General features: G+C 68.5%; 52 protein-coding genes, 2 tRNA genes and 1 pseudogene (2 of these 55 only partly in view). 51 read left to right on the plus strand and 4 right to left on the minus strand.

Annotated features, from left to right (window positions below):
- From lon to E8A49_RS15630, 10 genes are all read left to right on the plus strand, one after another.
- Window positions 1-2304 carry the 3' portion of an endopeptidase La gene (lon, locus tag E8A49_RS15585; protein WP_293383279.1) on the plus strand. It extends 93 nt beyond the left edge of the window, so 2304 of the gene's 2397 nt are visible here — the last part of the coding sequence; its start codon lies off the left edge, out of view; it ends in the stop codon at window positions 2302-2304.
- 153 nt (window positions 2305-2457) lie between these two features.
- Window positions 2458-2733, plus strand: coding sequence for an HU family DNA-binding protein (locus E8A49_RS15590; RefSeq protein WP_293383282.1), 276 nt, complete (start codon window positions 2458-2460; stop codon window positions 2731-2733).
- Window positions 2734-2856: 123 nt separating this feature from the next.
- Window positions 2857-2933: transfer RNA gene (locus E8A49_RS15595), tRNA-Val, on the plus strand.
- A gap of 22 nt (window positions 2934-2955) precedes the next feature.
- Window positions 2956-3849, plus strand: a complete 894-nt coding sequence (locus E8A49_RS15600) for an alpha/beta hydrolase (RefSeq protein ID WP_293383285.1) — start codon at window positions 2956-2958, stop codon at window positions 3847-3849.
- Window positions 3850-3915: 66 nt separating this feature from the next.
- Window positions 3916-5349 (plus strand): oligopeptide:H+ symporter, encoded by a 1434-nt coding sequence (locus E8A49_RS15605; protein ID WP_293383288.1) that lies wholly within the window; start codon window positions 3916-3918, stop codon window positions 5347-5349.
- 10 nt (window positions 5350-5359) lie between these two features.
- Window positions 5360-6271 (plus strand): aldo/keto reductase, encoded by a 912-nt coding sequence (locus tag E8A49_RS15610; RefSeq protein ID WP_293383291.1) that lies wholly within the window; start codon window positions 5360-5362, stop codon window positions 6269-6271.
- A gap of 82 nt (window positions 6272-6353) precedes the next feature.
- A complete protein-coding gene (locus E8A49_RS15615; RefSeq protein WP_293383294.1) occupies window positions 6354-8279 on the plus strand; it encodes an NAD(P)/FAD-dependent oxidoreductase in 1926 nt (641 codons plus the stop codon).
- 13 nt (window positions 8280-8292) lie between these two features.
- On the plus strand, window positions 8293-9027 hold the full coding sequence (locus E8A49_RS15620; protein WP_293383297.1) for a dienelactone hydrolase family protein: 735 nt from the start codon (window positions 8293-8295) through the stop codon (window positions 9025-9027).
- Window positions 9028-9253: 226 nt separating this feature from the next.
- On the plus strand, window positions 9254-12028 hold the full coding sequence (locus E8A49_RS15625; protein WP_293383300.1) for a TonB-dependent receptor: 2775 nt from the start codon (window positions 9254-9256) through the stop codon (window positions 12026-12028).
- A 180-nt stretch (window positions 12029-12208) separates the two neighbouring features.
- Window positions 12209-13657: a tetratricopeptide repeat-containing sulfotransferase family protein gene (locus E8A49_RS15630; RefSeq protein ID WP_293383303.1), complete on the plus strand. Its 1449-nt coding sequence runs from the start codon at window positions 12209-12211 to the stop codon at window positions 13655-13657.
- On the opposite strand, the gene E8A49_RS15635 is transcribed toward E8A49_RS15630, so the two are convergent.
- The gene (locus E8A49_RS15635) at window positions 13654-14439 is read right to left on the minus strand and encodes a hypothetical protein (RefSeq protein ID WP_293383306.1); all 786 of its coding nucleotides are present in this window, start codon (window positions 14437-14439) and stop codon (window positions 13654-13656) included. The two genes, E8A49_RS15630 and E8A49_RS15635, sit on opposite strands and share 4 nt — an antisense overlap.
- A 163-nt stretch (window positions 14440-14602) precedes the next feature.
- Window positions 14603-14679 (minus strand) — tRNA-Asp (locus E8A49_RS15640).
- Window positions 14680-14896: 217 nt separating this feature from the next.
- Here E8A49_RS15640 and E8A49_RS15645 point away from each other — a divergent pair.
- The 19 genes from E8A49_RS15645 (at window position 14897) to E8A49_RS15735 (ending at window position 33011) form a co-directional block, all read left to right on the plus strand.
- Window positions 14897-15274, plus strand: a complete 378-nt coding sequence (locus E8A49_RS15645; protein WP_293383309.1) for an NADH-quinone oxidoreductase subunit A — start codon at window positions 14897-14899, stop codon at window positions 15272-15274.
- The gene (locus E8A49_RS15650) at window positions 15244-15825 is read left to right on the plus strand and encodes an NADH-quinone oxidoreductase subunit B family protein (protein WP_293383312.1); all 582 of its coding nucleotides are present in this window, start codon (window positions 15244-15246) and stop codon (window positions 15823-15825) included. Before E8A49_RS15645 ends, E8A49_RS15650 begins: the two co-directional genes overlap by 31 nt.
- Window positions 15822-16487 (plus strand): NADH-quinone oxidoreductase subunit C, encoded by a 666-nt coding sequence (locus E8A49_RS15655; RefSeq protein ID WP_293383315.1) that lies wholly within the window; start codon window positions 15822-15824, stop codon window positions 16485-16487. Before E8A49_RS15650 ends, E8A49_RS15655 begins: the two co-directional genes overlap by 4 nt.
- Complete coding sequence (locus tag E8A49_RS15660) at window positions 16484-17722, plus strand: NADH-quinone oxidoreductase subunit D (protein ID WP_293383318.1); 1239 nt, start codon at window positions 16484-16486, stop codon at window positions 17720-17722. Before E8A49_RS15655 ends, E8A49_RS15660 begins: the two co-directional genes overlap by 4 nt.
- Complete coding sequence (gene nuoE / locus E8A49_RS15665; RefSeq protein WP_293383321.1) at window positions 17719-18399, plus strand: NADH-quinone oxidoreductase subunit NuoE; 681 nt, start codon at window positions 17719-17721, stop codon at window positions 18397-18399. The genes E8A49_RS15660 and nuoE overlap by 4 nt, the downstream gene beginning before the upstream one ends.
- Window positions 18396-18608, plus strand: a complete 213-nt coding sequence (locus E8A49_RS15670) for a hypothetical protein (RefSeq protein WP_293383324.1) — start codon at window positions 18396-18398, stop codon at window positions 18606-18608. Before nuoE ends, E8A49_RS15670 begins: the two co-directional genes overlap by 4 nt.
- 2 nt (window positions 18609-18610) lie before the next feature.
- Entirely contained in the window at window positions 18611-19924 is a 1314-nt protein-coding gene (gene nuoF, locus E8A49_RS15675; RefSeq protein WP_293383327.1) for an NADH-quinone oxidoreductase subunit NuoF, read from the plus strand.
- A 5-nt stretch (window positions 19925-19929) separates the two neighbouring features.
- Window positions 19930-21975: an NADH-quinone oxidoreductase subunit NuoG gene (gene nuoG, locus E8A49_RS15680; RefSeq protein ID WP_293383330.1), complete on the plus strand. Its 2046-nt coding sequence runs from the start codon at window positions 19930-19932 to the stop codon at window positions 21973-21975.
- Between the two features lie 2 nt (window positions 21976-21977).
- On the plus strand, window positions 21978-23069 hold the full coding sequence (gene nuoH, locus E8A49_RS15685) for an NADH-quinone oxidoreductase subunit NuoH (RefSeq protein ID WP_293383333.1): 1092 nt from the start codon (window positions 21978-21980) through the stop codon (window positions 23067-23069).
- A complete protein-coding gene (locus E8A49_RS15690) occupies window positions 23066-23272 on the plus strand; it encodes a hypothetical protein (protein WP_293383336.1) in 207 nt (68 codons plus the stop codon). Before nuoH ends, E8A49_RS15690 begins: the two co-directional genes overlap by 4 nt.
- Window positions 23272-23763 (plus strand): NADH-quinone oxidoreductase subunit NuoI, encoded by a 492-nt coding sequence (gene nuoI / locus E8A49_RS15695; RefSeq protein WP_293383339.1) that lies wholly within the window; start codon window positions 23272-23274, stop codon window positions 23761-23763. The genes E8A49_RS15690 and nuoI overlap by 1 nt, the downstream gene beginning before the upstream one ends.
- Before the next feature lie 66 nt (window positions 23764-23829).
- Window positions 23830-24453 carry an NADH-quinone oxidoreductase subunit J gene (locus E8A49_RS15700; RefSeq protein ID WP_293383342.1) on the plus strand — a complete coding sequence of 208 codons (624 nt, stop codon included), beginning with the start codon at window positions 23830-23832 and terminating at the stop codon, window positions 24451-24453.
- Window positions 24453-24761: an NADH-quinone oxidoreductase subunit NuoK gene (nuoK, locus tag E8A49_RS15705; RefSeq protein WP_293383345.1), complete on the plus strand. Its 309-nt coding sequence runs from the start codon at window positions 24453-24455 to the stop codon at window positions 24759-24761. Before E8A49_RS15700 ends, nuoK begins: the two co-directional genes overlap by 1 nt.
- Window positions 24762-24763: 2 nt before the next feature.
- A complete protein-coding gene (gene nuoL, locus E8A49_RS15710) occupies window positions 24764-26860 on the plus strand; it encodes an NADH-quinone oxidoreductase subunit L (RefSeq protein WP_293383348.1) in 2097 nt (698 codons plus the stop codon).
- Between the two features lie 14 nt (window positions 26861-26874).
- On the plus strand, window positions 26875-28359 hold the full coding sequence (locus E8A49_RS15715) for an NADH-quinone oxidoreductase subunit M (protein ID WP_293383351.1): 1485 nt from the start codon (window positions 26875-26877) through the stop codon (window positions 28357-28359).
- A gap of 7 nt (window positions 28360-28366) precedes the next feature.
- A complete protein-coding gene (nuoN, locus tag E8A49_RS15720; protein WP_293383355.1) occupies window positions 28367-29803 on the plus strand; it encodes an NADH-quinone oxidoreductase subunit NuoN in 1437 nt (478 codons plus the stop codon).
- A gap of 1 nt (window position 29804) precedes the next feature.
- A complete protein-coding gene (locus tag E8A49_RS15725; RefSeq protein WP_293383358.1) occupies window positions 29805-30545 on the plus strand; it encodes a biotin--[acetyl-CoA-carboxylase] ligase in 741 nt (246 codons plus the stop codon).
- 3 nt (window positions 30546-30548) lie between these two features.
- Window positions 30549-31328, plus strand: coding sequence for a type III pantothenate kinase (locus E8A49_RS15730; protein ID WP_293383361.1), 780 nt, complete (start codon window positions 30549-30551; stop codon window positions 31326-31328).
- A complete protein-coding gene (locus tag E8A49_RS15735; RefSeq protein ID WP_293383364.1) occupies window positions 31329-33011 on the plus strand; it encodes a ribonuclease J in 1683 nt (560 codons plus the stop codon).
- Window position 33012: 1 nt separating this feature from the next.
- On the opposite strand, the pseudogene E8A49_RS23210 reads toward E8A49_RS15735, so the two are convergent.
- A pseudogene (locus E8A49_RS23210) lies at window positions 33013-34184 on the minus strand (DUF2920 family protein).
- A gap of 78 nt (window positions 34185-34262) precedes the next feature.
- Here E8A49_RS23210 and E8A49_RS15750 point away from each other — a divergent pair.
- The 14 genes from E8A49_RS15750 (at window position 34263) to E8A49_RS15815 (ending at window position 45635) form a co-directional block, all read left to right on the plus strand.
- Window positions 34263-34496, plus strand: a complete 234-nt coding sequence (locus tag E8A49_RS15750) for a hypothetical protein (protein WP_293383370.1) — start codon at window positions 34263-34265, stop codon at window positions 34494-34496.
- Window positions 34496-35056, plus strand: a complete 561-nt coding sequence (locus tag E8A49_RS15755; RefSeq protein WP_293383373.1) for a TauD/TfdA family dioxygenase — start codon at window positions 34496-34498, stop codon at window positions 35054-35056. Before E8A49_RS15750 ends, E8A49_RS15755 begins: the two co-directional genes overlap by 1 nt.
- Before the next feature lies 1 nt (window position 35057).
- On the plus strand, window positions 35058-35888 hold the full coding sequence (locus E8A49_RS15760) for an aldo/keto reductase (protein WP_293383376.1): 831 nt from the start codon (window positions 35058-35060) through the stop codon (window positions 35886-35888).
- Between the two features lie 50 nt (window positions 35889-35938).
- Window positions 35939-36532, plus strand: a complete 594-nt coding sequence (locus E8A49_RS15765) for a DUF2975 domain-containing protein (protein WP_293383379.1) — start codon at window positions 35939-35941, stop codon at window positions 36530-36532.
- A complete protein-coding gene (locus E8A49_RS15770; protein ID WP_293383382.1) occupies window positions 36532-36768 on the plus strand; it encodes a helix-turn-helix transcriptional regulator in 237 nt (78 codons plus the stop codon). Before E8A49_RS15765 ends, E8A49_RS15770 begins: the two co-directional genes overlap by 1 nt.
- Before the next feature lie 34 nt (window positions 36769-36802).
- Window positions 36803-37669: an alpha/beta hydrolase gene (locus E8A49_RS15775; RefSeq protein ID WP_293383384.1), complete on the plus strand. Its 867-nt coding sequence runs from the start codon at window positions 36803-36805 to the stop codon at window positions 37667-37669.
- 90 nt (window positions 37670-37759) lie between these two features.
- Complete coding sequence (locus tag E8A49_RS15780; RefSeq protein WP_293383387.1) at window positions 37760-40069, plus strand: CoA transferase; 2310 nt, start codon at window positions 37760-37762, stop codon at window positions 40067-40069.
- 42 nt (window positions 40070-40111) lie between these two features.
- The gene (locus E8A49_RS15785; protein ID WP_293383390.1) at window positions 40112-40888 is read left to right on the plus strand and encodes a hypothetical protein; all 777 of its coding nucleotides are present in this window, start codon (window positions 40112-40114) and stop codon (window positions 40886-40888) included.
- Window positions 40889-40930: 42 nt separating this feature from the next.
- Window positions 40931-41353, plus strand: coding sequence for a methylmalonyl-CoA epimerase (gene mce, locus E8A49_RS15790; RefSeq protein ID WP_293383393.1), 423 nt, complete (start codon window positions 40931-40933; stop codon window positions 41351-41353).
- Window positions 41353-41610, plus strand: coding sequence for a DUF1467 family protein (locus E8A49_RS15795; RefSeq protein WP_293383396.1), 258 nt, complete (start codon window positions 41353-41355; stop codon window positions 41608-41610). The genes mce and E8A49_RS15795 overlap by 1 nt, the downstream gene beginning before the upstream one ends.
- 71 nt (window positions 41611-41681) lie before the next feature.
- Entirely contained in the window at window positions 41682-43001 is a 1320-nt protein-coding gene (gene proS, locus E8A49_RS15800; protein WP_293383399.1) for a proline--tRNA ligase, read from the plus strand.
- 22 nt (window positions 43002-43023) lie between these two features.
- Window positions 43024-44313: a lipoprotein-releasing ABC transporter permease subunit gene (locus E8A49_RS15805; RefSeq protein WP_293383402.1), complete on the plus strand. Its 1290-nt coding sequence runs from the start codon at window positions 43024-43026 to the stop codon at window positions 44311-44313.
- Complete coding sequence (locus E8A49_RS15810) at window positions 44306-45004, plus strand: ABC transporter ATP-binding protein (RefSeq protein ID WP_293383405.1); 699 nt, start codon at window positions 44306-44308, stop codon at window positions 45002-45004. The genes E8A49_RS15805 and E8A49_RS15810 overlap by 8 nt, the downstream gene beginning before the upstream one ends.
- A gap of 160 nt (window positions 45005-45164) precedes the next feature.
- Window positions 45165-45635 (plus strand): hypothetical protein, encoded by a 471-nt coding sequence (locus tag E8A49_RS15815; protein WP_293383408.1) that lies wholly within the window; start codon window positions 45165-45167, stop codon window positions 45633-45635.
- Between the two features lie 34 nt (window positions 45636-45669).
- On the opposite strand, the gene E8A49_RS15820 is transcribed toward E8A49_RS15815, so the two are convergent.
- Window positions 45670-46026: a Spy/CpxP family protein refolding chaperone gene (locus E8A49_RS15820; RefSeq protein WP_293383411.1), complete on the minus strand. Its 357-nt coding sequence runs from the start codon at window positions 46024-46026 to the stop codon at window positions 45670-45672.
- Between the two features lie 280 nt (window positions 46027-46306).
- Between E8A49_RS15820 and E8A49_RS15825 the strand changes: the two genes are divergently transcribed.
- The 8 genes from E8A49_RS15825 to uppS all read left to right on the plus strand — a co-directional run.
- Window positions 46307-48700: a PAS domain-containing protein gene (locus E8A49_RS15825; RefSeq protein WP_293383413.1), complete on the plus strand. Its 2394-nt coding sequence runs from the start codon at window positions 46307-46309 to the stop codon at window positions 48698-48700.
- A 115-nt stretch (window positions 48701-48815) separates the two neighbouring features.
- Window positions 48816-48905, plus strand: a complete 90-nt coding sequence (sidA, locus tag E8A49_RS15830) for a cell division inhibitor SidA (protein ID WP_293383416.1) — start codon at window positions 48816-48818, stop codon at window positions 48903-48905.
- Window positions 48906-48916: 11 nt separating this feature from the next.
- Window positions 48917-52408 (plus strand): DNA polymerase III subunit alpha, encoded by a 3492-nt coding sequence (dnaE, locus tag E8A49_RS15835; RefSeq protein ID WP_293383565.1) that lies wholly within the window; start codon window positions 48917-48919, stop codon window positions 52406-52408.
- Between the two features lie 336 nt (window positions 52409-52744).
- A complete protein-coding gene (rpsB, locus tag E8A49_RS15840) occupies window positions 52745-53725 on the plus strand; it encodes a 30S ribosomal protein S2 (protein ID WP_293383419.1) in 981 nt (326 codons plus the stop codon).
- Between the two features lie 102 nt (window positions 53726-53827).
- Window positions 53828-54769 carry a translation elongation factor Ts gene (tsf, locus tag E8A49_RS15845; RefSeq protein ID WP_293383421.1) on the plus strand — a complete coding sequence of 314 codons (942 nt, stop codon included), beginning with the start codon at window positions 53828-53830 and terminating at the stop codon, window positions 54767-54769.
- A gap of 100 nt (window positions 54770-54869) precedes the next feature.
- Complete coding sequence (pyrH, locus tag E8A49_RS15850; RefSeq protein WP_293383424.1) at window positions 54870-55589, plus strand: UMP kinase; 720 nt, start codon at window positions 54870-54872, stop codon at window positions 55587-55589.
- Between the two features lie 31 nt (window positions 55590-55620).
- Complete coding sequence (gene frr / locus E8A49_RS15855; protein ID WP_293383427.1) at window positions 55621-56187, plus strand: ribosome recycling factor; 567 nt, start codon at window positions 55621-55623, stop codon at window positions 56185-56187.
- A gap of 55 nt (window positions 56188-56242) precedes the next feature.
- Window positions 56243-56945, plus strand: partial view of a polyprenyl diphosphate synthase gene (uppS, locus tag E8A49_RS15860; RefSeq protein WP_293383430.1) — the 5' portion only. The gene runs 71 nt beyond the window's last position; 703 of the gene's 774 nt are visible here — the first part of the coding sequence; its start codon is at window positions 56243-56245; its stop codon lies beyond the right edge, outside the window.

The raw sequence follows: 56945 nt of genomic DNA on the forward strand, positions 1-56945 counted from the left end.
TCCGTTCGGGCGTTGGAAGAGGCGATGAAGAACGAAGGCAAGCAGATCCTGCTGGCCACCCAGAAGGACAAGGACGACGACGATCCGGCGCCCGACGGCATCTATGACGTCGGCGTGGTCGCCACCGTCCTGCAACTGCTCAAGCTGCCCGACGGCACCGTCAAGGTGCTGGTCGAGGGCAAGGCGCGCGCCGGCGTCTCGCGCTTCACCGCCGAGAGCGAGTTCTATGAAGCCGAGATCGCCTATGTGGCGGAAGACGGCGCCGGCTCGGCCGAGGCCGAGGCGCTCAGCCGCGCGGTCGTCGAGCAGTTCGAAAATTATGTGAAGCTGAACAAGAAGGTGCCGCCCGAGGCGCTGGCCGCCATCCCGCAGATCGACAACCCCGGGGAACTGGCCGACCGCATCGCGTCCCACCTGTCGGTGAAGATCGCCGAGAAGCAGCAGCTTCTGGAAATCTTCAACGTCGTCAAGCGCCTGGAGAAGGTCTACGCCCTGATGGAGGGCGAAATCTCGGTCATGCAGACCGAGAAGAAGATCCGCAACCGCGTGAAGCGGCAGATGGAGAAGACCCAGCGCGAGTACTATCTGAACGAGCAGATGAAGGCGATCCAGCGCGAGCTGGGCGAGCAGGACGATCAGCGCGACGAGCTGCTCGAGCTCGAAAAGCGCATCAAGAAGACCAAGCTCTCCAAGGAAGCCCGCGCCAAGGCCGACAGCGAGCTGAAGAAGCTGCGCAACATGAGCCCGATGTCGGCGGAATCCACCGTCGTGCGGAACTACCTCGACTGGCTGCTGTCGATCCCGTGGGGCAAGGCCAAGGTGAAGCCCATCGACCTGCAGAAGGCCGAGGACATCCTGGAAGCCGACCACTACGGCCTGGAGAAGGTCAAGGAACGGATCCTGGAGTACCTGGCGGTGCAGAGCCGCGTGGGCTCGCTGAAGGGCCCGATCCTGTGCCTCGTCGGTCCCCCCGGGGTCGGCAAGACCTCGCTCGGCCGCTCGATCGCCAAGGCCACCGGCCGCGAGTTCGTGCGCGTCTCCCTGGGCGGCGTGCGGGACGAGGCCGAGATCCGCGGCCACCGCCGGACCTACATCGGCTCCATGCCCGGCAAGATCATCCAGTCGATGAAGAAGGCCAAGTCGACCAACGCCTTCTTCCTGCTGGACGAGATCGACAAGATGGGCGCCGACTGGCGGGGCGACCCGTCCTCGGCCCTGCTCGAGGTGCTGGACCCGGCGCAGAACTCCACCTTCGCCGACCACTACCTGGAAGTCGACTACGACCTGTCGCCGGTGATGTTCGTCACCACGGCCAACAGCCTGAACATGCCTCAGCCGCTGCTGGACCGCATGGAGATCATCCGCATCCCCGGCTACACCGAGGACGAGAAGGTCGAGATCGCCAAGCGGCACATCCTGCCGAAGGTGACCAAGGACCACGGGCTGAAGCCGGAAGAGTTCATCGTGCCGGACCAGGCGGTCCGCGACCTGATCCGCTACTACACCCGCGAGAGCGGCGTGCGGTCGCTGGAGCGGGAACTGGGCAACCTGGCCCGCAAGACGGTCCGCGACCTGGCGCGTGAGAACCTGCTCACCGTGACCATCGACCAGGACCGGTTGGCCAAGTACGCCGGCATTCGGAAGTACAAGTACGGCGAAATGGACGCCGAGGATCAGGTCGGGATCATCACCGGCCTGGCCTACACCGACTTCGGCGGCGACATCCTGACCATCGAGGCCGTCAAGATGCCGGGCAAGGGCCGCATGACGGTCACCGGCAATCTGAAGGACGTGATGAAGGAGTCGATCTCGGCGGCGAACTCGTTCGTGCGCAGCCGGGCCACCAAGTTCGGCCTCGAACCGCCAAGCTTCGAGCGGACCGACGTCCACATCCACGTGCCGGACGGCGCCACGCCCAAGGACGGCCCGTCCGCCGGCGCGGCCATGGCCACGGCCATCGTCTCAGTTCTGACCGGGATCCCGATCAAGAAGGAAATCGCCATGACCGGCGAGGTCACTCTGCGGGGCCGGGTCACCGCCATCGGCGGCCTGAAGGAGAAGCTGCTCGCGGCCCTGCGCTCCGGCGTCAAGACCGTGCTGATCCCGACGGAGAACGAGAAGGACCTGGCCGACATCCCGGAAAACGTGAAGGTCGGCATGAAGATCATCCCGGTCTCGACGATGGACGAGGTGCTCAGCCACGCGCTGACCCGCCAGCCGGTGGCGATCGAGTGGTCCGAGGCTGACGCGCCGCCGGTCTCTGTTGCAGACGACGCTGATGTTGAAACAGTCCTGACACACTAGGAACCGATCACATCTTATGTCATCGGGCGGCGCGGGAGCGATTCCCGCGCCGCTGTCGTTTGACGGCTACGCTTGGACATGCCTTGATTCGGCCAGGTGGGGGCCTGGCTGGGGGGGCTTCCGCCGATAACAAGAACAGGGTGGGAGAACGACATGACCAAGGCCGAACTCGTCGCGGAGATGGCGGACAAGGCGGGCTTGAACAAGGCGCAGGCCAAGGTGGCCCTGGACGCCTTCATCTCGTCGGTGTCGACGTCGCTCAAGGCGGGCAAGGAAGTGCGTCTGGTGGGATTCGGCAGCTTCGTGCCGATCAAGCGGCCGGCGGGGACCGCGCGCAATCCGCGCACGGGGGAAACCGTGAAGCGCAAGGCCCAAGCGACCTGCCGCTTCCGCGTCGGCGATGCGCTGAAGGACGTCCTGAACAGCTGAGCGTCGCAATGCCCTGAAACGGCGGCTGTCCCACGGGCGGCCGCCTTTTTCGTGGTTCCGCGCCCCTCCTTTTCTTGGTTCCGCACGAAGGGCGGCCTGGTCTAGAAGCCGCTGAAGGTCCAAGGGCGGCTAGCTCAGCTGGTTAGAGCGCCTGGTTTACACCCAGGAGGTCGGGGGTTCGAACCCCTCGCCGCCCACCAATCTTCCGAAAGGCCCCCGATCATGCTCCGCTGGGTGATGGTTCTGGGGGTGGTGATGAGCACGACCATGGCCTTTGCCGGACCCGCGCCGATCTCCGCCTACCAGAGCCAGCCGCGCCATCGGCCGGACGCCGAGGTCCGCTATGGCCCCGCGCCGGCGCAGGTCGCCGAGCTCTACCTGCCGAAGAGCAAGCTCTCCCCGCATCCGGTGGTGGTTCTGCTGCACGGCGGCTGCTTCCTGAAGGAATACGAGGGTTTCGCCCAGGTGAGCGCCATCGCCGCCGACCTGGCCGCGCGGGGATACGCGGTCTGGAACCTGGAGTACCGCAAGCTGGGCGAGGCCGGGGCGGGCTATCCGGGCACCTTCCAGGACGTGGCGACGGGCATCGACCGCTTGCGAGCCGAGGCGCCGAAGTACGGTCTCGACCTGGGCCGCGTCATCGCCGTCGGCCATTCGGCGGGTGGGCACCTGGCGCTGTGGGCCGCCGCTCGCGGCCGGCTGCCGGCGTCGAGCCCGCTGCATACGGCCGACCCGGTGAAGATCCGCGCGGTGATCAGCCTGGCCGGGATCGGCGACCTGCAAGGGCAGGGGCGGGCCTTCGCCCTGCCATGCGGCGACGACACCATCGACCGCCTGGTCGACACGGCCCACCGCAATCAGCCCTTCGCCGACACCTCGCCGGCCGAGCTCCTGCCGACGGGCGCCAAGGTGGTGATGGTCCACGGGGTCTATGACGCGGTGATGCCACCCTACACCGGCCTCGACTACGCCGAGAAGGTCCGCCGGGCCGGCGACCACGCCGACGTGGTGACCATCCCCGACGCCGGCCACTTCGACCTGGTGATCCCCACGACGGCCGCATGGGGCGAGGTCGCCGCGGTCCTCGACCGCGAAATGAAAGCCCTGTCGCCTTGAGCGACACGACGACTTCCGCGCGCATCAGCTTTCGTGCCTAACTCGCGGACGCCTCGCGGAGATTCTATGTCGACGGTTCCTCAGGTAACGGACGATCGCTGGTTCTTCGGCCATCCGAAGGGCCTTGCCTACCTGGCTTTCACCGAGGCCTGGGAGCGCTTCTCCTACTACGGCATGCTGGCGCTGCTGACGCTCTACATGACCAAGCAGCTCCTGCTGCCGGGGCATATGGAGCACATCGCCGGGATCGAGGTGGCGCGCGCCTTCTTCGATCGCGTGTATGGCGGCGGCCGCACGCTCACGGTCGTGGCCCTCGCCTCGTCGATCTGGGCCTTCTATTCGAGCACCGTCTACCTGACCCCGCTGCTGGGCGGCCTGCTCGCCGACCGGGTGCTGGGCCGCACGCGCACTGTGGTCCTGGGCGCATGCCTGATGGCGCTCGGCCATTTCCTGATGGCCTTCGAGGTGAGCTTCCTGCTGGCTCTGGCCTGCCTCGTGCTGGGCGCGGGCTGCCTGAAGGGCAATCTGGCGGCGCAGGTCGGCGGCCTCTACGGCCCCACGGACAAACGCCGCGCCGACGCCTTCCAGATCTATCTGATCGCCATCAACATCGGCGTGATCTTCGGCCCGATGGTCACCGGCGCGCTCGGCCAGGGCATCGCGTGGCATTACGGCTTCGGTGTCGCCGGGATCGGCATGCTGCTGTCCCTGGTCATCTACCTGAGCGGGCGGCGACGGTTGCCGCCCGATCCGCCGGTGGGCGCGAAGGCTCGCGCCGCCGGAGCGCGCGTCGCGATCACGCCGCGCGAATGGCGGGTCGTGCTCTTGCTGGTCGCGCTGTTGCCGGTGTTGGCCCTTTCCGTGGTCGCCAACAACCAGATCCAGAACGTCTACCCGCTGTGGGCGGACAGCAACGCCGACCTCCATGTCTTCGGCCTGTCCATACTGTCCAGCCAGCTCCTGTCGGTGGATTCCTTCGTCTCTGTGGTGACCATGGCGCTGATGGTCTGGTTCTGGCGGGTCTGGGCGAAGCGCCTGCCGGAGCCCGACGAACTCGGCAAGATCGCCATCGGCTGCGCCTTTTCCGCGGCCGGCGCGGCCTGCCTGGCGCTAGGCCAGAGCCTGGCGGAGGCGGGCGGGCACAAGGTGGCGTTCAGCTGGCTGCTGCTGTTCCACCTGCTGAACGACATCGGATTCGCCAACGTCTTCCCGGTGGGGCTCGCCCTCTATTCGCGGGCGGCGCCGCGGTCGATGACCGGCTTCATCGTGGCGGTTTACTACCTGCACATGTGGCTGGGGAACAACCTGGTCGGCATCCTGGGCGGGCGGTTGGACAAGATGGACGGTGTCGCCTTCTGGATGATGCACGCGACCATTGTGGGCGCGGCCTGCGTCGGCTTCATCGTGGTCAAGCTGCTGTTCGGCCGCTGGCTGCGCGGGGAGCCCGCGTTCCCCGACATCATCACCATCGCCGCCGCCGACGCCGGCGAGACGCCTTAAGGCGCCGCCCGTGCGCCTGCGCCCGCTCGGCCGCACGGGCTTCACCGTCTCCGAGATCGGCTTCGGGGCGGCGAGCTGGTGGGGCAAGCCCCGGTTCCCTGAGCGGTCGGCGCTGGCCCTGGTGCATGCCGCGCTTGACGGCGGCGTCACCGTCTTCGACACCGGCGCCAGCTATTCCGCTGGCCAAGCCGAGCCCCGGCTGGGCCGGGCGCTGAGGGGCCGCGACACGTCCAACCTGCTGGTGGCCACCAAGGCCGGCACCTTCGCCGAAGGCCGGCGGATCGGCCGCGATTTCACGCCCGCCGCCATCGTCGCCAGCGCAGAGCGCAGTCTTGCGAACCTGGGCCTGGAGGCGCTGCCGCTGCTGCAGCTGCACGGTCCGGCGATCGCCGAGCTCACCGATGAGTTGCTGGCGGCGTTGGAGGGCCTGAAGGCGAGGGGGCTGGTCCGGGCCCTGGGGGTCAACAGCTTCGATCCGGCGGTGATCGGATACGCCCTCGGCCTGCCCACGATCGACGTGGTGATGGTCGACTACAACGTCCTGCGGCCCGAGCGCGAGCCGCTGATCGCCCGGGCCGCGGCGGCGGCCAAGGGCGTGCTGGCCGGCATGCCGCTGGCCATGGGGCACACCGGCGGGCAGGTGACCCGGCTGCGCGGGCCGCAGGACCTCTGGTACGCCGCGCGCGGCCTGCTGCGGCACCGGCGCGAGGTGACGTCCGGCGCGCGCTTCGGCTTCCTGAACCGGCTGCCGGGGATGACCGGCGCTCAGGCGGCCTTGGCCTATGTGCTCGCCAACCGCGACGTCGCCTGCGCGGTGATGGGCACCACCCGGATGGGACACCTGACGGAGAACCTCGCCGCCTCGGAGCTCAGCCTGCCTGTGGAGACCCTGGCCCAGATCCGCGCCGCCCAGGCGCGCTGAAGCGGGGCCGGCCTTTCCGGATGACAGCCGCCCGCGGCCGGAGTCATGGTGCTGATCAACGATAACCTGGCGGGAAACGACCATGTCCGATGACCTGAGCGCGCTCGACCGGGGCCTGGAGACCGCCCACCTGCCGGCCCTGCTGGCGGCCTTGGTCCATCTCACGGGCGACGCGGGCTGGCTGAAGCCGGAGTGGACGCCGGTCTATCAGCCCCTGTCGCGCGGCGACACGGGCCTGCCGCTGGAGACGCAGGACGACATCCGCCGCCAGGCCAAGGCCGCCATCCAGGCCTATCTGGCCGGCGCGCCAATCCAGGCGCCGACCCCCGACGCGCCGACCCTGCGCAAGATGATGGACTTCGTGGCCGGCGCGCCGATCCCGGAGACCTATGCCGACTTCCTGCTGGACGAGCTCGCCATCTCCGGCCGCTCCAGCAAGGACCCGCAATTCGAGCAGCCGCGCCTTAAGGACGCCGCGCGCAAGCTGAACGTCCTCGTCATCGGCGCCGGCATGTCGGGGCTTCTGGCCGGCATCCGGTTGTCGCAGGCCGGCGTCGGCTTCGAGATCGTGGAGTCCAACCCCGACGTGGGCGGGACCTGGCTGGTGAACACCTATCCGGGTTGCCGGGTGGACAACTCCAACCACATGTACAGCTACTCCTTCGAGCCGAACCACGATTGGCCGCAGCACTTCTCGCCACAGCCGGAGCTGCTGAAGTACTTCCGCGGGATCGCCGCGAAGTATGAGCTCAGGAAGCACATCCGGTTCGAGACGACGGTCGAGAGCCTGACCTGGGACGAGGGGCGGGCGGTCTGGCGGGCGCAACTGCGCGGCCAGGACGGCCGCGCCGAGACCCTGGAGGCCAACGCCGTCATCACCGCCGTGGGCCAGCTCAACAAGCCGCGTATCCCGGCGATCGATGGCGCCGACAGCTTCGAGGGCCCGGCCTTCCACTCCGCCCAGTGGCGCCACGACGCGGAGCTCTCCGGCAAGCGCGTGGCGGTGATCGGCACCGGCGCCTCGGCGTATCAGTTCGTGCCGGAGATCGCGCCGAAGACCGAGCGCCTGACCGTCTTCCAACGCACCCCGCCCTGGGGCCTGCCCGTGCCGCACTACCACGAGGATGTGCCGCCCGGCATGCCGTGGCTGCTGGAGCACGTGCCGTTCTACGACAAGTGGTACCGCTTCTGGTTGTTCTGGATGACCACCGAGGGCTTCCTGCCGATGGTCAAGGCCGACGAGGGCTGGAACGGCCCGTCCACGGCCGTTGGGGCGATGAACCTGGGCTTGCGCGAAATGGCCGCCGCGGCGCTGGCGGCGCAGGTGGAGGATCGCCCCGACCTGCTGCCTCATGTGGTGCCGACCTATCCCGTAGGCGGCAAAAGGGCGGTGCTGGACAACGGCGTCTGGCTGGGCGCCCTGAAGCGGCCCAACGTCGACCTAGTGACCGAGCCTGTCGCCCGCATCGCGCCCAAGGGCGTGGTCACCGCCGACGGGGTCGAACATCCCGCCGACGTCCTGATCTACGGCACCGGCTTCACCGCCTCGAACTTCCTGTCCGGACTGAAGGTCACCGGACGCGGCGGCCGAGAGCTGCACGACGTCTGGGCAGGCGACGCGCGGGCCTATCTGGGCATGACGGTCCCGGGTTTCCCGAACTTCTTCATGATTTACGGGCCCAACACCAACATCGTGGTGAACGGCTCGATCATCTTCTTCTCGGAATGCTCGGTCCGCTACATCGTGGGCTGCCTGAAGCTGCTGGCCGAGACGGGCGCGCGGGCGGTCGAGGTGAAGCGCGGCGTGCACGATGACTTCAACGTCCGGGTCGACGCGGCCAACAAGGGCTGGGCCTGGGGCTCGGAGGGCGTGTCGAGCTGGTACAAGAACCAGTTCGGCCGGGTGAGCCAAAACTGGCCCTTCGGCCTGATCGACTATTGGCGCGCGACGCTCGCGCCTGACCCGGACGACTTCGTGCTGACCCGCCAGCCCGAATCCGTCGCCTGACCGGAGCCGCTCCATGAAGACCGAGGACATCGAGTACCATGCCGACGGCGCGCGCCTGGTCGGGACCCTGTTCGCCGGCGACGAGGGCGCCAGCCGGCGGCCCGGCGTGCTGGTGGCGCCCGAGGGCGGCGGCCTGGTCGACCTGACCAAGACCATCGCGCGCCGCCTGGCCGAGGCCGGCTATGTGGCCTTCGCCATGGACTACTACGGCGATGGAAAGCCGCTCACCGACCGCAATGCGATCATGCCGAAGATCGAGGCCTTCATGGCCGAGCCCTCGGCGATCCGCGCCCGGGCCGCCGAGGCCCTGGCGGTGCTGGCGCGCCAGCCGCAATGCGACCCCAGCCGTCTGGCCGCCATCGGCTACTGCTTCGGCGGCACGACCGTGCTGGAGCTAGCGCGCAGCGGCGCGGACCTGAAGGCGGTCGTGGGCTTCCACTCCGGCCTCGCCACGGCCCGGCCGCAGGACGCGGCGCAGATCAAGGCCAAGGTCCTGACTTGCATCGGCGCGCTCGATCCGATCATTCCGGCCGAGCAGCGCCTGGCCTTCGAGCGCGAGATGACCGAGGGCGGCGTCGACTGGCAAATGAACCTTTACGGCGGCGCGGGCCACAGCTTCACCAACCCGAATTCCGGTGCGCTGGGCATGCCGGGCTTCGGCTACCACGCCGAGACGGACCGCCGATCCTGGGCCGCCATGCTCGACCTGTTCGACGAGTCTCTGGGGTCCGTGTCCGTCCCAAAGTGACGTCCAGCCGTCACAAAATGGCGGACCTGCGATGTGAAACGCCGCCCGTGGCGCTCGGGCTGGGGCCTTTGTGACACGGGGACGACAAGAAAGGTTTCCACTGAGAAACACCGTTCTTGCCAAGCCTCAGCTTAGGCGCCTACCTTCCCTTTAGGCGCCATTGCCTACTGTTCCATCAGGACTTGGCCTCAGAGCTGAGCCGGAACGCCAAAGGGAGGATACTGGAGTGAGCGATCGTAGATATCTCTACGGCGGCACAGCTATGGCTGTGGCGCTGAGCTTGGCCGCATTTCAGGCCCAGGCGGCGGACGCCGCAGCGGCTCCGCCGGCGAGCGGAACGGCCAGCGCGGACGCCGGAAGCACCATTTCGGAACTGATCGTCACCGCCGAGAAGCGGGAGCAGCGGCTGCAGGACGTGCCGGTGGCCATCACCGCCTTCAGCGCCGAGCAACGCTCACTGCTGGGGATCCAGTCCGTCCAGGACCTGACGAATTTCACGCCGGGCCTGCACTACAGCTCGATCGACAACCGGCCCTATCTGCGCGGCGTTGGCCGTAACACCGACAACCTGGCCGTCGCCTCCGCCGTGGCCACCTACTACAACGGCATCTACGACGGGGCGAACGCCAACACGATCCTGCAGCACTCCGACCTGTTCATCGACACCATCGAGGTTGACCGCGGGCCGCAGAACACCCTGCACGGCGCCAACTCCGACGGCGGCACCATCGACTACATCTCCAAGAAGCCCACCAAGGACTTCTATGCGGAAGGCCGCGTCGGGGTGGAGAACTTCGGCAAGGTGTTCGGCGAGGCGGTCGTCTCGGGCCCGATCAACGACTGGCTGCGCTTCCGCCTAGGCGGCAACTACACGACCGAGTCCGGCGGCTATTCGACCAACCTGGCCACTGGCCAGCATGTCGGCGGCGACGTCGCCCAGGCCGGCAGCGGCCAGTCGCAGTACCTGGAGGGGCAGCTCGACGCCAACCTCGGCGATCACATCGACGCCTGGGCCATGGTCTCCAGCGGCCAGTTCTACACGAACTACCTCCTGCCGACGGCGATCCAGGGCAACATCCCGATCAGCTATGTGGCCAACGGCGGGTTCACGCCGAACAGCTTCTATGGTCTTTGCGGCATCCCCACCGTCGCGGCGGGTAACGCGGGCTGCGCCGGCGGCCAGACGGTCGTTGGCCTGCAGCCGCGCGGCACGGTGACGGGCGCGAACTTCCCCGGCCTCGATCCGTCCAACCAGAATCCGCGGACGTACCTGCAGTCAGGTGACTCCACGAACAAGCTGAAGTCCGACATCGCGGTCGCCACCAACGTCACCTATCACGCCGACAACTTCGACCTGACCTATCTCGGCGGGTACCAGAAGTTCGACTACGTGCTGAACTTCGTGGGGCCGGCGGATGCGGGGCTGTCGTCCTACCAGCTGGCCGGGCCGACGACCACGGCGGGCGCCGGGCTCTGCCTGTTCGACGCCTCCGGCGCTGGCCAGAACCCGGCGAATTGCTTCTCGCCGCTGTCGATCAACCCTGGACCGAGCCTCACGAACTTCGTCGAGAAGGACGAGTTCTTCAGCCACGAGATCGACATCACCTCGAAGGGCAACGGCGCGTTCCAGTGGATCGGCGGCCTCTACTGGTATCATGAGAACTACGAGCAGCCGGTGTCGGCCGGCGTGCAGCCCAACCAGACCCAGTTGGCCAATCCGTTCTACCTGAACTTCGTGACCGGCGCGCTCACGCCGGCGCCCGCCAACCCGGAGAGCGCGGTGTCGACCTCCGACACCTTCCTGAAGTACGATTCCTACGCGGCCTTCTATCAGGGGACCTACAAGTTCAACGACGAATGGAAGGCCACTGGCGGCATCCGGTACACGGATGACGAGAAGAGCGGCCACCAGATCTGGCGGTTCGAGGAGTTCGGCATCACGCCCGGCTTCGAGCCGTCGGGCTTCGGCGCCAACACGCCGGCTCTGGACTTCACCTCCGTCGCCGTCGGGGCGACCACGACCACGAAATACGATGGCGCCGGGCTCGCCGTTCTCAACCCGGCCACCGGCTTCTATAGCCGCCAGTTGAAGAAGACCTGGGGCGCCTGGACCGGGGACTTCGATCTCGACTGGACGCCGGACCACGACACCCTGGTCTATGGCCGCTATGCCCGCGGCTACAAGGCCGGCGGTTTCAGCACCTTCACGATCGCGCCCAACCCGGAGACCAAGTCCGAGTTCGTCGATTCCTTCGAGATCGGCGCCAAGAAGACGTTCAACCGCACCATTCAGGCGAACGTCGCGATCTTCTACGAGGACTACCAGAACGACCAGATCCCGCTGTCGGTGCAGAACGCCCAGGGCCTGATCGCCTCCCAGCTGTTCAACCTGAACGATGTGCACATCAGCGGCATCGAGCTGGAAGGCACCTGGCATCCGATCGACCCGCTGACGATCAACCTGCAGTACTCGCACCTGGACGCGACGGTGGAGAATCCCGGCGGCTGCTTCGAGGACGTCGTCGATCCGCTGGGCGCCCAGCCCGGGGCGAACACGTCCGGCTGTATCGCCGCCAACAACAACGGCGGCGTCTTCACGCCCGCGACCCAGAACCTGAAGGGCAACCAGCTGCCGGAAGCGCCGCCGAACAAGATCTCGGTGGATGGCCTCTATACCTGGGAGTTCGATCCCGGGAAGCTGACCCTGTCGGCGACCTACATCTGGAAGGACTCGACCTACGGCAGCGTGTTCAACAGGCCCTACGCGCTGGCGCCGTCCTATGGCGAAGCCGACTTCCGGCTGACCTGGAACGACATCAAGAACCGCTACACGGTGATCGCCTTCGTCAACAACGCCTTCGACACGACGGCCTACGATCGCCAGTACGGCAGCTTGCTGAACACCATCACCGGGCTGGGCCAGGCCGAGACCATCGGCGAGAACATCGGCCTCGCGCCGCCTCGCACCTACGGCATCCAGTTCCAATACCGCTTCCAGTAACCCAGGCGGGGGCGTGTCCGGTCACGGACGCGTCCCTCGCGGGCTGGCGATGCGGGAGAGCGCTCGGTAGCATGACCGCGTGACCTTCCGGACCGCCCGCCCATGAAGTCCTCCCCACGGCCGGGTTTGCGGCGAGCGCGGCGGGTAACGTCGCTGGAGCCCGCGGATCCGGCCGCTTTTTTGCGCGCCCTCGACGAGGCCGCCGCCCACTTCCGGGCCGGCCGGCTGGAGGCCGCGGCCCAGGTCTACCGCCGGCTCGAGCGCCAGGCGCCGGGCGACGTCCGGGCGGCCTATTCCCTCTCGGTCATCGACATCCGCCAGGGTCGGCCCGCCCGCGCCCGCGAGCGGCTCGAGGCCGTCGTGGCCCTCGCGCCGGACCTGGCGGAGGCGCAGCACAATCTCGGCGCGGTCTGTCAGGCGCTCGGCGACTGGGCGGGCGCAGCGGAGGCCTATGGCCAGGCCGCGGACCTGCGGCCACAGGCGGGCGAGAGCCGGGTCGGCCTGGCCATGGCTCTAGCCGCTCTGGGGCGTCCCGGCGAGGCCATCGGACAGAACCGGATCCTGGCGCAGGACCCGGCGCAGCGCTGGCCGGCGCTGACCCGCATCGCCTTGATCGACGCCGGCGCGATCACCGATGAGGATGTGGCCGCCATGGGCTCGGCGGCGGAGGAGGGCGGCGCGGCGTCGGGTGAATTTAGGGGCGAGGCCCGCATCGGCCTCTGCTTCGCACTCGGCGAGGCGCTGGACCACCGCGGGCGCGACGCCGAGGCCTTTGCCGCCTGGGACGTCGGCAACCGGCTGAAGCGGGCGAGCCTCGATGTGGCCGCCGCCGCCGCCGCCAATGCCGCGGCCGCCCGCTACGTGACGGCGGCCGTGACCCCGCAGGTCCTGGCTGCGCGAGCGGGGCAGGGCGACAAGACCGCCGCGCCGATCTTCGTCATCGGCCTGCCGCGCACCGGCTCGACCCTGATCGAGCAGATCCTGGCCAGCCATCCACAGGTCCAGGGCCTGGGCGAGACCGGCGTCCTGCCGAGGCTGGCGGAGCGCGGCTATCCCGACACCGCCGCCGGCTTCCGGACGCTGGCCAAGGCCTACCTCGACGCCATGCGCCAGCATGGCTGGGACGGCCGGTCGCGGTTCGTCGACAAGACCCTGGAGAACTACCTGCACGCCGGCCTGATCGCCGCCCTGTTCCCGAACGCGCTCATCCTCAACGCCGTGCGCGATCCCATGGACACCGGCTTCGCCTGCTGGCGCCAGCTGTTCGCCAGCGGCAACGAGACCCTCTACGATCTGGCCGACATCGGCGCGGAGTACGTCCGCTACCGGGGTCTGATGGACCATTGGCGCGCTCTGATGGGCGGGCGCGTCGCCGAGGTCTCCTACGAGGCCCTGGTCGCCGAGCCGGAGCCGCAGATCCGCCGGCTGGTCACGGAGGTCGCCGGCCTGAGCTGGGATCCCGCGGTGCTGCGCTTCCACGAGCGCGGCGCCGCCGTCCAGACCGCCAGCGCCAGCCAGGTGCGCCGGCCGATCCACGGCGGATCGGTCGGGCATTGGCGCCGGCACGCCGAACGCCTGCGGCCCCTGGCCGATGCGCTCGGGCCCTACGGTCCGGCGGTCGGCGGCTAGACGTCGGACTTGGTGCTCTTCGCCTCTTCCAGGGCGTGATCCAGCATGTCGGAGTTGACCACGTCCTGCGGCCCCCAGATCGGGTAGGTGATGCCGTGGATGCCGACGAACTTGTGGCGGTGATGCACGTCGCAGAGCACCCACAGGTTGTCGTAGGCGTGGTCGACCCACTGGTGGATCTGGTCGTCGGTCATGTCGGCGCCGTAAGCCGCGTCGAACTCGCCATATTCCGGGTGGTCGAGGCGGCGGCCCTGCGCGTGCCGCGCCAGGCCCGGGCGCATGCGGGCGTTGAACTTGGCCGCGTCGATGCCGTTGGCCAGCGCCCATTCGATGGAATGGTGATGGGTCTCCATCTGCACCGCGCCGAACGGGTTCTGCGCCGTGTTCGCCAAGGTCGAATGCTTGACCCCGCAGACCAGGCATGGCTGGTCGTCCACCACGGTCATCAGATGATGCACCTTGGCGTAGGCGGGTGACTCGGTGCGTTTGTCGTGCGGCGGGTAGTAGGCCTGCTCGTCGAGCATGCGTTCCACGACGTGATAGTGGCTCGTGGAATCGTCGTCCTTCGAAGGCTGCGCCGGCAGGCCGGCCGCGGTGCGGGCGTCGGTCATCGCCCTGATACGTTTTGGCGCCTGGGCATGCAGGGTCTGGGCCTGCTCGGACGTGGCGCGCTCCTGGCGCAGCTGATCCTGGACGTAGCTGTTGTACGCGCCGCGGCGGGCGGCGACCGTTACGCGGTGATGTCCCGACGGGTGGGCGTTGGCGGTGGTTGCATCATCCATCTGCGCCTCCTGGCGTTCGTGCGAAGCCGAACGCTACCGCCGTTGCGCGACAGAAATTGAACACTCAAGGTTGTATGATGCGTCACCACCCGTAAAAGGTCGGCGCCCGGACATGAGGGTCCATCGTCGCGGTCAGGCGCTTGAGGCGGGATCGGGGTGAAGATGGCGCGAATGACGGGACTTGAACCCGCGACCTCCGGCGTGACAGGCCGGCGCTCTAACCAACTGAGCTACATCCGCACTTGGTCGCGAAAAACGCGAGGGGCGTCTGATAGGTCCGAGGGGGAATCGTGTCAACGGAAGAAGCGGTCGCAGGCCATCTGACAGGCATTTCCTGTGAGCTGGACGCCCGCGGTTCGTGAGCTTTCCGCGTTGCAACAAGGCCCTGTTTGAAACCGCCCGAGGTGTGGTCTAGAACGGCCCGCGACTCCCGCCCACGGGACTCCCAAAGGCTGCCATGAACGCGTTCCTCCTCCAGTACCTGCCCATCGTGATCTTCCTCGGGATCGCGGCGGCGCTGGGGATCATCTTCATCGTCTTCGCCGGCACGCTCGCGCCCAAGGCGCCCGATCCGGAGAAGCTCTCCAGCTACGAGTGCGGCTTCAACGCCTTCGACGACGCGCGGATGAAGTTCGACGTGCGCTTCTACCTGGTCTCGATCCTGTTCATCATCTTCGACCTGGAAGTGGCCTTCCTGTTCCCCTGGGCCGTGGCGCTGATGAAGCTGCCGGCCACGGTGGGCCACTTCGCCTTCTGGTCGATGATGAGCTTCCTGGGCGTGCTGACGGTGGGCTTCATCTACGAGTGGAAGAAGGGAGCCCTGGAATGGGAGTGATCGTTCCAGCCGGCGAGGGCGGCCGCACCACCGTAGAGGGCTACAACCCCAAGGCCCACGATCCCTTCTTCGACGGCGTCTCCCAGCAGCTCGCCGACAAGGGGTTCATCACCGCCGGCGTCGACGACCTGATCACCTGGGCGCGCACCGGCTCGCTGATGTGGATGACCTTCGGCCTGGCGTGCTGCGCGGTCGAGATGATGCAGGCCTCGATGCCGCGCTACGACCTGGAGCGCTACGGCTTCGCCCCGCGCGGCTCGCCGCGGCAGAGCGACGTGATGATCGTCGCCGGCACCCTGGTGAACAAGATGGCTCCGGCGCTGCGCAAGGTCTACGACCAGATGCCCGAGCCGCGCTACGTGATCTCCATGGGCTCCTGCGCCAACGGCGGCGGCTACTACTACTTCAGCTATTCGACGGTGCGCGGCTGCGACCGGATCGTGCCGGTGGACGTCTATGTGCCCGGCTGCCCGCCCACCGCCGAGGCGCTGGTCTACGGCGTGCTGCAGCTGCAGAAGAAGATCCGCCGCACCGGGACGATCATGCGATGAGCTGGCCACAACCGCTCCCGATGCTGGAGAAGCTCGGCCAGGAGATCGTCGCGAACGCCGCCGGCGCGATCACCGGCTATGAGGTGATGTACGGCGAGGTCAACCTGACCGCCCAGCCGAACCGGATCGTCGAGGCGCTGACCAACCTACGCGACCATCCGGACTTCCGGTTCTCGATCCTGATCGACATCTGCGGCGCCGACTATCCGGAGCGCGAGCGGCGCTTCGACGTGGTCTACCACCTGCTTTCGATGACCAGGAACCTGCGCTGCCGGGTGAAGATCCAGGCCGACGAGGACACCGCCGTCGCTTCGGTCACCAGCGTCTACCCGAGCGCCGACTGGTACGAGCGCGAGACCTTCGACATGTACGGGGTCTTCTTCGAGGGCCACCCGGACCTGCGCCGCATCCTCACCGACTACGGCTTCCACGGCCATCCGCTGCGCAAGGACTTCCCGATGACCGGCTACGTCGAGGTCCGCTACGACGACGAGCTGAAGCGGGTGGTCTATGAGCCGGTGAAGTCGGTCGAATGGCGCAATTGGGACTTCCTCAGCCCCTGGGAAGGCGCCGAGCCCGGCTATGCGCCGCTGGTCCCAGGCGACGAGAAGGCCATCCCGGCGGCCGGCCCGCCGTCCGCCGCCGCAGGGAGCAAGCCATGACCGGCGCCGCCTCTCCCGCCGAGGACACCGACTTCTTCGCCCCCGAAGTCCAGGGTGAGACCAAGGTCCGCAAGTTCAACATCAACTTCGGCCCGCAGCACCCGGCCGCGCACGGCGTGCTGCGCATGGTGCTGGAGCTGGACGGCGAGGTGGTCGAGCGCGTCGACCCGCACATCGGCCTCCTGCACCGCGGCACCGAGAAGCTGATGGAGGCCAGGCCCTATCAGCAGACGATCCCCTATTTCGACCGCCTCGACTACGTCTGCCCGATGAACCAGGAGCACGCCTATGTGCTGGCCCTGGAGCGGCTGATGGGCGTGGAGGTGCCGATCCGCGGCCAGCTGATCCGGGTGCTCTACGACGAGATCGGCCGCATCCTGAACCACATCCTCAACGTCACCACCCAGGCCATGGATGTCGGCGCGCTTACGCCTCCGCTGTGGGGCTTCGAAGAGCGCGAGAAGCTGATGGGGTTCTACGAGCGGGCCTCCGGCGCGCGGATGCACGCCAACTACTATCGCGTCGGCGGCGTGCGGCAGGATCTGCCGCCGGAATTGGTCGAGGACATCGCCTACTGGTGCACCAAGGTGCCGCGGGTGTTCGACGACATTGAAAAGCTGATCACCGGCAACCGCATCTTCAAGCAGCGCAACGTCGACATCGGCAAGGTGACCAAGGAGGAGGCCCAGGCCTGGGGCTTCTCCGGGGTCATGGTGCGCGGCTCCGGCATCGCCTGGGACCTGCGCCGCAGCCAGCCTTACGCCTGCTATGACGACATGGAGTTCGACGTGCCGCTGGGCGTGCACGGCGACTGCTACGACCGCTACCTGTGCCGCATGGAAGAGATGCGCCAGTCGGTGAAGATCATGGCCCAGTGCTGCGAGCGGCTGATGAAGACGCCGGGCCCGGCGATCAATACGGACAACAAGATCGCCGCGCCGAAGCGGGGCGAGATGAAGCGGTCGATGGAATCCCTGATCCACCACTTCAAGCTGTTCACCGAGGGTTATCGGACGCCGCCGGGCGAAGTCTATGCCGCCGTCGAGGCGCCCAAGGGCGAATTCGGGGTCTATCTGGTCTCCGACGGGACGAACCGCCCGTACCGCTGCAAGATCCGCGCGCCGAGCTTCGCCTTCCTGCAGGCGATGGACTGGATGAGCCGTGGCCACATGCTGGCCGACGTGTCCGCCATCCTGGGATCGCTGGATATCGTGTTCGGGGAGATCGACCGTTGAGCGTCCGCCGCCTGGCCCAGGTCCAGCCCGCCAGCTTCGCCTTTTCGCCGGCGACGCTGAAGCGCGCGCGCGAGCTGATGACCCACTTCCCGGCCGGCCGCCAGCAGTCGGCGGTGATCCAGATCCTGTGGCTGGTGCAGAAGCAGGAGGGCTGGGTCTCCGAACCCGCCATCCGCGCGGTGGCCGAGCTACTCGGCATGCCGGTGATCCGGGTGCTGGAGATCGCCACCTTCTACACGATGTTCATGCTGGAGCCGGTGGGCGAGGTGGCCCTGGTGCAGGTCTGCGGCACCACGCCCTGCCAGACCCGCGGCTCGGAAGACCTGCTGGCCGTCTGCCAGCGCAAGTTCGGCCCCTCCAACCACCGGAGCGCCGACGGCAAGTTCTACTGGCAGGAAGTGGAATGCATGGGCGCCTGCGCCAACGCGCCGATGGCCGCCATCAACGACTATTACTACGAGGACCTGACGGCGGAGAGCTTCGAGAAGATCCTCGACGACTTCGCGGCGGGCAAGAAGCCGAAGCCGGGGTCGGCGATCAAGCGGCAGGGCGCGGCGCCGGACGGCGGGCCACTGACGCTGACCGATCCCAAGCTCTACGACGGCTCGCTGGCCAAGAAGATCAAGATCCCCAACCTGCCCGGCAAGCCGCCGAAGGCCGCAAAGGCCAGCGCATGAGCCTGGATCTCGTCAGCCTGAAGCGGCGCCGCAACCTGATGATGGCCCTCAGCGGGACCTTCCTGCTGGCGGCCCTGGCGAGCTTCGTCATCTATTTTGAATTCGGTCAGGGCTGGGCGCGGTTCACCGCCGCCGCCGCCCTGGTCGTCTGCTGCGGCGCGCAGGTCTGGTTCATCGCCAGCGTGCGCCATCTGGCCAAGGGGGAATAGGCGTGGTTGGCATCCTGGCCGACAAGGACCGCATCTTCCTCAACATCTATGGCGTCCATGACTGGGGCCTGGAGGGAGCGAAGGCGCGCGGCTGCTGGAACGGCACGGGCGACATCGTGGCCCAGACGCCGGAGTGGATCTGCGACCAGATGAAGGCCTCGGGCCTGCGCGGCCGCGGCGGGGCGGGCTTCGCCACGGGTCTGAAGTGGACCTTCATGCCCAAGCAGGAGAGCGAGCGGCCGCACTACCTGCTGGTCAACGCCGACGAGAGCGAGCCGGGCGCCTGCAAGGACCGCGAGATCCTGCGCAACGACCCGCACCTCTTGATCGAGGGCTGCCTGATCGCCTGCAAGGCCATGCGCGCCCACACCGCCTACATCTACGTGCGCGGCGAATACGTCCACGAACGCGAGCGGCTGCTGGCGGCCATCAAGCAGGCCTACGACGCCAAGCTGATCGGCGTGGGCAACATCCACGGCTGGGACTGCGACGTGCGCGTGACGCACGGCGGCGGGGCCTACATCTGCGGCGACGAGACCGCGCTGATGGAGAGCTTCGAGGGCAAGAAGGGCCAGCCACGGCTGAAGCCGCCGTTCCCGGCCGGCGCCGGCATCTACGGCTGCCCGACCACGGTCAACAACGTCGAGACCATCGCCGTCGTCGGCGCCATCCTGCGCCGCGGCGCGGCCTGGTTCGCGGGCTTCGGCACCGAGAAGTCCACCGGCACCAAGCTGTTCGCGGGCTCCGGCCACCTGAACAAGCCCTGCGTGGTCGAGGATGCGGTGGGCATCTCGGTGAAGCAGCTGATCGAGGACCACTTCGGCGGCGTGCGGGGCGGCTGGTCCAACTTGAAGGCGGTGATCCCCGGCGGCATCTCGGTGCGGATGATCCCGGCCGACCAGTGCGACGAAGCCATCATGACCTACGAGGACCTGCAGGCCCGCGGCTCCGGCCTCGGCACCGGCACCATGATCGTCTTCGACAAGGACGCGGACCTCGTGAAGGCGATCGCCCGGGCGGCCTATTTCTACAAGCACGAGAGCTGCGGCCAGTGCACGCCCTGCCGCGAAGGCACCGGCTGGATGTGGCGGGTGATGGAGCGGATGGTCACCGGCGAGGCCGAGATGGCCGAGATCGACCTCTTGCTCGACGTCGCCAGCCAGGTCGAGGGCCACACCATCTGCGGCCTCGGCGACGCGGCGGCCTGGCCGATCCAGGGCCTCTTCCGCCACTTCCGCCACGAGGTGGAGGACCGCATCAACACCTATCGCGCGCGCAAAGGCTCCTACGCCGGCGCGTCCATCGCGGCGGAGTAGGGCGCATGCCGATTTGCAAGGTCGACGGCGTCGAGACCGAGTTCGAGCCCGGGATGAACGTCCTGCAGGTCGCCGAACTGGCCGGCAAGGAGATCCCGCGCTTCTGCTACCACGAACGCCTCTCCATCGCCGGCAACTGCCGCATGTGCCTGGTCGAGGTGAAACCCGGGCCGCCGAAGCCGCAGGCCTCCTGCGCGCTGCCGGCCGCCGAGAACATGGAGATCTTCACCGACACGCCGATGGTGAAGAAGGCCCGTCACGGGGTGATGGAGTTCCTGCTCATCAACCACCCTCTGGACTGCCCGATCTGCGACCAGGGCGGCGAGTGCGACCTGCAGGACCAGGCCATGGGCTATGGCCGCGACGACAGCCGCTACGCCGACAACAAGCGGGCCGTCGAAGAGAAGTTCATGGGTCCGCTGATCAAGACGGTGATGACCCGGTGCATCCAGTGCACGCGCTGCGTCCGCTTCATCACCGAAGTGGCCGGCGTGCCGGAGATCGGTCTGATCTCTCGCGGCGAAGACGTTGAAATCACGACCTATCTCGACAAGGCCGTGACCTCGGAGCTGTCGGCCAACATCATCGACCTGTGCCCGGTGGGCGCGCTGACCTCCAAGCCCTACGCCTTCAACGCCCGGCCCTGGGAACTGAAGAAGACCGAGAGCGTCGACGTGATGGACGCACTCGGCTCGGCGATCCGGGTGGATGCGCGCGGCGCCGCGGTGCTGCGGGTGCTGCCCCGGGTCAACGAGGACATCAACGAGGAGTGGATCTCCGACAAGACCCGCTACGCCGTCGACGGTCTGGCCCGCCAGCGCCTGGACCGGCCGTTCATCCGCGAGGGCGGCAAGCTGCGCGCGGCGACCTGGAGCGAGGCGCTCGATACGGTGGCCGCGAAGCTGAAGGCCACCCCGCCGGACCGCGTCGGCGTCATCGCCGGCGACCTGCAGGACGCGGAATCCATGAAGGCCGCGCTCGACCTGTTCCGGTCGCTCGGCGTGCCGTCGACCGACTGCCGGCAGGACGGCATGCAGTTGGGCGCGGGCCCGCGCCAGAGCTGGCTGTTCAACTCGACCATCGCCGGGATCGAGCACGCCGACGTGGTGCTGGTGGTCGGCGCGAACCTGCGCCTGGAAGCCCCGGTGCTGAACGCGCGGCTGCGCAAGCGCTGGCTGGCCGGCGCGCTGAAGGTGGGCGTGATCGGCGAGCAGACCGACCTGACCTACCCCTATGAATACCTGGGCGCCGGGCCGCAGACGCTCGCCGGCCTCGGCAAGGCGCGCAACGACTTCGTCCACGCCCTCCGCGGCGCGAAGTCGGCCGCGATCATCGTGGGCGCGGGCGCGCTCACCCGGCCCGACAGCGACGCGGTGCTCAAGGCGGCGGGGGCGGTGGCCAAGACCTTCGGCATGAGCTGGAACGTGCTGCACAGCGCCGCGTCCCGCGTCGGCGGCCTCGACCTCGGCTTCATCCCCGGCGCGGGCGGCAAGACCGCCGGCGAACTCGTGGCCAAGGGCGGGGCGGATGTGCTCTTCCTGCTGGGCGCCGACGAGATCGACACCTCGGCCTCGAAGGCCTTCACCGTCTACCTGGGCACGCACGGCGACCGCGGGGCGCACAAGGCCGACGTGATCCTGCCGGGCGCGGCCTATACCGAGAAGGACGCCCTCTACGTCAACACCGAGGGCCGGGTGCAGCGCGGCTTCCGCGCCGTCTTCCCGAAGGGCGAGGCCAAGGAGGATTGGTCGATCCTGCGGGCGCTGTCCGAGCGCCTGGGCGCCAAGCTGCCCTACGACAACCTGGACCAGCTGCGCGCCAAGCTGTTCGCCGACCACCCGAGCTTCGGCCGCATCGACCACGTGGACGGCCCTGAAGCCGCTGCCGGCCTCGATCTCGCGGCGCTCGGCGGGAAGGGCGAGCTCTCCGACGCGCCGTTCGCCAGCCCGGTGGCCAACTTCTACCTCACCAACCCCGTCGCGCGCGCCAGCGTGACCATGGCCGAATGCGCCGCTCAGGCGGCTGGCGCGGCCAAGATCGCGGCGGAGTAGCCATGCCCGTTCACGCCGCCATCTCGTCCGACAATCCGGTGATCTGGACGCTGCTGACCGTGGGCCAGATCCTGCTGGTGACGGTCGTGCTGCTGCTCACCGTGGCCTTCCTGATCTACGCCGACCGCAAGATCTTCGCCGGCGTCCAGATGCGCAAAGGCCCCAATGTGGTGGGCCCGTTCGGCCTGCTGCAGTCCTTCGCCGACCTGGGCAAGTTCCTGATCAAGGAGCTGGTGGTCCCGGCGGGCGCCGACAAGTTCGTCTTCCTGCTGGCGCCCCTGATCAGCGTGACCCTGGCGCTCGGCTCCTGGGCGGCGATCCCGCTCGCGCCGGGCTGGGTGATCTCCAACATCAACGTCGGGATACTCTACCTGTTCGCCGTCTCGTCCATGGGCGTCTACGGCATCATCATGGGCGGCTGGGCGTCGAACTCGAAGTATCCCTTCCTGGGCGCCCTGCGCTCGGCGGCGCAGATGGTGAGCTACGAGGTCTCCATCGGCTTCGTGATCATCACGGTCATCCTGTTGTCCGGCACCCTCAACCTGACCCGCATCACCGAGATGCAAGGGGGCGGCTTCTGGAACTGGAACATCCTGGGCGGGGCGGGCCTGCACAACCTGCCGCTGGCCCTGGTGATGATCCCGATGTGCGTGATCTTCTTCATCTCTGGCCTGGCCGAGACCAACCGGCCGCCCTTCGACCTGCCGGAGGCCGAGAGCGAGCTCGTGGCGGGCTATGCCATCGAATACGGCTCGACGCCCTACATGCTGTTCTATCTGGCCGAAACCTCGAACATCATCCTGATGAGCGGCCTCCTGGCCGTGCTGTTCCTGGGCGGCTGGCAATCGCCGTTCCCGATGCCGGCCTTCACGGCGACCTGGCCGGGCACGGTGCTCAGCCTGATCGGCCTCTTCTGGCTGGCGGTGAAGACCTTCTTCGTCTTCTTCATGAACGCCATGGTCCGCTCCGTCGTGCCGCGCTACCGCTACGACCAGCTGATGCGGCTGGGCTGGAAGGTGTTCCTGCCGACCTCGCTGGTGGCCGTGGCCGTGGTGGCCGGCTGGCGGGTCTATTTCCCGACGGTGGCGGGATGAGGCGCGTCCTGCCCCTCCTGGCCGTCGCCCTGGCGCTCGGCCTGGCCGCCTGCGAGCAGACCGGCAACAACGTCTCGGGCACGGCCGACTACGATTCGCTGAAGCGCGCGCAGGAGGCCTGCACCGCCCAGGGCGGCAAGCTCGTCCTCAAGGACGGGGGCGATGCTCAGTACATGCAAGACTACACCTGCAAGGGGACCTGATGTTCAACCGGATCGGCCAGGCGATGAAGGGCGCGGCGTTGATGGACTTCGCCGGCGCCATCGGCCTTGGCCTCAAGTACATGTCCCGGCCCAAGGCCACCGTCATGTACCCCCACGAGCGCAACCCGCAGAGCCCGCGCTTCCGCGGGGAGCACGCGCTGCGCCGCTATCCCAACGGCGAGGAGCGCTGCATCGCGTGCAAGCTGTGCGAGGCGATCTGCCCCGCCCAGGCGATCACCATCGAGGCCGAACCGCGCGACGACGGCAGCCGGCGCACCACCCGTTACGACATCGACATGGTGAAGTGCATCTACTGCGGCCTGTGCCAGGAGGCCTGCCCGGTGGACGCCATCGTCGAGGGGCCGAACATCGAATTCGCGGTCGAGACGCGCGAGGAACTCTACTACGACAAGCAGAAGCTGCTGGATAACGGCGACCGCTGGGAACGCGAGATCGCGAAGAATCTGGAACTGGACGCGCCCTATCGCTAAGACCCCCGCGGGGTCTTTCCGAAGAGCGAATCCCTAGGCGTTTTGGACGGGAGCTAGCACCAGCCGATGGCCCTGCAGGCGATCGCATTTTACCTGATGGCCGCCGCGACGATCGCCAGCGCGATCGCCGTGGTCTCGTCACGCAACCCCGTGCACTCGGTGCTGTTCCTGATCGCGAGCTTCTTCTCGGCGGCGGGGCTGTTCGTGCTCCTGGGGGCGGAGTTCCTCGCCATGCTGCTGGTGGTCGTCTACGTGGGCGCCGTGGCGGTGCTGTTCCTGTTCGTCGTCATGATGCTGGACGTGGACTTCGCCGAGCTGCGGCAGGGCTTCGCCCGCTACATGCCGCTGGGCGGACTGATCGCAGGCGGCCTCGCCATCGAGATGGTGGTGGTCTCCACCACTGTGGCCACGCACGGCGCGGCGCGGCTTTCGGAGGCGCCGATGGCCTCGGGGTCGTCCGGTCCCGGCGTCACCAACGCCGAGGCGATCGGCGGGGTGCTCTACACCGACTACGTCTACCTCTTCCAGGCGGCGGGGATGGTGCTCCTGGTGGCGATGATCGGCGCCATCGTGCTCACCCTGCGCCACAAGCCGGGCGTCAAGCGCCAGGTGATCATGGACCAGGTGCTGCGCACGCCCGAGAGCGGCATGCGCATGGTTTCGCCCAAGCCCGGCGAAGGGATCGACTGATGAGCATCGGGCTTGCCCACTACCTCGCGGTCGCCGCGATCCTGTTCACCATCGGGGTCTTCGGCATCTTCGTGAACCGCAAGAACATCATCGTCATCCTGATGTCGGTGGAGCTGATCCTGCTCGCCGTGAACATCAACCTGGTGGCCTTCTCGGCCTACCTGGGCAACGTGACGGGCCAGATCTTCGCCATGCTCGTGCTGACCGTCGCGGCCGCCGAGGCCGCGGTGGGCCTGGCGATCCTGGTCACCTTCTTCCGCAACCGCGGCGACATCGCCGTGGACGACGCCTCGATGATGAAGGGCTGAGCATGGACGCCAAGCTCCTCGTCACGATCATCCTCTACGGTCCGCTGCTGGGCGCGGTCATGGCTGGCCTGTTCGGCCGCCGCATCGGCAACGTCGCCTCGCAGACGGTGACCACCGGCTTCCTGATGCTGTCGGCCGTGCTGTCCTGGGTGGTGTTCAGCCAGTGGACCTGGGGTGGGCTCGAGCCCTTCACCAACGTCTATGCGCCCTTCATCCACGTGGGCAATTTCATCTCCAACTGGTCCTTCCGCCTGGACGGCCTGTCGGCGGTGATGCTGGTGGTGGTGACCACGGTCTCCAGCCTCGTGCACCTCTACAGCTGGGGCTACATGGCGGACGATCCGTCGAAGCCGCGGTTCTTCGCCTACCTGTCGCTGTTCACCTTCGCCATGCTGAGCCTGATCAGCGCGGCCGACTTCATGCAGCTGTTCTTCGGCTGGGAAGGCGTGGGCCTGGCGAGCTATCTGCTGATCGGCTTCTGGTACCACAAGCCCACCGCCAACGCCGCGGCGATCAAGGCCTTCGTGGTCAACCGGGTCGGCGACTTCGGCTTCGCGCTGGGCATCATGACGGTGTTCTGGTCGCTGGGCTCCATCCAGTTCGCCGAGATCTTCCCGAAGGTCGCGGCCCATGCGGGCGACACCTGGATGTTTGCGGGCCAGGGCTGGCGGCTGATGGACCTGGCCTGTGCGCTCCTGTTCGTCGGCGCCATGGGCAAGTCGGCGCAGTTCTTCCTGCACACCTGGCTGCCGGACGCCATGGAGGGCCCGACGCCGGTCTCCGCCCTGATCCACGCCGCCACCATGGTGACGGCGGGCGTCTACATGGTCTGCCTCTTGTCGCCGATGTTCGAGTACGCGCCGGTGGCCAAGGACATCGTGGTCGGCATCGGCGCGATCACCGCGCTGTTCGCCGCCACCGTCGGCCTGGTGCAGAACGACATCAAGCGGGTGATCGCCTATTCGACCTGTTCGCAGCTCGGCTACATGTTCATGGCCGCGGGCGTCGGCGCCTACCAGGCCTCGATGTTCCATCTGTTCACCCACGCCTTCTTCAAGGCGCTGCTGTTCCTGGGCGCGGGCTCGGTGATCCACGCCATGGCGCACGAGCAGGACATGCGCCGCTACGGCAATCTGGCGAAGTACCTGCCGGTCACCTTCGCGGTGATGACCATCGGCACCATCGCCATCACCGGCCTGGGCATTCCCGGCCTGGAGTGGGGCTTCGCGGGCTTCTACTCCAAGGACTCGATCATCCACGCCGCCTACGCCGCCGGTTCGGCCGGCAATCCGATGGGCTACTTCGCCTTCGTGATCGGGGTGTTCGTGGCGGGCCTCACCGCCTTCTATTCCTGGCGGGTCGCGTTCTTCACCTTCAACGGCCACGCCCGCTGGACGTCGGAGGACCTGGAGCACCACTGGCACAACCGCGACCATGCGCATGGCGACGACCACGCCAGCCACGCCGAGGACGAGAGCCACGACGAGCCGCTCGCCGACGATGACCACGCCCACGGGCGTGGCCATGGCCCGGTCCTGCCGCACGAGAGCCCCTGGACCATGCGCCTGCCGCTGATCCTGCTGGCCATCGGCGCCATCGCCGCAGGCTTCCTGTTCGCGGGCAAGTTCATCGGCGCCGAGCACCTGGCCTTCTGGAAGGGCGCGATCTTCACCGCCCCCGGCAACCACGTCCTGGCCGAGGTCGAGGCGCCCTGGTGGCTCGACCAGTCGCCGCTGATCGCCGCCGTGATCGGCCTGGCGGTCGCGGCTTACGTCTACATCCTGCACGAAGGGCTGGGTGCGAAGTGGGCCGCCAACAAGGGGCCGCTCTACCTGTTCTTCTACAACAAGTGGTTTTTCGACGAGCTCTATGACGCGACCTTCGTGCGCGCGGCCAAGTTCCTTGGCGACCTGTTCTGGAAGGGCGGCGACCAGAAGCTCATCGACGGGCTGGGCCCGGACGGGGTCTCGGCGGTCTCCATGGAGATCGGCAAGGGGGCAGGGCGCCTGCAAAGCGGCTTCCTTTACCACTACGCCTTCGTGATGCTGTTGGGCGTCGCGGCCATCCTCTCCTACGCCCTCTGGGCCTGGAACGCGTAAGGGAGCGCCGCGCCATGCCCATCCTCTCCCTCATCACCTACGCCCCGCTGCTCGGCGTCGCCGGCATCCTGGCGCTGCGGCTCCTCGGCAAGGCGGACGATCCGAAGACCGTCGCGGCCTCGAAGTGGATCGCGCTCGTCACAACCCTCGCGACCTTTGCGCTGTCGGTGCTGCTGGTCGTGCAGTTCAGCCCGCACGAGGCCGGCTTCCAGTTCGTCGAGGACGCCCCCTGGTTCGGCGGGCTGCACTACCGCATGGGCGTGGACGGCATCTCCGTCCTCTTCGTCCTGCTCACCGCCTTCCTGATGCCGCTCTGTATCGCCGCCTCCTGGAAGTCGATCGAGAAGCGCGTGCTCGAGTACATGATCGCCTTCCTGATCCTGGAAACCCTGGTGATCGGCGTCTTCTGCGCCCTCGACATCGTGCTGTTCTACGTCTTCTTCGAATTCAGCCTGGTGCCGATGTTCCTGATCATCGGCATCTGGGGAGGCCAGCGGCGGGTCTACGCGGCCTTCAAGTTCTTCCTCTACACGCTCCTGGGCTCGGTGCTGATGCTGGCCGCCATCCTGGCGATGATCGGCATCAGCCACACGAGCTCGATTCCGGCGCTGCTCACCTATCACTTCGACCCGGCGGTGCAGACCTGGCTGTGGCTGGCCTTCTTCGCGTCCTTCGCGGTGAAGATGCCGATGTGGCCGGTGCACACCTGGCTGCCCGACGCCCACGTGGAGGCGCCGACCGCGGGCTCGGTGATCCTGGCCGGCATCCTGCTGAAGCTCGGCGGCTACGGCTTCATGCGCTTTTCCCTGCCGATGTTCCCGGCGGCGTCGCACATGTTCACGCCGCTGATCTTCTCGCTGTCGGTGATCGCGGTCGTCTACACCTCGCTGGTCGCGTTCCGGCAGCTCGATATCAAGAAGCTGATCGCCTATTCGTCGGTGGCGCACATGGGCTTCGTGACCATGGGCATCTTCTCCGGCAATGCGGTGGGCGAGCAGGGCGCGCTGTTCCAGATGCTGAGCCACGGGGTGATCTCCGGGGCGCTCTTCCTCTGCGTCGGCGTGGTCTACGACCGCATGCACACCCGCGAGATCGCCTTCTATGGCGGCCTGGTGACCCGCATGCCCTGGTACGCGGCGACCTTCATGCTGTTCACCATGGGCAACGTCGGCCTGCCGGGCACCTCCGGCTTCATCGGCGAGATCCTCACCATGACCGGGACCTACGGGGTCTCCACCTGGACGGCGATCGTCGCGGCCACCGGAGTGATCTTCTCGGCGGTCTATGCGCTCAGCCTCTACCGGCGCGTGGTGTTCGGCACGATCACCAATCCGAAGCTGGACGGCATCGGCGACCTCGACTGGCGCGAGGTGGCGATCTTCGCGCCGCTGATCGCCGCCACCCTGGTGCTGGGCGTGCAGCCGGGCGCCGTTTTCAACCTGACCCAGGCCTCCGTGGACCACCTCGTCTCGGCCTATCAATCGGCCATCGGGGGCTGACCGCGACATGAGCTTTTCCGCCGATCTCGGCTTGGCCTATCCGGAACTGATCCTGGGCATCGGCGCGCTGGTGCTGCTGGTGTTCGGCGCCTTCGCGCCCAAGGCCAGCAGCCTGGTGGGCTGGGGCGGCGTCCTCGTCCTGGCCGCCGCCGCCTTCGAGGCCGCCACCGGCCCGTTCGGCAAGGCCTTCGCCGGCGGCCTGATCTCCGACGCGGGCTCGGCCTTCGCCCAGGTGGCGATCTTGGCCTCAAGCGCCGTCTCCATCCCGCTGGGCCAGCGCTGGTTCCAGCGCCGCGGGGTCGACAACTTCGAATTCCCGGTGCTGATCGTGCTGGCCGCGCTCGGCATGAGCATGATGGTCTCGGCCGGCGACCTGATCTCGCTCTACGTCGGCGTCGAGCTGCATTCGCTCGCCCTCTACGTCCTGGCCGCTATGCACCGCGACAACGCCAAGGCCTCGGAAGCCGGCCTGAAGTATTTCGTGCTGGGCGCGCTCTCCTCGGGCCTGCTGCTCTACGGGGCGAGCCTGGTCTACGGTTTCGCGGGCTCGACGGTGTTCAGCGACATCGCGCTGGCCGTCCACAGCGGCGCCTCCACCGGCGTCTTGTTCGGCCTGGTGTTCCTGATCTGCGGCCTGGGCTTCAAGGTCTCCGCCGCGCCGTTTCACATGTGGACCCCGGACGTCTATGAGGGCGCGCCGACCCCGGTCGTGGCCTTCTTCGCCGCCGCGCCGAAGCTGGCCGCCATGGTGCTCTTCGCCCGCCTGCTCGGCCAGGCGTTCGGCGAGGCCGTCGGCCAGTGGCAGCAGGTGTTGGTGGCGCTGGGCCTGATCTCCGTCGCCGTCGGCGCCTTTGCGGGCCTGGCGCAGCGGAACCTGAAGCGCCTGTGGGCCTATTCCTCCATCGCCAACGTCGGCTATGCGATCATTGGGCTCTCGGCCGGCAGCGCCGAGGGCGTGCAGTCCATGCTGATCTTCATGGTCCTCTACATGGTCGACGTGACCGGCTTCTTCGCCTGCCTGGCCGCCCTGCGCCGGCAGGGCCGTGACATGGAGACGATCGACGACATGGCCGGTCTCTTCAAGGAACAGCCGGGCATCGCGCTGGCCATGACCGCTTTTTCGCTGTCGGCGCTCGGCCTGCCGCCGTTCTCGGGCTTCTGGGGCAAGTTCTACGTCTTCAAGGCGGCGCTGGACGCCGGCCCGCTGGACGAGGTCGCCGCGGTCGTCGGCTTGGTCGGTTCGGTCGTGGCCGCCTTCTACTACCTGCGCCTGATCAAGGTGATGTGGTTCGACGATCCCAAGGCCGCGACCGATACCCCGCCCATCGAGGCGAAGACCATCGGCATTGGCCTGGCGCTGTTCACCTTCCCCGTGGTGCTGGTGGCGCTGCACTGGCTCGACGGGTCCGCGGCGCAGGCGGCCCACGCCTTCGGCCTGGGCTGAGGTGACCGGCCACCCGCCGATCGAGGCCTACGCCGAGCTGGACTCCACCAATGCCGAGGCGCGCCGCCGGGCCGAGGCCGGTCAGGGCGGTCCGGTGTGGATCGCCGCCGGACGCCAGACCGCCGGACGCGGCCGCCGCGGGCGGGCCTGGTCCACCGAGACCGGCAACCTGGCCGCGACGCTGCTGACCACCACCGACGTCCCCGCCGCCGAGGCCGCGCAGCTGTCCTTCGTGGCCGCGCTCGCCGCCTGCGACGTGGCCGACACCTGCCTGGGGCCCGGCGCGGCGCGGCTGAAGTGGCCGAACGACGTCCTGGTGTTTGGCCGCAAGGCCGTCGGCATCCTGGTGGAGTCCGGCGCGCGGGGCGACGGACGGCTGTGGCTGGCGGTGGGCATCGGCGTGAACCTGGCGCATGCGCCCACCGACACCGAGCGCCCGGCCACGTCCTTCGCCGAGCACATGGGCGGCCCGCCGCCCAGGCCGCTCGACGCCCTGGAGGTCCTGGCGACGCGCTTTGAGGCCTGGCGCACGCTCTGGGCGACCCAGGGCTTCGCGCCGATCGCGCGGGGCTGGACGGCCCGCGCCCAGGGCCTGGGCGAACGTTGCGAGGCGCGCCTGCCCAACCGCACCCTGGCCGGCGTCGCCGAGGGCATGGATACCGACGGCGCCCTGCGCCTGCGGCTGGACGACGGGGCGCTGGAGCGGATAACCGCCGGCGACGTCTTCTTCGGAGGAGCTTGAGGGATGCTGCTGGCCATCGAACAGGGCAACACCAACACGCTCTTCGCCGTGCATGACGGCGAGCGCTGGATCGCCCAGTGGCGCTCGGAGACCCACTCCAACCGCACGGCCGACGAATACGCCGTCTGGCTGTCGCAGCTCCTGGCCATGGCCGGGCTGCAGCTGGGGGTGTTCTCGGGCTGCATCATCTCCAGCGTGGTCCCGCAGTCGATCTTCAACCTGCGCAACCTGGCGCGCCGCTACCTGAAGGTCGAACCGCTGGTGATCGGCGAGAACGTCGACCTGGGGATAGAGGTGCGCATCGAGAAACCTAGCGAGGCGGGCGCCGACCGGCTGGTCAACGCCGTGGGCGCGCACATGGTCTATCCCGGCGACCTGATCGTCATCGACAGCGGCACGGCCACCACCTTCGACGTCATCGCCGCCGACGGGGCCATGGAAGGCTGCGCCATCGCGCCCGGCATCAACCTCTCCATGGAGGCCCTGCATCAGGCCGCCGCCAAGCTGCCCCGCGTGGCCATCCAGCGGCCGCGCGGCAACACCGCCATCGGCAAGGACACGGTGGCGGCCATGCAGTCGGGGGTTTATTGGGGCTATATCGCCCTCATCGAAGGCCTGGTGACCCGCATCAAGGCCGAGTGGGGCAAACCCATGACGGTGATCGGAACCGGCGGCGTGGCCTCGCTCTTCCACGGGGCGACCGCGGCGATCGACACCTTCGACCCGGATCTGACGATCCGCGGCATGCTCGAGATCTACCGCCGGAACACGGCAAAGGCTTAAATGGCGAAATCCTCCAAGGGCGACGAGCTCGTCTTCCTGCCGCTCGGCGGGTCGAACGAGATCGGCATGAACTTCAACCTCTACGGCTTCGGCCCGGCGCACGACCGGCAGTGGATCGTGGTCGACCTGGGCGTGACCTTCGGCGACCAGACCACACCCGGCGTCGAGATCATCCTGCCGGACCCGAGCTTCATCGAGGAGCACGCCGACCGCATCCTGGGCATCGTGCTGACCCACGCCCACGAGGACCACATTGGCGCGGTGGCCTGGCTGTGGCCGCGGCTGAAGGCGCCCGTCTACGCCACGCCCTTCACCGCCTTCATCCTGCGCGAGAAGCTGCGTGAGGCCGGCATCCTGGACGAGGTGGACATCACCGAGGTGGCGCTGAGCGGCGCGATCACGCTCGGGCCTTTCGAGCTGGAGCTGATCACGCTCACCCACTCGATCCCGGAGCCGAACGGCCTGGCGATCCGCACCCCGCTCGGGACCATCCTGCACACCGGCGACTGGAAGATCGACCCGGACCCGCTGCTGGGCGCGGTCACCGACCAGGACGCCATCCGCCGCCTCGGCGACGAGGGCGTGCTGGCCATGGTCTGCGATTCCACCAACGTCTTCGTCGATGGCCACGCGGGCTCGGAGGCCGACGTCCGCGCGGCGCTGACGCCGCTGATCGCGGGCTTAAAGGGCAAGGTGGCCGTGGCCTGCTTCGCCTCCAACGTGGCGCGGATGGACAGTGTCTGCCGCGCCGCCGAAGCCGCCGGGCGCCGCGTCTGCCTGGCGGGCCGCTCCATGCACCGCATGTCGGCGGCGGCCAAGACCGTGGGGCTGATGCAGGGCCTGCAGCCCTTCCTCGACGACAACGAGGCCAAACGCTTCCCGCCGGACAAGATCCTCTACCTCTGCACGGGCAGCCAGGGCGAGGGCCGGGCGGCCCTGTCGCGGATCGCCGAGGGCACCCATCCGCACGTCAGCCTGGGCGGCGGCGACGCCTGCATCTTCTCCAGCCGCGTGATCCCCGGCAACGAGATCCCGATCCGCAACCTGCAGGACCGGCTCGCCGACCGCGGCGTGCGGCTCTACACCGACCGCGATCACCCCGGTATCCACGTCAGCGGCCACCCCTGCCGCGACGAGCTGGCGGAGATGTACCGCTGGGCGCGGCCGGAGATCTCCGTCCCGACCCACGGCGAGCGCCGCCACCTCCTGGAGCACGCCGCCTTCGCCCGCGACCTGCAAGTCCCCCAGCAGGTCACCCCGCGCAATGGCGACATGGTCCTGCTGGCTCCGGGCCGCGCCAGGATCATCGACGAGGTGCCGGCTGGTCGGCTCTACGTCGACGGCGGCATGGTCACGTCGGAGAATGGCGATGCGCTGCGCGAGCGCCGCCACGCCGCGTCGAACGGCATGCTGGCGGTCTCGGTCGTGCTCGATGGCAAGAACAAGATCGTCTCCGGGCCGCAGGTCCGCGCCATGGGCCTGCCGTCGGAGGACGACTATTCGCTGGACGACATCCTCGACGACCTGGCCGACGAGGCCGAACAGGCGCTCGGCCGCTTGAGAGGCGAGCAGCGTGAGTTGGACGACGAGATCGAAAACGCCATCTCCCGCGCCGTGAAGAAGGCCAGTCAGCGCATTTGGGGCCGCCGGCCGGTCGTGGAAACCACGGTGCTGCGGCTCTGACTTAGAAGAGCTCGAAGACTTCGCCGGTCACATAGGGCGCGGCGGAGGTCAGGCCGAACCTGTAGCCGGTATCGACGCAGGGATAGTCGACCGACCCGCCCCAACGGCTGCTGCCGCGCGCCCCTGCCTCGCGAAGCCAGACGATGTCGCGGGTGAAGAGGCGCTTGAGGGAGAGCCCCAGAGAATGGGCGTGCTCCCTGAACAGCACGCCATCGATGTCCTGCGCCTGGACCAGCTGCAGCTTGGTCGGCACGCCGGCCGCGTTGAGCCGGGCCGCCTGCCGCTCCTTCTCGTCCGGAGCCGTCACTTCGTCGTTGGTGGCGTTGACCATGGTGATCGCCAGCTGGGAGTCCTGGGCGTTGGCGGCCATGATCTGCAGATGCCGCACATAGCCGGTGTCGCGGATCAGGTCGCGGTTGCGGTCATAGAAGTTCCGGTCCCGTCGATGGTTGTACGACCAAGCGCCGTCCACATGGCACATCAGCACCACGCCATTGTGGTTGTGCAGGTATTCGGCGCGACTCCCGATGCCGAGGTAGCTGATCGGCGGCTGGACATAGCCGGAGTTGTCGACGATGCCGGCCAGGACGCCGGGGCCATCTTGGCCATCATATGGGCGATGTAACCGCCGTGCGAGCCGCCGAGCGCGAAGATCTGGGTCGTGTCGAATGGGGCGCCGCGCTCCCTCAGGTGGCCGATAACGGCCAGGTGGTCCATCGCCTGGAGGACACCGAAATCCTGGTACTCCTCGCGGCCTGGCTTGATCTTGGCGTAGGCGGTGACCCGCTGGCCGGCCTGGCCCAGCGCGTGGGTGAGCGCGCCGATGTCGGTGACGTCCTGGACCGCCACGCCGGCCACGGAGGCCATGCCGATGAGCTTGTAGTGCTCTGACGCGTCGATGTTGATCGAACCGCCGTTCCAGGTGCGGGTCTGGATGCAGTGGTAGTCGACGGTCACGGCCGCCAGGCTGCAGCTGGCCGCGATATATTCGCGGATGTTGCGGCTCTTGCCTTCGGCGGTTTCGGCCTCGCCGCCACACCCGCCGATGACCAGCGCAAGCCCCGCCGCCGGCAGGCTGTCGGGCCAAGTGACGGTGTAGATCACGGCGTGGGCACGGTCCTCGTCGAGCTCGAAATCGCGGGGCCCCTCGATCGTCACGGTTTCCTGGCGCATGCGCCGAAGCTGGTCGATTCACCTTAGGCCCTGGTTAACCACGTTTGCCCAAACTGCGCGGCGCACGTGGAGGGGCGCATGACTGGCAAGACGTGGCTGAGGATCGTCGACGCTTCCGGATTGGACGGGAAAACCCTGCGCGCCCTGGTCCGCGCCGAACTGGCGGAGACCTACGTCCTGCGGCTGCGCAATGCCGCGCCCAGCGGCGAGGCCCTGGCGTTCTGGCGCGACGTCGGCGAGGCGGTCGGCGTCTCCGCGGATGTTGCGGAGGATAGCGTGACGGGCGAGCTGAAACCCGCGCCGGGCGCCTGATGGATGTGCGCTTCGAGCCGGACCGGCCCGACACCTACCGCCACCACAAGGTCGGCCAGCCCCTGCACTCCGACGGCGCCTATGTGGCGCGCGCCCACTTCTGCGAGATCGCCCTGTTCTATCTCGAGCGCCAAGCGCGGACGGGCGGTGAAAGCCTGTTCGTCGACGTTCCGGCCGTGGGCGCGCGGGCGCGCAGGTTGGCCCCGGCGCTCTATGAGGCCCTGACCACCTTGCCGGTGCGCTTCGGCAAGGCCGCCGGCTCGGGCCACACCAGCACCATCCTGTTCGAGCAGGATGGCCGGCTGAAGATCAACTGGAACTACTTCCGCGTGCTGCCGGGCCAGGGCGCCGCGGTCGACGCCCTGCGCGAAGACTTCCGGCAGTTCCTGGAGCGGATGATCGAGGACCGGGCGGTGGAGAGCTTCCGATTGGACGAGGGCGACGCCGTCTTCTTCCGCGACGACCAGGTGCTGCACGGCCGGCGCGACTTCGCCGCCGAGCAGAGCGGCGACCGGCTGCTGTGGAAGACCTATTTCTCGCCGACCGCCCGGGCGGCCTAGGTTGCGCGTTCCGCGCCGGGCGTTCGGCGGCTGCGGCGTCGAGCTGAGCGCGCTGGCGCTGGGGACCATGCGGCTCATGCCGCCGAAATTCGACGCCGACAGCGCGATGGCCTTGCTCACGCACCTGTCCGACCACGGCGTGACCAGCTTCCATGTCTCGGCGGAGTACGACAGCCATCCGTTCGTCAGCGACGCCCTGGCGGCGCTGCGCCGTGCGCGGCCGTCAGCGCCGATCGAGATCATCGCCAAGCTCGCCGCGCCGCACTTCGACGAGGACGGCTTCTCCGCGCAACGCCTGCGCGAGCGCGTCGAGGCGTTGCTGCAAGGCCTGCCGGCCGAACGCGTCGACGTGGTGCAATGGATGGCGCGCCACACACCCAACGAGGACGCACCGCGCCTGGCGGTGCTGGAGCGGGACCGGGACCTGATCGGCGAGGCGGCTGGACGGCTGAAGGCGGAGGGCAGGATCGGCGCTTTCGCGGTCTTCCCTTACAGCGAGCCCTTCCGCCGCGCGGTCCTGGCCGAGCCGTTCGTCGACGGCCTTGTCGACTACCTGAACGCCGGCGAGCTGGAGGCGGCGGACTGGCTGGACCGGTTGCGGGCGCGCGGGCAGGGGTTCGTCGCCATGCGCCCGCTGTTCGCGGGACAGTTGGCCCGCGATCCAGGCGGCGTCGATGCGGCCCTCAGCTTTCCCCTGCTGCATCCGGCGACCGCCGCCATGGTGGTCGGCCTGTCCGACATCCGCCAGGCCGACCAGGCGATCGCCGCGGCGTCGGAGACCGGGGCCGATCCGAACGCCTTCCGCGAGGCAGTCTCTAATATTATCGTTTGACAGAAAGTATTTGATGCAAGACGTTAGGGCCATCCCTCAGGGAGACCGCCATGGCGTCCATCGTCGACATCAGCCCGCCGCAGTCCGTCGCGCCTCCCAGCGTGCGCAAGATCCGCATCGCCAGTCGCGGTCTGGAATGGCTGTTCACGGGCCTACTCGCCGCCTTCATAACGCTGACCGCGGTCGGCTTCGGGGTGCTGTTCTTCTACCACGGCACGATGATCGCGTTCGGGCCGAAGGGTGGCGTCATCAGCACGGGACCGGTTCCCACCGGCTACCTCGCGCTGCGCGACTGGCGGTTCGACCAACGGCTCGCCTATGCACCCGTTTGGATCGCCAGGTCCTTCCCGACGATCGGGCTGTTCAGCTGCCTGCGGGGGCTTTTCCGGCTCTATGGCGACGCCGAGGTGTTCACGGAACGCACGGCGCGTCTGATCAGGTGGATGGGTATCTGGCTCGTCGCCGACGCGGTCGCGCCGCTGTTGTGCCACCTCGCGCTCAGCGCCACCGGCTACGAGATCGACAAGGCCTGGGCCCACATGACGAGCGTGCAGGAGGCGGTCCTGGGCGCCGTGGTCTTCGTCATCGCGCTCGTCATGCAGGCCGGCCACGAGATCGAGCAGGACCGCGAGGGATTCATCTGATGGCCATCGTGATCCGCCTCGATGTGATGATGGCCAGGCGCAAGGTGCGCTCCAACGTGCTGGCCCGCGCCATCGGCATCACCGAGGCCAACCTGTCGCTGCTGAAGTCCGGCAAGGTGAAGGGGCTGCGCTTCTCGACGCTCGAAGCGATCTGCCGGGCGCTGGACTGCCAGCCGGGCGACATCCTGGAATTCGTGCCGGACGAGGGCGTCGAGGCCTTCCGCCAGGCGAGCTGATCCCACCCAAGGCTGACCAGATGGAGGAGGACCGATGATCGGGCGAACGATGGCGCTTGCCTGCGGCTTGGCGCTGGCCCTGGCCGGCGCGGCGCGGGCGGAGATGGTCGATGTGGACGGCGGCCAGATCTACTACGAGACCTGCGGGCCCCAAGCTTCGGAGAAGGGCCCGCAGGCCATTGTCCTGATCCACGACGGGGTGATCAACTCCGCCAGCTTCGACGACATGTGGCCGATCCTCTGCAAGGACTTCCGCGTGGTCCGCTATGACCGGCGCGGCTACGGCAAGTCGCCGGCGGCCAAAGCGCCGTACGCGCCGCAGGAGGACCTGGCCGCGGTGATACGCGCGGCGAAGTTCGACCATGCGAGCCTGGTGGGCTTCTCCTTCGGCGGCGGTTTGGCGGTGAGCTATGCGATCCGGCATCCCGAACAGATCGACCGGCTCGTGATCTCCGGCGCTGCGCTCAACGGGTTCGAGCAGACCAAGCACTTCCGCGATCACATCACCCGCATCATGGCGCCGATGATCATCGGGAACTTCGACGCCGTGGTCGACAACGCCGCCAGGTCCGGCTGGGTCATGGCGCCAGGCCACGACGCAGCGAAGGCGGAGGCGTTGGCCATCCTGAAGGCCAGCCCGAAGGACCTGAGTCACCAGATGCGCGATCCCATCAAGGCCTGGCCGTCCGACCTGCCCCGCATGGGGGAGATCAAGGCGCCGACCCTGATCCTGATCGCCGACCACGACATCGCCGACAACCAGGCGGAATCCGGCGCGGCCCAGGCCCTGATCCCCGGCTCCCGGCGTATCGTCGTCGATGACGCCGGCCACCTGATGCAGCTGGAGCACCCCAAGGAGGTCGCTAAGCTGATCGCCGACTTCGTCCGCAAGGGTCGGTAGTCAGCAGCGCTTGCCGAACGGCGGCGAGACGGCTTTCATGCCGGCGGCGAGATGTGCAACAGCGCGCCGCCGGGCAGGGAGGCCCATGCCGTGTCCGCCTATCGGGGCGTCCGCATCGCCGACTTCAGCCAGGGAACCGCCGGCCCGATGGCGGCGATGTTCCTGGGCGACTTCGAGGCCGAAGTGATCAAGGTCGAGCCAACCGGCGGTGAGCGGGGCCGCGATCATCCCGGCTATCACGCCTTCAACCGCAACAAGCGGGTCCTGACCCTGGACCTTGGGACGCCCGCCGGCCTGGCCGCCGCCCGTGAGCTGATCGCCGGCGCCGACGTCGCCCTGTTCAGCGAGCCGCCGGGCCGCCTCGAAGCGTTGGGCCTCGATGCGACGAGCTTGCGGGCCGACCAGCCGGGCCTGATCCACGCCTGGATGCCGCCCTACGGCGTCACCGGCGCCTGGAGCCAGCTGCCGCCGCACCACAGCCTGCTGAGCGCGCTCTCCGGCGTCGCCTTCCGGCAGGGCGCCTACGGCGACCAGCCGATCCATCTGGTCCTGCCGCTGATCTGGTACGGGCAGGGCGTGCTGGGCGCCTCGGCCATCGGCGCGGCCCTCTTGGAGCGCCAACGCAGCGGCCAGGGCCAGGCGGTGGTGGTGAGCGGCCTCAACGCGCTTTCGGAGGTGTCCGGCCCGGTGCGGGTGCTGGCCGCGCCGCCCCTGCCGCGGGGCCAGCCGCTGGGCGCATCGCCCAGCTACCGGCTCTACCAGTGCGGCGACGGCCAGTGGTTCTTCCTGGGCTGTCTGTTCGCCAACTTCTATCTGAAGTGCTTCGAAGCGGTGGGCATCGCCGACCGCTGGGACGAGCTGGCGCTGGACCCCTTGCTTGCTCGCGACACCCTGATGAGCCTCTTCCGCGCGCGCCCGCGCACCGAGTGGCTGCAGGTGCTGCAGGACCACGGCGTGCCGTGCGCGCCGGTGGGGCCGCGCGAGGCCTGGTTCGCCGGCGAGGCGGTGGCCAATGGCGATTTGCGCACGACGCTCATTCATCCGAGGCTGGGTGATGTCGCCGTCCCCGCGCCGCCCGCGCGGCTCAGCGGGACCCCGGCCTCGATCCGCCATCTCGCCCAGCCCATCGCCGCGCCGCCCGCCTGGGCGTCGCGCCCCCCGCCGGCCGCGAGCGGGGAGGCTGAGGCCGCCGCGCCCCTGGACGGAATCCGCGTCCTCGACCTGGGCACGGTGATCGCCGGAGCCCATGCGGGCGGGGTGCTGGCCAATCTCGGCGCCGATGTCGTCAAGATCGAACCGGTGGAGGGCGATCCGTTCCGCTCCGACGGCGGCGGCTTCCTGGCCTACAACCGCGGCAAGCGGGGCCTGGGTCTCGACCTGAAGCAGCCGGCGGGCCGGGAGCTGTTCTACGATGTCGTGCGCCAGGCCGATGTGGTGCTGGACAACTACCGGTTCGGGGTGCGGGCGCGGCTGGGCATCGATTATGCGACGCTGAAGGCCATCAATCCGCGCATCGTCTCCTGCTCGATCAACGCCTATGGCGACAAGGGCCCGCGCGCGGCCCTGCCGGGGTTCGATCCGCTGCTGCAGGCGGAGGGCGGCATGCAGCAGGGGCAGGGCGGAGACGACGAGCCGATCCTGCACACCATCCCGGTGAACGACGTGGCGACGGCGGCCGTGGTCTCCATGGCCGTGGTGGCGGCGTTGAACGCCCGGATGCGCACCGGCGAGGGCCAGGAGATCGTCACCAGCCTGATGGCCCAGAGCCTGACCTTCCAGTTGGCCGAGGTGGTCGACTACGCCGGACGGCCGCCCAACGATCTCGGCGGCCGCGACTGCCTGGGACCGCGGGCGCTGCACCGCTTCTACCAGTGCGCCGACGGTTGGCTGGCCCTGGTCTGCGATACGCCTGAAGCCGCCCGGGGCCTGGCCGGGGTGCTGGGTCTGGAGGTCGGCGACGCTCCGCTGGCCGCGCCTCGCGATGGGCCGCTGGCCGGCGCGATCGCCCGCGCCCTGATCGTCCGCCCGCGCGACGCGGCGGTGCAGGCCTTGCTGGCCGCCGGCGTCGCCGCCGCGCCGGCCCTCCGCGCCGCCGAGGCCATGGAGAGCGACTGGCTGTGGGAGAACCGGGCGCTGGAGATCTGGCGCCACCCGCGGCTGGGCGACGTCTGTGGCGTGCGCAGCTACGCCGACTTTTCCCGCACGCCCGCCGGCTTCCGGCGGCCGACGCCGGACCTGGGCGAGCAGTCTTCGGCCATCCTGCGCGAGCTGGGCGTGGCCGAGGACCGCATCGCAGGCCTCCTGGCGACCGGGGCGATCTTCGAGCCGGTTCACATCGATCCCGCCCGCGCCAAGTCGGCCCGCGCCGGCAACGACAACGCTGCGCTTTCGGTGCAATAGGAACGGTAACGCTGACCAGCGCCGGGGTCCTGAACCGTGGACTTGATCGATCTTGTCGCGCGCGAAGCGCCGCTGCCCCTGGTGGGGGGCGGTGGCCTGATCGCCCTGGTTCTCGCCTGCGAGCTGGGTGCGGCGGCGCGCCGTAGGGGTCCGGCCGCGCCGGGTGAACATGGCGTCGCGGACGATGGGAATATCCTGGCCGCCGTCCTGGGGCTTCTCGGGCTGCTCTTGGCGTTCACCTTCAACCTCGCCCTGGACCGGCACGAAACCCGGCGCGCGCTGGTGGTCGCCGAAGCCAATGACCTGGGCACCGCCTATCTCCGCACAGCTTTGCTGGATGATCCGGCGGCGTTGCGTCAGGACCTTCGGGCTTACGCACAGGCGCGGCTGAGCTACGGTCTGGCCGCGGCCGGGCCAGCGCAAGACGCCGCCGCCGCGCGGGCGGACGCCTTGCAAGCCACGGTCTGGCGCGACGCGACGGCGGCTCTGGCGTCGTTGCGCACCACGCCCGTATCGGGCCTGGTCCTGGCGCCGATCAACGAGGCCTTCGACACCGCCTCCAAGCGCAAATCCGCCTTGGCCGCGCGTCTGCCGACCGCCGTGGTGGGGACCCTGGCGCTCTATTCGCTGATCGCGGCGGGCATGCTGGGCTACACTGCGGCCGGCGCCGGCCGGCGCTCACGCGTCACCTCGACCCTGCTGTTCATGCTGCTGACCCTGGCGATCTGCCTGATCCTCGACCTGGACCGGGCGCGCAGCGGGATGATCCAGGTGCCGCAGACGCCGATGGCTGACGTCATTGCGGCCATGCGACCGTAAGCCGGTCTCGCGCCGGCTGGCCGGTGCGGCTATACCGCCTGCATGATCGGCAAATTGAACCATGTGGGCGTCGCCACGCCCTCCATCGAAGCCTCGGTGAAGATGTACCGTGAGGTGCTGGGCGTCAGCGACATCGGCGAGCGCTTCGCCCTGCCCGAGCAGGGTGTCTGGGTCTGCTTCGTCAACCTGCCCAACAGCCAGATCGAACTGATCGAGCCTTACGGGGATGCGTCCCCGATCGCGGCCTTCCTGGAGAAGAATCCCAAAGGCGGCCAGCACCACGTCTGCTTCGAGGTGCCGGACATCCTGGAGGCCCGCGACGCCATGCGGGCCAAGGGCGCGACGGTGCTGGGAACCGGCGAGCCGCGCATCGGCGCCCACGGCGTGCCGGTGATCTTCGTCCACCCGAAGGACATGGGCGGGGTGCTCGTCGAACTGATGGCCGAACCGAAGGGCGCGCACTGATGGGCGGCCCGATCACCCTCATCGCCATCTACCTGACCATCTGGTGGACGGTGCTGTTCGTCGTCCTGCCGCTGGGCGTGGTGAGCCGCGCCGACGCCGGCCTGCCCAACGACGGCTCCGACCCCGGCGCGCCGGTAGACCCCAAGCTGAAGAAGAAATTCATCACCACCACCTGGGTCTCGGCCATCGTCTTCGCCATCCTGTGGCTGGTGATCCACTTCAGGCTCATCGACCTGTCGCGCCTGCCGCACGGCTGACGCGTTGCCAAGGCTAGCGGGCGAAGGCTATCAGGGCCGTCCGCTCACGGTTCTGTCGAAAGCCTAAGATCATGCGCCTGTCGCGCTACTTCATGCCCACCCTGCGCGAGGCGCCCGCCGACGCCCAGATCGTCTCCCACCAGCTGATGCTGCGCGCCGGCCTGATCCGGCAGGAAGCGGCCGGCATCTACGCCTGGCTGCCGCTGGGCCTGAAGGTGCTGAAGAAGATCGAGCAGATCGTCCGCGAGGAAATGGACCGGGCCGGCGCCATCGAGGTCCTGCTGCCCACCCTGCAGCTCGCCGACCTGTGGCGCGAGAGCGGCCGCTACGACGACTACGGCGATGAGATGCTGCGCATCAAGGACCGCCACGACCGCGACCTGCTCTACGGCCCCACGGCGGAAGAGGTGATCACCGAGATCTTCCGGGCGTTTGTGAAGTCCTACAAGGACTTGCCGAAGAACCTTTACAACATCCAGTGGAAGTTCCGCGACGAGCGCCGGCCCCGCTTCGGGGTGATGCGCGGCCGCGAGTTCCTGATGAAGGACGCCTACAGCTTCGATATCGACGAGGCGGCGGCGCGCAAGTCCTACAACCGCATGTTCCTGGCCTATCTGAACATCTATGCGCGGCTGGGATTGAAGGCGATCCCGGTGAAGGCCGACCCCGGCCCGATCGGCGGCGACCTCTCCCACGAGTTCATCATCCTGGCCGACACCGGCGAGAGCGAGGTCTTCGCCCACGGCGACCTCGTCGAAATGGGCGCGCCAGGCCCCGACATCGACTGGGACGGCGACCTGGAGCCCTTGGTGACCCAGCGCTCGCGCCTCTACGCCGCCTCCGACGAGATGCATGACGCCGCCCGCTTCGAGGCCGAGGTTCCCGAGGCCAAGCGGATGACCGCGCGCGGCATCGAGGTCGGCCACATTTTCTACTTCGGTGAGAAGTACTCCAAGCCCATGAAGGCGCTGGTCACGGGCCCGGACGGCAAGGACGCCCCGATCCATGGCGGGTCCTATGGCGTCGGTGTCTCGCGCCTGGTGGGGGGGATCATCGAGGCCAGTCACGATGACGCCGGCATCATCTGGCCGGACGCCGTCGCGCCCTTCGGTGTGGCGGTCGTCAACCTGCGGGTCGGCGACGCGGCTTGCGACGAAGTCTCCGAGCGGGCCTACAAGGCCCTGGGCGAGTTCGGCAAGGAGCCGCTCTACGACGACCGCGACGACCGGCCCGGCGCGAAGTTCGCCAGCCTCGACCTGGTCGGTATCCCCTGGCAGCTGATCGTTGGCCCCAAGGGCGTCGCGGAAGGCGTCGTCGAGATCAAGCGCCGCGCCACCGGCGAACGCCAGACCCTGCCGCTCGAAGCCGCGCTGAAGGTGATCGCCGAGTGAGCGATCAGACGAGCACGCCGGCATGAGCGACCTCGCCTCGACGCGCGCCGCGCCGTTCGGCCTCTGGGAGCGGATGCTGGCTGGCCGCTACCTGCGCGCCAAGCGCAGCGAGGGCGGGGTGGCGCTGATCTCGATCATCTCCTTCACCGGCATCACCCTGGCCGTGGCCGTGCTGATCATCGTCATGTCGGTGATGAACGGGTTCCGCTCCGAGCTGCTGGGCAAGATCCTGGGTTTCAACGGCCACGCCTTCGTCACCGGCGGCCTCTTGGACAACGCCGCGATGCGGGAGACCGCGGTCCAGCAGATCGCCAAGGTCCCCGGCGTCACCCAGGCCTTCCCGGTCGTCGACGCCCAGGCCATCGCCATGGGGCCGAACCAGGTCACCGGCGCCATGGTCCGCGGCCTGACGCCTAAGGATCTCAACGCCACGCGCATCGTCGCGGGCAACATCACCAAGGGCAGCCTGCGCGGCTTCGGCGAGGGCGACTTCGGTGGCAACACCGTGGTGGTGGGCGAGCGGCTCGCCGAGCAGCTAGGGGTCAAGGTGGGCGACGACGTCACCCTGATCTCGCCCTCCGGCGGCGCCACGGCCTTCGGCGGCACGCCGCTGCAGAAGTCCTACGTCGTAGGCGCGCTCTTCAGCGCCGGCATGAGCCAGTACGACCAGGCCTACATCTTCATGCCGCTGGAGCAGGCCCAGCTGTTCTTCGGGCGCGAGGGCACGGTGGACGCCATCGAGATCCGCGTGTCCGACCCGGACAAGGCCCCGCAGCTCAAGCCCGCCATCCAGCGCGCCGCCGGCCCCACGGCCCTGGTCGCCGACTGGACCCAGCGCGACGCCTCCTATTGGGGCGCGCTGAAGGTCGAGCGCAACGTCATGCGGCTGATCCTGATGCTGCTGGTGGTGATCGCGGCGCTGAACATCATCTCCAGCCTGGTCATGCTCGTTAAGAACAAGGGCCGCGACATCGCCATCCTGCGCACCATGGGCGCGGGGCAGGGCTCGATCCTGCGGATCTTCGTCATGGCCGGGGGCGCGATCGGGGCGCTGGGCACGGCGGCGGGGCTGGCGCTGGGGGCGCTGGTCTCGATCTACATCGACCCGATCCAACGGGTCGTCGAGGCGGTGACCGGCCAGGCGGTGTTCTCGTCCGACGTCTATTTCCTGAGCCGCTTGCCGGCCAAGGTCGACTGGCTGGAGGTGACCATCATCGTCAGCTTCTCGCTGGCCGCCTCGCTGCTCTGCACCCTGCCGCCGGCCTGGCGGGCCTCGCGCCTCGATCCGGTGGAGGCGCTTCGCTATGAGTGAGCCGGTCCTCACCATCCGCGGCCTGGAGCGCAGCTATGTCACCGGCGCGGGCGCGCTGACCGTCCTGCGCGGCGTCGACCTGGACGTGCAGCCCGGCGAGATCGTCGGCCTGATCGGGCCGTCGGGCTCCGGCAAGTCGTCCCTGCTGCACGCCGCGGGCCTCTTGGAGCATCCCAACGCCGGGCGCATCACCATCGAGGGGCGCGACTGCTCCGACCTGCCGGACCGCGACCGCACCCGGGTGCGGCTGGCGACCATCGGCTTCGTCTACCAGTTCCACCATCTGCTGCCGGAGTTCACCGCCCTCGACAACGTCGCCCTGCCGCTGATGATCGCCGGTGTCGCGCGGGCCCAGGCGCAGACCCGGGCCGGCCAGCTGCTGAGCGAGCTCGGCCTCGCCGAACGCACGCACCACCAGCCGGCGCAGATGTCCGGCGGCGAGCAGCAGCGGGTGGCCGTGGCCCGTGCTTTGGCCAATTCGCCGCGCCTGCTGCTGGCCGACGAACCCACCGGCAACCTCGATCCACACACCTCCACCGCGGTGTTCGAGAACCTCTATCAGCTCGCGCGGCGCACCGGAGTCGCGGCCCTGGTGGCCACCCACAACCTCGAACTGGCACGCCACATGGACCGGGTTTTCGCCCTGCGCGACGGCCATTTGGAAGAACGCGACCCGCGGGTGACGGCGTAAGGCCAAAAAAGAAGCGAACCTGTTGTAAGGAGAGCTCTTTCCGCGCCCTCCGGTAGAGCCTATCCTAGGCTTGGGACGCTAACCGTTGGCCGTAAGGCCTCGGCCTCTGTTGGAGGTCTTGTTGAAGACGATTGTCGCGGCGCTTGCGGGCGCTTCTCTTTTGACCGCCGCCCTCCCGGCGGCCGCGGAGTCATCGCATCACGGCGGCTTCGGCGGCCGGAGCAGCGCGGCGGGCGCGCCCGGTTTCGGCGGCGGCCGTGGCGGCTTTGGCCACTATGGCTACGGGTTCCGGGGCGGCGGCCGTTTCTGCTGCTACGGCGGGCCGTTCTTCGGCTTTGGCCTCGGGCTGGGGTTGGGCTTTGCCGCCTACGACCCCTGGTGGTTCGATAGCCCCTACTATGGCTACTACGGCTATGGCGCTTACGGGCCCTATCCGCCCTACGGGGCCTATCCGCCTCCGCCGCCCGGCGGCTACTACCCGCCGCCCTATGGCGCGGCTCCGCCTCAGGGCGCGCCGCCGGTGGCGGGCCCGCAGAACGCGCCCAGCGCCTCGGCGCCGGCGGCCTGCGGCTCCTGGTCCTGGGACGCCGGCAAACAGGCTTACAACTGGGTGCCCTGCGGCGGGGCCTAGGGCCGCCGCCAAGCCGATGGGATAAGGCCCGCGGCTAGCGCCGCGGGTCGTCGCCCTCCGAGGGCAGGGTCTCGCGATCGAACACCTTCTGCTGTTCCGGGGTGAGCAGGGCGTAGAAGGCCTTCACGGCCTCGCCCTGTTTGCGGAACGCCAGGTCGTCCTGCGCCATGGTCGCCTCGATCAGCGCGATGCGGCGCGGGGTCGGCACCATGGGCAGCAATTCCTCGGTCGCCCTGTGGCGCGCCTCGGTCTGCGGATCGGGAGCGATGGCGTTGGTGTAGTCGCGCCAGGCCGGCTCCTGGGTCTCGGTCAGATGCAGCTCATCGTGCAGCCGGATCAGATCGGCGTTCACCGCCTGTGCGGCCCGCGCCGCGCTGGCCGACATCGCCATGACTAGACAAAATCCAAGCATAATCCGACGCATCTCGTAAAACCTTCACGTAAATCCCCCAAGCCGCACAATATTACATGGGGCCGCGCATCTGGGAATGCATCGCCGCCTCCACGCTCCGGGACCTGACGCCGCGGCCACGGAACCCAAGGTCCATTTCAGGCATTGCGTCTCAACGGCTTTCTGCGTGGCCGGCGGGCTGGATTGGGGGGATTCCTTGAGGGCGGGCGACGCATCTGGTCCGGACATCCCGCCAGGATTCCTGCGGAGCGGCGGCGAGATGGGCGCGCGCATCGCGGCCTATGACTGGTCCGGCTCCCTGGGCGCGATCGAGACCTGGCCCGGCAGCCTGAGGACCACCGTCGGCCTCCTGCTGCATTCGAGCGTCCCGATCGTTCTCCTGTGGGGCGAAGACGGGGTCATGATCTACAACGACGCCTACTCGGTGTTCGCCGGCGGCCGGCACCCGGAACTCCTGGGCAGCAAGGTGCGCGAGGGCTGGCCGGAAGTAGCTGCGTTCAACGACAACGTCATGCGGGTCGGCCTGGCCGGCGGGACCCTGGCCTACAAGGACCAGGTGCTGGTCCTCAACCGCACCGGCAAGGCCGAGCAGGCCTGGATGAACTTGGACTACTCGCCGGTCATCGACGAGACCGGCGCGCCAGGCGGAGTGATCGCCATCGTCGTCGAGACGACGGAGCGGGTGCCGGCCGAGCGCCGCCAGCTCGAGGCCACCGAGCGGCAGCGCCAACAGTTCGAACAGGCGCCCGGCTTCATCATCGTGATGGAGGGCCCCGAGCATGTGGTCGCCTTCGTCAACAACGCCCACCGCCGGGTGTTCGCCAGCGACGGCTGGGAGGGCATGACCATCCGGGAAGCCTTCCCCAGCATCGCGGACCAGGGCTTCTACGAGATCCTCGACCAGGTCTATGCGACGGGGGAAGCCGTCGAGTTCGAGGCGGCGGAGGTCCGCTACCGCCGCGTCCGCGATGGGCCGGAAGAGACGCGTCACCTGACCTTCGTCTATGCCCCGATCCTCGACGTGACCGGCGTGGTCTCTGGCGTGTTCTGCGAGGGCTTCGACGTCACCGAGGCGCACAAGGCCAACGTGGCCTTGCGGGAGCTGAACACCGACCTTGAACGCAAGGTCGTCGAGAGGACCCAGGCCCGCGCCCTGACCTGGCAGGTGAGCCCCGACCTGATGGGCGCGCTGAACTCGCAAGGCTATTTCGAGACCTCCAACCCCGCCTGGCAGACCATCCTCGGATGGAGCGAGGCTGAGGTGGCCAGCACGTCGATCTTCGAACTGCTGCACCCCGACGACCTGGAGCGCACCCGCGAGGGGTTCGCGCTGACCCAGATCGGCCAGCCGGCGATCCGCTTCCCGAACCGCTACCGCTGCAAGGACGGAAGCTACCGCTGGATCTCCTGGGTGGGCGTGCCGGAAGAGGGGATGGTCTACTGCACCGGCCGCGACATCACCGAGGAGAAGGCGGCGGAGGTTGAACTGGCCGCCGCCCAGGAAGCGTTGCGCCAGGCGCAGAAGATGGAGGCGGTGGGCCAGCTCACCGGCGGCCTGGCGCACGACTTCAACAACCTCCTGGCCGGCATCAGCGGCAGCCTGGAGATGCTGGAGAAGCGCATCGGCGAGGGGCGGCTGAGCGGCGCCGAACGCTACATCACCGCCGCGCAGTCGGGCGCGCGCCGGGCCGCGGCCCTGACCCAGCGCCTGCTGGCCTTCGCGCGCCGCCAGACGCTCGATCCCAAGCCCACCGACATCAACCGGCTGATCGGCGGCATGGAGGACCTGATCCGCCGCACCGTCGGCCCCACGGTGGAGCTGGAGGTGGTGGGCGCGGGCGGCCTCTGGATGACCCGGGTCGACGCCTCGCAGCTGGAAAGCTCGCTCTTGAACCTCTGCCTGAACGGCCGCGACGCCATGGCCCCGGACGGCGGCCGGCTGACCATCGAGACCGCCAACAAGTGGCTGGACGAGCGCGCCGCCCGCGAGCGCGAATTGCCGCCCGGCCAGTACGTGTCGCTCTGCGTCACCGACACCGGCACGGGCATGGACGCCGAGACCATGGCGCGGGCCTTCGATCCCTTCTTCACCACCAAGCCGCTGGGGCAGGGCACGGGGCTTGGCCTCTCCATGACCTACGGCTTCGTGCGCCAGTCGGGCGGCCAGGTGCGGATCTATTCGGAGATCGGCAAGGGCACGACCATGTGCCTCTACCTGCCGCGCTATGCCGGCGCGATGGACGAGGCTGACGAGAGCGAGCCCGCGGCCGCCGTGGATCGGGGCGACGGCGAGACCGTGCTGGTGATCGACGACGAGCCCACGGTGCGGATGCTGATCGTCGAGGTGCTGGAAGAGAACGGCTATTCGGCCATCGAGGCGGCGGACGGGCCCTCGGGCCTGCGCGTCCTGCAGTCCGATGCGCGTATCGACCTCCTGATCAGCGATGTCGGCCTGCCCGGCGGCCTCAACGGCCGCCAGATCGCCGACGCGGCCCGCCAGACCCGGCCGAACCTCAAGGTGCTGTTCATCACCGGCTATGCGGAGAACGCCGCGGTCGGCAACGGCCACCTCGACGCCGGCATGGAGATCGTCACCAAGCCCTTCGCCATCGCCACCCTGGGCGCGAAGATCCGTGAACTGATCGACCGGTGAGGGACGGCGGCCTCGCGCGCGACGCGGGCTTGACGACCAGAACAAAAGGAGAATAAGAACGAACCCGGAACGTGATCGCGGCTGTCCACAGCCGGCCCACAGGAGGATGCGACCGATGGTTCGTCTGGCCCGAGAATCACTGGCCTTTGTGTCGGTGGCGAGTTTTGTCTGGATGATGTGCTCGGTGGCGGCGCACATGGGCTGACCGCCATGCGGATGGGAGAGGCGGCAGGCGTGGGGGCGGACGGGGCGAAAGACGTTTCCGCCAAGGATGGGGCCCTCGGCTTCGTCCACCTGCGGGTCCGCTCGGCCTATTCGCTGCTGGAAGGCGCCATCAAGGCCGACAAGATCGGCGCCATGGCCGCCGAGGCCGGGATGCCGGCCGTGGCGCTCACCGACCGGGCCAACCTGTTCGGGGCCCTGGAATTCTCCGTCACCGCCAAGGACGCTGGCGTCCAGCCGATCATAGGTTGCGCCCTGCCGGTCACCGGCATCGGCGAGGGGCAATCCGAACGCTGGGCCAAGACGCCGACCATCGTCCTCCTGGCGCAGGACGAGACCGGCTACGCCAACCTGAGCGAGCTGTCCTCGGCGGCCTTCCTGGAGGTGGATCCCTCCGAGGAGCCGAACGTCGCCTGGGACAAGGTCTGCGCCCATGCCGAGGGCCTGATCCTGCTCTCCGGGGGGCCGGACGGGCCGGTCGATCCGCTGCTCACCGCCGGCAAGGCCAAGGAAGGCCGCGCGGCGCTGGCCGAGATGCACCGGGTGTTCGGCGACCGGTTCTATGTCGAGCTGCAACGGCACGGGATGGCGGGCGAGGCGGCGGCCGAGCCGGAGCTGGTGGCCTTCGCTTACGAGGCCGACGTGCCGCTGGTGGCCACCAACGACGTCTACTTCAAGACCGCCGCCATGCACCTGGCGCACGACGCCCTGCTGTGCATCGCCGACGGCGCCTTCATCGGTCAGGACGAGCGGCGGCGCGTGACGGCCGAGCATGGCTTCAAGTCGGCGGCGGACATGCGCGCCCTCTTCGCCGACCTGCCGGAGGCCTGCGACAACACCCTCGACATCGCCCGGCGCTGCGCCTTCGCCGTGCCCAAGCGCGACCCGATCCTGCCGCGCTTCCCCACCGAGGGCGGCCGCTCGGAGGACGAGGAACTGACCCACCAGGCGCGCGAGGGCCTGAAGGCGCGGCTGCGGATCAACGGCGCCGCCCTGCCGATCGAGGCCTATGAGGAGCGGCTGGAAAAGGAGATCGGGGTGATCACCTCGATGGGCTTCTCCGGCTACTTCCTGATCGTCTCTGACTTCATGAAGTGGGCGGTGGCGCACGGGGTGCCGGTGGGGCCGGGCCGCGGCTCCGGCGCGGGTTCGCTGGTGGCCTGGTCGCTGATGATCACCGGCCTCGATCCCCTGAAGTACGGCCTGATCTTCGAGCGCTTCCTGAACCCCGAGCGGGTGTCGATGCCCGACTTCGACATCGACTTCTGCCAGGAGCGCCGCGACGAGGTGATCACCTACGTCCAGCAGCGCTATGGCCGCGACCGGGTGGCCCAGATCATCACCTTCGGCACCCTGCAGGCCCGCGCGGTGCTGCGCGATGTGGGCCGGGTGCTGCAGCTGCCGCTGGGTCAGGTGGACCGACTGGCCAAGATGGTGCCGGCCAACCCGGCCAATCCGGTGACCCTCGCCAAGGCCATCGAGATCGAGCCGCGCCTGCAGCAGGCGAGGGACGAGGACGAGGCGGTGGCGCGCCTGCTGGATATCGCGCTGCAGCTCGAGGGCCTCTACCGCAACGCCTCGACCCACGCCGCCGGCATCGTGATCTCCGACCGGCCGTTGACGCAGCTCGCGCCGCTCTACCGCGATCCGCGCTCGGAGCTGCCGGCCACCCAGTTCAACATGAAGTGGGTGGAAAGCGCCGGCCTGGTGAAGTTCGACTTCCTGGGCCTGAAGACGCTCACCGTCGTCGACCGGGCCATGAAGCACCTGGAGCGGCGCGGCGCGGGCTTCCCGCTGGAGACCCTGCCGCTGGATGACGCCCCCGCCTACGAGGTCATGGCGTCCGGTCAGACGGTGGGGGTGTTCCAGATGGAAGGGCAGGGCATGCGCGACACCCTGCGCCAGCTGCGCCCGCAGTCCCTGGAAGAGGTCACCGCCCTGATCTCGCTCTACCGGCCGGGGCCGATGGATTCGATCCCCGCCTATGTGGACTGCAAGATGGGGCGCAAGCCCCTGGACGTCCTGCATCCGCTGCTGGCGCCGGTGCTGACGCCCACCTACGGCGTCATCGTCTACCAGGAACAGGTGATGCAGATCGCCCAGATCCTGGCCGGCTATTCCTTCGGCGAGGCGGACCTGCTGCGCCGCGCCATGGGCAAGAAGAAGAAGGAGGAGATGGACAAGCAGCGGGCGCGCTTCATGTCCGGCGCCGCCCAGCGCGACGTCTCCCCCGACCTCGCCGACCTCTTGTTCGGCCTGATGGAGAAGTTCTCCGGCTACGGCTTCAACAAGTCGCACGCCGCGCCCTATGCGCTGATCGCCTACCAGACCGCCTGGCTGAAGGCGAACACCCCGGTGGAGTTCTTCGCGGGTTCGATGAGCCTGGACCTCGCCAACACGGATAAACTCTCGGTCTTCTATCAGGACGCGAAACGCAGTGGCGTTAAGGTCCGCAGCCCGGACGTAAACCGTTCCAGCGCCGACTTCGACGTCGAGAACGGCGAGGTGCTCTACGCCCTGGGCGCCATCCGCAATGTCGGCCTGCAGGCCATGGAACATGTGGTCGCGGTGCGCAGCGAGGGCGGGCCCTTCACCGACATCTTCGACTTCGTGGAGCGGGTCGATCCGAAGCTGATCAACCGGCGCACCTTCGAGACCCTGGCGCGGGCCGGGGCGTTCGATTCGATCCATCCGAACCGCGCGCAACTCGTCGAGGCCGCGGAGTTCCTGATCGGCCATGGCCAGGGCGTGAACGCGCGCGAGACGTCCGATCAGCAGGACTTCTTCTCCGCGGACCGTGGCGACGCCCGCAACGCTGTCGAGAAGCGGATGCCGCGGAAGGATCCTTGGACGCCCACCGAGCGGCTCGACCAGGAGCTGGCCGCCGTCGGCTTCTATCTGTCCGGCCACCCCCTGGACGACATGGTGGAGGCCCTGCGCCGCCGGCGCACCGACCTGCTCACCGACGCCATCGCCAAGGCCGAGGCGGGGGCGGAGGCCCTGCGCATGGCCGGCGTGGTGCGCCGCCGCCAGGAGCGCGCGGCGCAGGGTTCCGGCGAGAAGTTCGCCTTCGTGAACTTCTCCGACCCCACCGGCGAATATGAAGTGCTGTTCCCGCCGGAAAGCTGGCGGCGCTGCCGCGACCTGCTGGAGCCCGGGGCGGCGGTCTCGATCACCGTGCGGGCGCGGGCCAAGGACGGAGAGGTGCGCTTCTTCGGCGACTCGGCCGAACCGGTGGCCAAGGCGGTGGAGAATGTGGTCGCGGGCCTGCGGGTCCACCTGGCCCCGCGCAGCGCCGAGATCGAGGCCCTGAAGAAGCGCCTGGAGGGCGTCACCAACCCGCGCGGCGGCGAGATCGTGCTGGTGGCGGCGCTCAGCGCGGGCCGCGAGGTCGAGGTGAAGCTGCCCGGCCGCTTCACCCTGGACGGGGCGGTGCGCGGCGCGATCAAGACCGCGCCGGGCGTCACCTTCGTGGAAGACCTCTAACCCTCCGCCGCTCATCCCGGCGAAGGCCGGGATTCAGGTCTAGAATCTCAGCGAGCAATTGGACGGACTCTGGGTTCATGGAGCCCACATCTGAGCCATTCCATCTGGGTCCCGGCCTTCGCCGGGACGAGCGGGAGTGAGAACCTCGCCCGGCCGCCGCGCGCAAGCGGTTGATTTTTCCGGCTCATGCGCCTATTTGCGCACCTCCAAATCCACACGCAGGTGTTTGGCGACGCGGCGGGGAGACATCCCGCCCGCTTCCATTCCGGTCCCTCCAACGGCTTTTCCGCGGAGGGCTTGCCTGCGGCGGTCAACCGGAAGAAGGACTAGATACCTATGGCGTTGCCCGAATTCTCCATGCGTCAGCTCCTGGAAGCCGGCGCCCACTTCGGCCACCAGACCCACCGCTGGAACCCGAAGATGGAGCGCTACATCTTTGGCAGCCGCTCCAACATCCATATCATCGACCTGTCGCAGACCATGCCGCTGCTGCACCAGGCCCTGGTGAAGGTGCGCGAGGTTGCCGCGGGCGGCGGCCGCATCCTGTTCGTCGGCACCAAGCGCCAGGCGTCCGAGCCGATCGCCACCGCCGCGCGCCGCTGCGCCCAGTACTATGTGAACCACCGCTGGCTGGGCGGCACGCTCACCAACTGGCGCACCGTCTCGGGCTCCATCGCGCGCCTGCGCGAACTGGAAGGCGTGCTGGAAGGCGAGAGCGGCCGCACCAAGAAGGAACTGCTGCAACTCACCCGCGAGCGCGACAAGCTGGAACTGTCCCTGGGCGGCATCAAGGACATGGGCGGCATCCCCGACCTGATGTTCGTGATCGACACCAACAAGGAAGCGATCGCGATCCAGGAAGCCCGCAAGCTGAACATCCCGGTGATCGCCATCCTGGACACCAACTGCAACCCGGACGGCATCACCTTCCCGATCCCCGGCAACGACGACGCCGCGCGCGCCATCCAGCTCTATTGCGACCTGATGGCCGATTCGATCCTGGACGGCCTGGCCGCCGGCCAATCGGCCGCGGGCGTCGACCTGGGCGCCTCGGAGCAGCCGATGGAGCCGGCGCTGGCCCGCGCCGACGCCGCGCCGCGCAAGCCGAAGGCCGAAGCCGCCCCGGTGGCCGAGGCTCCGGCCGTCGAAGCCGCTCCGGCGGCTGAGGCGCCTGCCGCCGAAGCGCCCGCCGCTGCTGAGGCTCCGGCCGAAGCCGCCGCCGACGCCGCGCCGGAAACGGCCGCCGAGGCTCCCGCTGCGGCGGAAGGCGAGGCCGAGGCCACGGCCGAGGTCACGAGCGAAGAACAGGCCGGCTAAGGGACGCGAACAAAGCGTCTCATTGGCCGACTAAAACCCGTACTGGGGGCGCAGTCCGCAAGGGCTGCGTCCGACATCCATAGTTACAAGAAGGAGCTGACCATGGCGGAGATCACCGCTGCGCTGGTCAAGGACCTGCGCGAACGAACCGGCGCCGGCATGATGGATTGCAAGGCGGCGCTGACCGAGAACGGCGGCGACGTGGACGCCTCCATCGACTGGCTGCGCGCCAAGGGCCTGTCCAAGGCCGCCAAGAAGGCCGACCGCGCCGCGGCCGAAGGCCTGGTGGCCGGCCGCATCAGCGACGACGGCAAGACCGGCGTGCTGGTCGAGCTGAACGCCGAGACCGACTTCGTCGCCAAGAACGACACCTTCCAGGCCGCCGCGCGTGACATCGCCGGCGTGGCCCTGGGTGTGGACGGCGGCGTGGACGCCATCTCCGCGGCCAAGACCGCCAAGGGCGAGACCGTGGCCGACGTGGTCACCAACATGATCGCCACCATCGGCGAGAACATGCGTCTGCGCCGATCGGCCAAGCTGACGGTGAGCCAAGGCGCTGTCTCCCTCTACCTGCACAACGCGCAGGGCGAGGGCGTCGGCAAGCTGGGCGTGCTCGTGGCGCTGGAAGGCACCGGCGACCAGGCCGTGCTGAAGGAGGTCGGCCGGAAGATCGCCCTGCATGTGGCCGGCACGCCGACCCCGCCGCTGGCGCTGACCGAGGCCGACCTGGATCCCGCGGCGGTCGAGAAGGAAAAGAAGTTCCTGACCGACCAGGCCATGGAATCCGGCAAGCCGCGCGAGATCGCCGAGAAGATGATCGTGGGCCGCATCCGCAAGTGGCAGGAGGAGGTCGTCCTCCTGAAGCAGCCCTTCGTCATGAACCCGGACCAGACCATCGAGCAGCTGGTCGAGGACACCGCCAAGCAGGTGGGCTCGCCCGTCGTGCTGAAGGGCTTCGTCCGCTTCCAGCTGGGCGAGGGCGTGGAGAAGACCGAAGGCCCGGACTTCGCCGCCGAAGTGGCCTCCATGACCGGCGGACGCTAAACTTCCACGCGACTCTAGCTTTTGGGGGCGCGGTGCGTTCGACGCGCGCCGCGCCCTCAGTGTAAGTTGCATCGGCGACTTCAATTTCCAGGGATTCCCCATGCCGGATGGCCAGCCGCGCTACAAACGCATCCTTCTGAAGCTTTCGGGAGAAGCGGGTGTCGGCGGCGACGGGTTCGGCATCGATCCCAAGACCATCCAGGCGGTCTGCGAGGACATCGCCCAGGTGGTGCACGCCGGCGTCCAGGTCTGCCTGGTGGTGGGTGGCGGCAACATCTTCCGCGGGGCCGCTTTGGCCGAGAGCGGCATGGAGCGGGCCAGCGCCGACTATGTGGGCATGCTGGCGACCGTCATGAACGCGCTCGCCCTGCAGGCCAGCCTTGAGAAGATCGGCGTCTACACCCGCGTCCAGTCGGCCATCCCGATGGACTCGGTCTGCGAGCCCTACATTCGCCGCCGCGCCCTGCGGCACCTGGAGAAGGGGCGGGTGGTGATCTTCGCCGCCGGCCTGGGCGCGCCCTACTTCACCACCGATACGCCCGCGGCCCTGCGCGCCACCGAGATGGGCTGCGACGCCCTCCTGAAGGGCACCAGCGTCGACGGCGTCTACACCGCCGACCCCAAGAAGGACTCGACCGCCCAGCGCTATGAGACCCTCTCCTACCAGGACGTGCTGGCCAAGGACCTGCGGGTCATGGACGCCTCAGCGGTGAGTCTGATGCGCGACAATCACATCCCGATCGTGGTGTTTTCGATCCGCGAGCGGGGCAATCTGCTGCGGGTGGTGAAGGGCGAGGGTGTCTTCACAACGATCGCCTAGCGCCCGCCGGCCGCGACGAGGAGGAAACGACATGGCGACTGTGGAAAAGCCGGTGCTGGCCAAGTACCGCGACCGAATGGACAAGGCGGTCGCCGCCTTGAAGGAGGAATTCGGCAGCCTGCGCACGGGCCGCGCCTCGGCCAGCCTGCTCGACCAGGTGTCGGTGGACGCCTATGGCTCCACCATGCCGATCACCCAGGTGGGCGCGATCTCGGTGCCCGAGCCCCGGATGATCACCGTCAACGTCTGGGACAAGGCCCTGGTGATCGCCGTGGAGAAGGCGATCCGCTCGGCCGGCCTGGGCCTCAATCCGGTGACCGACGGCCAGAACCTGCGCATCCCGATCCCGCCGCTCACCGAAGAGCGCCGCAAGGACCTGGTGAAGATCGCCGGCAAGTACGCCGAGCAGCAGCGCATCGCCGTGCGCAACATCCGCCGTGACGCCAACGAAGACCTGCGCGCCGCCGAGAAGGCCAACGTCATCAGCCAGGACGAGGAGAAGCGCATGGAGACCGAGGTCCAGAAGCTGACCGATGAGGCAATCAAGCGCGTGGACGAAGCCTTGAAAATCAAAGAACAAGAGATCATGCACGTTTAGCCCGGGGGTCGGGTTGAACGGGCGCCTGGACGCCGCAAGGACGCATATCCCTTTCATGGCCGCTGCAGAGACCACGTCAGCGACGTCGGCGCCTGATCCGGACGGACAGGCCGGACTGCACGTGGCCATCGTCATGGACGGCAACGGCCGCTGGGCCAAGCGCCGGGGCCTGCCGCGCACCGTGGGCCACCAGGCCGGCGCCGAGGCGCTGAAGCGGATCGTGCAGGCCGCGCCGGACCTCGGCATCCGTTGGCTGACGGTGTTCGGCTTCTCGACCGAGAACTGGAGCCGGCCGGTGGCCGAAGTGGCCGAGCTGATGGCCCTGCCGCAGCGTTATTTCCGCAGCGACCTGCCGAGGCTGGAGCGCGAAGGCGTCCGCGTGCGGGTGATCGGCCGCGAGGGTGGGCTGTCGCGCGACCTCCTGGCCATGTGCCGCGAAGCCGAGGCGCGCACGGCGCACAACAAGTCCCTGTTCCTGACCATCGCCTTCAACTACGGCGGACAGGCCGATATCGCCGACGCCGCGCGCCGCTTCGCCGAAGAGGTCGCCGCCGGCCGCGCCAAGCCGTCGGACCTTGACGAGGCGGCCTTCGCCGGGCGGCTCTCCACCGCCGGTCTGCCGCCGCCGGACCTGATCGTGCGGCCCTCCGGCGAGCAGCGGCTGTCGAATTTCGTGCTCTGGGAGGCGGCTTACGCCGAGTTCGTCTTCCAGGACGTGCTGTGGCCGGACTATGCGCCGGAACACCTGAAGGCCGCCA

It is taken from the genome of Phenylobacterium sp. (assembly GCF_004799515.1).
In the GTDB taxonomy this organism is placed as follows: domain Bacteria; phylum Pseudomonadota; class Alphaproteobacteria; order Caulobacterales; family Caulobacteraceae; genus Phenylobacterium.

What these genes read in the sequence shown, in the direction of transcription:
- E8A49_RS15600 (WP_293383285.1), top strand. Translation starts at nt 2,956, where the DNA reads ATGCTCCGCTGGGTGATGGTTCTGGGGGTGGTGATGAGCACGACCATG.
- tsf (WP_293383421.1), top strand. Translation starts at nt 53,828, where the DNA reads ATGGCGGAGATCACCGCTGCGCTGGTCAAGGACCTGCGCGAACGAACC.
- rpsB (WP_293383419.1), top strand. Translation starts at nt 52,745, where the DNA reads ATGGCGTTGCCCGAATTCTCCATGCGTCAGCTCCTGGAAGCCGGCGCC.
- proS (WP_293383399.1), top strand. Translation starts at nt 41,682, where the DNA reads ATGCGCCTGTCGCGCTACTTCATGCCCACCCTGCGCGAGGCGCCCGCC.
- nuoK (WP_293383345.1), top strand. Translation starts at nt 24,453, where the DNA reads ATGAGCATCGGGCTTGCCCACTACCTCGCGGTCGCCGCGATCCTGTTC.
- E8A49_RS15755 (WP_293383373.1), top strand. Translation starts at nt 34,496, where the DNA reads ATGGATGTGCGCTTCGAGCCGGACCGGCCCGACACCTACCGCCACCAC.
- mce (WP_293383393.1), top strand. Translation starts at nt 40,931, where the DNA reads ATGATCGGCAAATTGAACCATGTGGGCGTCGCCACGCCCTCCATCGAA.
- E8A49_RS15715 (WP_293383351.1), top strand. Translation starts at nt 26,875, where the DNA reads ATGCCCATCCTCTCCCTCATCACCTACGCCCCGCTGCTCGGCGTCGCC.
- E8A49_RS15775 (WP_293383384.1), top strand. Translation starts at nt 36,803, where the DNA reads ATGATCGGGCGAACGATGGCGCTTGCCTGCGGCTTGGCGCTGGCCCTG.
- sidA (WP_293383416.1), top strand. Translation starts at nt 48,816, where the DNA reads ATGGTTCGTCTGGCCCGAGAATCACTGGCCTTTGTGTCGGTGGCGAGT.
- E8A49_RS15590 (WP_293383282.1), top strand. Translation starts at nt 2,458, where the DNA reads ATGACCAAGGCCGAACTCGTCGCGGAGATGGCGGACAAGGCGGGCTTG.
- nuoI (WP_293383339.1), top strand. Translation starts at nt 23,272, where the DNA reads ATGTTCAACCGGATCGGCCAGGCGATGAAGGGCGCGGCGTTGATGGAC.
- E8A49_RS15735 (WP_293383364.1), top strand. Translation starts at nt 31,329, where the DNA reads ATGGCGAAATCCTCCAAGGGCGACGAGCTCGTCTTCCTGCCGCTCGGC.
- E8A49_RS15645 (WP_293383309.1), top strand. Translation starts at nt 14,897, where the DNA reads ATGAACGCGTTCCTCCTCCAGTACCTGCCCATCGTGATCTTCCTCGGG.
- E8A49_RS15620 (WP_293383297.1), top strand. Translation starts at nt 8,293, where the DNA reads ATGAAGACCGAGGACATCGAGTACCATGCCGACGGCGCGCGCCTGGTC.
- E8A49_RS15670 (WP_293383324.1), top strand. Translation starts at nt 18,396, where the DNA reads ATGAGCCTGGATCTCGTCAGCCTGAAGCGGCGCCGCAACCTGATGATG.
- frr (WP_293383427.1), top strand. Translation starts at nt 55,621, where the DNA reads ATGGCGACTGTGGAAAAGCCGGTGCTGGCCAAGTACCGCGACCGAATG.
- E8A49_RS15795 (WP_293383396.1), top strand. Translation starts at nt 41,353, where the DNA reads ATGGGCGGCCCGATCACCCTCATCGCCATCTACCTGACCATCTGGTGG.
- E8A49_RS15825 (WP_293383413.1), top strand. Translation starts at nt 46,307, where the DNA reads ATGGGCGCGCGCATCGCGGCCTATGACTGGTCCGGCTCCCTGGGCGCG.
- nuoN (WP_293383355.1), top strand. Translation starts at nt 28,367, where the DNA reads ATGAGCTTTTCCGCCGATCTCGGCTTGGCCTATCCGGAACTGATCCTG.
- nuoL (WP_293383348.1), top strand. Translation starts at nt 24,764, where the DNA reads ATGGACGCCAAGCTCCTCGTCACGATCATCCTCTACGGTCCGCTGCTG.
- E8A49_RS15750 (WP_293383370.1), top strand. Translation starts at nt 34,263, where the DNA reads ATGACTGGCAAGACGTGGCTGAGGATCGTCGACGCTTCCGGATTGGAC.
- pyrH (WP_293383424.1), top strand. Translation starts at nt 54,870, where the DNA reads ATGCCGGATGGCCAGCCGCGCTACAAACGCATCCTTCTGAAGCTTTCG.
- E8A49_RS15765 (WP_293383379.1), top strand. Translation starts at nt 35,939, where the DNA reads ATGGCGTCCATCGTCGACATCAGCCCGCCGCAGTCCGTCGCGCCTCCC.
- E8A49_RS15690 (WP_293383336.1), top strand. Translation starts at nt 23,066, where the DNA reads ATGAGGCGCGTCCTGCCCCTCCTGGCCGTCGCCCTGGCGCTCGGCCTG.
- dnaE (WP_293383565.1), top strand. Translation starts at nt 48,917, where the DNA reads ATGGGAGAGGCGGCAGGCGTGGGGGCGGACGGGGCGAAAGACGTTTCC.
- E8A49_RS15660 (WP_293383318.1), top strand. Translation starts at nt 16,484, where the DNA reads ATGACCGGCGCCGCCTCTCCCGCCGAGGACACCGACTTCTTCGCCCCC.
- nuoG (WP_293383330.1), top strand. Translation starts at nt 19,930, where the DNA reads ATGCCGATTTGCAAGGTCGACGGCGTCGAGACCGAGTTCGAGCCCGGG.
- E8A49_RS15615 (WP_293383294.1), top strand. Translation starts at nt 6,354, where the DNA reads ATGTCCGATGACCTGAGCGCGCTCGACCGGGGCCTGGAGACCGCCCAC.
- E8A49_RS15730 (WP_293383361.1), top strand. Translation starts at nt 30,549, where the DNA reads ATGCTGCTGGCCATCGAACAGGGCAACACCAACACGCTCTTCGCCGTG.
- nuoH (WP_293383333.1), top strand. Translation starts at nt 21,978, where the DNA reads ATGCCCGTTCACGCCGCCATCTCGTCCGACAATCCGGTGATCTGGACG.
- E8A49_RS15605 (WP_293383288.1), top strand. Translation starts at nt 3,916, where the DNA reads ATGTCGACGGTTCCTCAGGTAACGGACGATCGCTGGTTCTTCGGCCAT.
- E8A49_RS15700 (WP_293383342.1), top strand. Translation starts at nt 23,830, where the DNA reads ATGGCCCTGCAGGCGATCGCATTTTACCTGATGGCCGCCGCGACGATC.
- E8A49_RS15655 (WP_293383315.1), top strand. Translation starts at nt 15,822, where the DNA reads ATGAGCTGGCCACAACCGCTCCCGATGCTGGAGAAGCTCGGCCAGGAG.
- E8A49_RS15820 (WP_293383411.1), bottom strand. Translation starts at nt 46,026, where the DNA reads ATGGCGATGTCGGCCAGCGCGGCGCGGGCCGCACAGGCGGTGAACGCC.
- E8A49_RS15805 (WP_293383402.1), top strand. Translation starts at nt 43,024, where the DNA reads ATGAGCGACCTCGCCTCGACGCGCGCCGCGCCGTTCGGCCTCTGGGAG.
- E8A49_RS15810 (WP_293383405.1), top strand. Translation starts at nt 44,306, where the DNA reads ATGAGTGAGCCGGTCCTCACCATCCGCGGCCTGGAGCGCAGCTATGTC.
- E8A49_RS15635 (WP_293383306.1), bottom strand. Translation starts at nt 14,439, where the DNA reads ATGGATGATGCAACCACCGCCAACGCCCACCCGTCGGGACATCACCGC.
- E8A49_RS15770 (WP_293383382.1), top strand. Translation starts at nt 36,532, where the DNA reads ATGGCCATCGTGATCCGCCTCGATGTGATGATGGCCAGGCGCAAGGTG.